51 protein-coding genes (2 of these 51 running past the window's edge) are annotated in these 57,671 nt (G+C 49.0%); 34 read left to right on the top strand and 17 right to left on the bottom strand.

Annotation, left to right across the window (positions count from 1 at the left end; all coding sequences use genetic code 11):
• The 22 genes from CYJ98_RS07675 to ftsZ all read left to right on the top strand — a co-directional run.
• A protein-coding gene (locus tag CYJ98_RS07675) for a peptidoglycan D,D-transpeptidase FtsI family protein (RefSeq protein WP_101756033.1) crosses the window boundary here: on the top strand, positions 1-820 show its end. Its footprint begins 929 nt before the window's first position; 820 of the gene's 1,749 nt are visible here — the last part of the coding sequence; its start codon lies beyond the left edge, outside the window; it ends in the stop codon at positions 818-820.
• A 26-nt stretch (positions 821-846) separates the two neighbouring features.
• The gene (locus CYJ98_RS07670) at positions 847-2,325 is read left to right on the top strand and encodes a UDP-N-acetylmuramoyl-L-alanyl-D-glutamate--2,6-diaminopimelate ligase (RefSeq protein ID WP_101756032.1); all 1,479 of its coding nucleotides are present in this window, start codon (positions 847-849) and stop codon (positions 2,323-2,325) included.
• 180 nt (positions 2,326-2,505) lie between these two features.
• On the top strand, positions 2,506-3,027 hold the full coding sequence (locus CYJ98_RS07665; RefSeq protein ID WP_101756031.1) for a M23 family metallopeptidase: 522 nt from the start codon (positions 2,506-2,508) through the stop codon (positions 3,025-3,027).
• A gap of 53 nt (positions 3,028-3,080) precedes the next feature.
• Positions 3,081-4,094, top strand: a complete 1,014-nt coding sequence (locus CYJ98_RS07660) for a DUF1887 family protein (RefSeq protein WP_101756030.1) — start codon at positions 3,081-3,083, stop codon at positions 4,092-4,094.
• 31 nt (positions 4,095-4,125) lie between these two features.
• Positions 4,126-5,490 carry a UDP-N-acetylmuramoyl-tripeptide--D-alanyl-D-alanine ligase gene (locus tag CYJ98_RS07655; RefSeq protein ID WP_101756029.1) on the top strand — a complete coding sequence of 455 codons (1,365 nt, stop codon included), beginning with the start codon at positions 4,126-4,128 and terminating at the stop codon, positions 5,488-5,490.
• A 15-nt stretch (positions 5,491-5,505) separates the two neighbouring features.
• Positions 5,506-5,655, top strand: a complete 150-nt coding sequence (locus CYJ98_RS07650) for a hypothetical protein (RefSeq protein ID WP_049335337.1) — start codon at positions 5,506-5,508, stop codon at positions 5,653-5,655.
• Positions 5,656-5,756: 101 nt separating this feature from the next.
• Complete coding sequence (gene mraY / locus CYJ98_RS07645) at positions 5,757-6,839, top strand: phospho-N-acetylmuramoyl-pentapeptide-transferase (protein ID WP_004518887.1); 1,083 nt, start codon at positions 5,757-5,759, stop codon at positions 6,837-6,839.
• 115 nt (positions 6,840-6,954) lie between these two features.
• The gene (locus tag CYJ98_RS07640; RefSeq protein WP_101756028.1) at positions 6,955-7,443 is read left to right on the top strand and encodes a group II truncated hemoglobin; all 489 of its coding nucleotides are present in this window, start codon (positions 6,955-6,957) and stop codon (positions 7,441-7,443) included.
• Between the two features lie 52 nt (positions 7,444-7,495).
• Positions 7,496-8,413 carry an SEL1-like repeat protein gene (locus tag CYJ98_RS07635; protein ID WP_070765624.1) on the top strand — a complete coding sequence of 306 codons (918 nt, stop codon included), beginning with the start codon at positions 7,496-7,498 and terminating at the stop codon, positions 8,411-8,413.
• 82 nt (positions 8,414-8,495) lie between these two features.
• Positions 8,496-9,626: an SEL1-like repeat protein gene (locus CYJ98_RS07630; RefSeq protein ID WP_234395563.1), complete on the top strand. Its 1,131-nt coding sequence runs from the start codon at positions 8,496-8,498 to the stop codon at positions 9,624-9,626.
• A gap of 65 nt (positions 9,627-9,691) precedes the next feature.
• Positions 9,692-10,831, top strand: coding sequence for an SEL1-like repeat protein (locus CYJ98_RS07625; protein ID WP_101756097.1), 1,140 nt, complete (start codon positions 9,692-9,694; stop codon positions 10,829-10,831).
• A gap of 65 nt (positions 10,832-10,896) precedes the next feature.
• A complete protein-coding gene (locus tag CYJ98_RS07620; protein ID WP_159068719.1) occupies positions 10,897-11,817 on the top strand; it encodes an SEL1-like repeat protein in 921 nt (306 codons plus the stop codon).
• 72 nt (positions 11,818-11,889) lie between these two features.
• The gene (locus tag CYJ98_RS07615; protein ID WP_114926505.1) at positions 11,890-12,705 is read left to right on the top strand and encodes a tetratricopeptide repeat protein; all 816 of its coding nucleotides are present in this window, start codon (positions 11,890-11,892) and stop codon (positions 12,703-12,705) included.
• 45 nt (positions 12,706-12,750) lie between these two features.
• A complete protein-coding gene (gene murD, locus CYJ98_RS07610; protein WP_101756027.1) occupies positions 12,751-14,088 on the top strand; it encodes a UDP-N-acetylmuramoyl-L-alanine--D-glutamate ligase in 1,338 nt (445 codons plus the stop codon).
• A 13-nt stretch (positions 14,089-14,101) separates the two neighbouring features.
• Entirely contained in the window at positions 14,102-14,662 is a 561-nt protein-coding gene (locus CYJ98_RS07605; RefSeq protein ID WP_101756026.1) for a L,D-transpeptidase family protein, read from the top strand.
• Between the two features lie 294 nt (positions 14,663-14,956).
• On the top strand, positions 14,957-16,219 hold the full coding sequence (locus CYJ98_RS07600; protein WP_101756025.1) for an FtsW/RodA/SpoVE family cell cycle protein: 1,263 nt from the start codon (positions 14,957-14,959) through the stop codon (positions 16,217-16,219).
• Positions 16,220-16,223: 4 nt separating this feature from the next.
• The gene (gene murG, locus CYJ98_RS07595) at positions 16,224-17,291 is read left to right on the top strand and encodes an undecaprenyldiphospho-muramoylpentapeptide beta-N-acetylglucosaminyltransferase (protein WP_101756024.1); all 1,068 of its coding nucleotides are present in this window, start codon (positions 16,224-16,226) and stop codon (positions 17,289-17,291) included.
• Positions 17,292-17,457: 166 nt separating this feature from the next.
• Positions 17,458-18,867 carry a UDP-N-acetylmuramate--L-alanine ligase gene (gene murC, locus CYJ98_RS07590; RefSeq protein WP_070645581.1) on the top strand — a complete coding sequence of 470 codons (1,410 nt, stop codon included), beginning with the start codon at positions 17,458-17,460 and terminating at the stop codon, positions 18,865-18,867.
• Between the two features lie 88 nt (positions 18,868-18,955).
• A complete protein-coding gene (locus tag CYJ98_RS07585; RefSeq protein ID WP_063076122.1) occupies positions 18,956-19,870 on the top strand; it encodes a D-alanine--D-alanine ligase in 915 nt (304 codons plus the stop codon).
• Entirely contained in the window at positions 19,860-20,579 is a 720-nt protein-coding gene (locus CYJ98_RS07580) for a cell division protein FtsQ/DivIB (protein WP_101756022.1), read from the top strand. Before CYJ98_RS07585 ends, CYJ98_RS07580 begins: the two co-directional genes overlap by 11 nt.
• A 74-nt stretch (positions 20,580-20,653) precedes the next feature.
• The gene (gene ftsA / locus CYJ98_RS07575) at positions 20,654-21,907 is read left to right on the top strand and encodes a cell division protein FtsA (protein ID WP_003682483.1); all 1,254 of its coding nucleotides are present in this window, start codon (positions 20,654-20,656) and stop codon (positions 21,905-21,907) included.
• Between the two features lie 252 nt (positions 21,908-22,159).
• Positions 22,160-23,359 carry a cell division protein FtsZ gene (gene ftsZ / locus CYJ98_RS07570; RefSeq protein ID WP_003682480.1) on the top strand — a complete coding sequence of 400 codons (1,200 nt, stop codon included), beginning with the start codon at positions 22,160-22,162 and terminating at the stop codon, positions 23,357-23,359.
• 119 nt (positions 23,360-23,478) lie between these two features.
• On the opposite strand, the gene ispH is transcribed toward ftsZ, so the two are convergent.
• From ispH to carA, 12 genes are all read right to left on the bottom strand, one after another.
• Positions 23,479-24,447: a 4-hydroxy-3-methylbut-2-enyl diphosphate reductase gene (ispH, locus tag CYJ98_RS07565; protein WP_101756021.1), complete on the bottom strand. Its 969-nt coding sequence runs from the start codon at positions 24,445-24,447 to the stop codon at positions 23,479-23,481.
• A gap of 13 nt (positions 24,448-24,460) precedes the next feature.
• On the bottom strand, positions 24,461-24,967 hold the full coding sequence (gene lspA / locus CYJ98_RS07560; protein WP_167382871.1) for a signal peptidase II: 507 nt from the start codon (positions 24,965-24,967) through the stop codon (positions 24,461-24,463).
• A gap of 148 nt (positions 24,968-25,115) precedes the next feature.
• Positions 25,116-26,015, bottom strand: coding sequence for a glycine--tRNA ligase subunit alpha (gene glyQ / locus CYJ98_RS07555; RefSeq protein ID WP_101756019.1), 900 nt, complete (start codon positions 26,013-26,015; stop codon positions 25,116-25,118).
• 81 nt (positions 26,016-26,096) lie between these two features.
• Positions 26,097-26,279, bottom strand: a complete 183-nt coding sequence (gene yacG / locus CYJ98_RS07550) for a DNA gyrase inhibitor YacG (protein WP_003682475.1) — start codon at positions 26,277-26,279, stop codon at positions 26,097-26,099.
• Entirely contained in the window at positions 26,276-26,896 is a 621-nt protein-coding gene (coaE, locus tag CYJ98_RS07545) for a dephospho-CoA kinase (RefSeq protein WP_101756018.1), read from the bottom strand. Before coaE ends, yacG begins: the two co-directional genes overlap by 4 nt.
• Complete coding sequence (locus CYJ98_RS07540) at positions 26,896-27,783, bottom strand: prepilin peptidase (RefSeq protein WP_101756017.1); 888 nt, start codon at positions 27,781-27,783, stop codon at positions 26,896-26,898. The genes coaE and CYJ98_RS07540 overlap by 1 nt, the downstream gene beginning before the upstream one ends.
• 1 nt (position 27,784) lies before the next feature.
• Complete coding sequence (locus tag CYJ98_RS07535) at positions 27,785-29,026, bottom strand: type II secretion system F family protein (RefSeq protein WP_101756016.1); 1,242 nt, start codon at positions 29,024-29,026, stop codon at positions 27,785-27,787.
• Between the two features lie 79 nt (positions 29,027-29,105).
• Positions 29,106-30,785: a type IV-A pilus assembly ATPase PilB gene (gene pilB / locus CYJ98_RS07530; RefSeq protein WP_101756015.1), complete on the bottom strand. Its 1,680-nt coding sequence runs from the start codon at positions 30,783-30,785 to the stop codon at positions 29,106-29,108.
• Between the two features lie 402 nt (positions 30,786-31,187).
• The gene (gene carB / locus CYJ98_RS07525) at positions 31,188-34,403 is read right to left on the bottom strand and encodes a carbamoyl-phosphate synthase large subunit (RefSeq protein ID WP_101756014.1); all 3,216 of its coding nucleotides are present in this window, start codon (positions 34,401-34,403) and stop codon (positions 31,188-31,190) included.
• 23 nt (positions 34,404-34,426) lie between these two features.
• Positions 34,427-34,999 carry a DUF1643 domain-containing protein gene (locus tag CYJ98_RS07520; protein ID WP_101756013.1) on the bottom strand — a complete coding sequence of 191 codons (573 nt, stop codon included), beginning with the start codon at positions 34,997-34,999 and terminating at the stop codon, positions 34,427-34,429.
• Between the two features lie 286 nt (positions 35,000-35,285).
• Entirely contained in the window at positions 35,286-35,543 is a 258-nt protein-coding gene (locus tag CYJ98_RS07515; protein WP_016687622.1) for a SemiSWEET family transporter, read from the bottom strand.
• A gap of 91 nt (positions 35,544-35,634) precedes the next feature.
• Positions 35,635-36,765: a glutamine-hydrolyzing carbamoyl-phosphate synthase small subunit gene (gene carA, locus CYJ98_RS07510; RefSeq protein ID WP_101756012.1), complete on the bottom strand. Its 1,131-nt coding sequence runs from the start codon at positions 36,763-36,765 to the stop codon at positions 35,635-35,637.
• Between the two features lie 501 nt (positions 36,766-37,266).
• Between carA and pilC the strand changes: the two genes are divergently transcribed.
• On the top strand, positions 37,267-40,746 hold the full coding sequence (gene pilC / locus CYJ98_RS07505; protein ID WP_244169024.1) for a PilC family type IV pilus tip adhesin: 3,480 nt from the start codon (positions 37,267-37,269) through the stop codon (positions 40,744-40,746).
• 274 nt (positions 40,747-41,020) lie between these two features.
• On the opposite strand, the gene CYJ98_RS07500 is transcribed toward pilC, so the two are convergent.
• The 3 genes from CYJ98_RS07500 to tal all read right to left on the bottom strand — a co-directional run bounded on the left by CYJ98_RS07500 (position 41,021) and on the right by tal (position 44,091).
• Positions 41,021-41,755, bottom strand: a complete 735-nt coding sequence (locus CYJ98_RS07500) for a LytR/AlgR family response regulator transcription factor (protein WP_101756010.1) — start codon at positions 41,753-41,755, stop codon at positions 41,021-41,023.
• 238 nt (positions 41,756-41,993) lie between these two features.
• Positions 41,994-42,881, bottom strand: coding sequence for a tRNA glutamyl-Q(34) synthetase GluQRS (gene gluQRS / locus CYJ98_RS07495; protein WP_101756096.1), 888 nt, complete (start codon positions 42,879-42,881; stop codon positions 41,994-41,996).
• Between the two features lie 154 nt (positions 42,882-43,035).
• Positions 43,036-44,091, bottom strand: a complete 1,056-nt coding sequence (tal, locus tag CYJ98_RS07490) for a transaldolase (RefSeq protein WP_101756009.1) — start codon at positions 44,089-44,091, stop codon at positions 43,036-43,038.
• Between the two features lie 134 nt (positions 44,092-44,225).
• Between tal and CYJ98_RS07485 the strand changes: the two genes are divergently transcribed.
• The 8 genes from CYJ98_RS07485 (at position 44,226) to hpf (ending at position 50,238) form a co-directional block, all read left to right on the top strand.
• A complete protein-coding gene (locus CYJ98_RS07485; RefSeq protein WP_063076105.1) occupies positions 44,226-45,200 on the top strand; it encodes a KpsF/GutQ family sugar-phosphate isomerase in 975 nt (324 codons plus the stop codon).
• Between the two features lie 66 nt (positions 45,201-45,266).
• A complete protein-coding gene (locus CYJ98_RS07480) occupies positions 45,267-45,803 on the top strand; it encodes a KdsC family phosphatase (RefSeq protein ID WP_101756008.1) in 537 nt (178 codons plus the stop codon).
• Complete coding sequence (lptC, locus tag CYJ98_RS07475) at positions 45,800-46,381, top strand: LPS export ABC transporter periplasmic protein LptC (RefSeq protein ID WP_003686789.1); 582 nt, start codon at positions 45,800-45,802, stop codon at positions 46,379-46,381. Before CYJ98_RS07480 ends, lptC begins: the two co-directional genes overlap by 4 nt.
• A complete protein-coding gene (gene lptA / locus CYJ98_RS07470) occupies positions 46,362-46,892 on the top strand; it encodes a lipopolysaccharide transport periplasmic protein LptA (protein WP_049328829.1) in 531 nt (176 codons plus the stop codon). Before lptC ends, lptA begins: the two co-directional genes overlap by 20 nt.
• Positions 46,893-46,962: 70 nt before the next feature.
• Positions 46,963-47,697, top strand: a complete 735-nt coding sequence (lptB, locus tag CYJ98_RS07465; RefSeq protein ID WP_003679854.1) for an LPS export ABC transporter ATP-binding protein — start codon at positions 46,963-46,965, stop codon at positions 47,695-47,697.
• Positions 47,698-47,724: 27 nt separating this feature from the next.
• Entirely contained in the window at positions 47,725-48,360 is a 636-nt protein-coding gene (locus tag CYJ98_RS07460; RefSeq protein ID WP_101756007.1) for an energy transducer TonB, read from the top strand.
• A 158-nt stretch (positions 48,361-48,518) separates the two neighbouring features.
• Positions 48,519-49,874, top strand: a complete 1,356-nt coding sequence (gene rpoN / locus CYJ98_RS07455; RefSeq protein ID WP_101756006.1) for an RNA polymerase factor sigma-54 — start codon at positions 48,519-48,521, stop codon at positions 49,872-49,874.
• A 49-nt stretch (positions 49,875-49,923) separates the two neighbouring features.
• A complete protein-coding gene (gene hpf / locus CYJ98_RS07450; RefSeq protein WP_003748344.1) occupies positions 49,924-50,238 on the top strand; it encodes a ribosome hibernation-promoting factor, HPF/YfiA family in 315 nt (104 codons plus the stop codon).
• A gap of 74 nt (positions 50,239-50,312) precedes the next feature.
• Here the strand turns inward: hpf and CYJ98_RS07445 are convergent, their stop codons facing one another.
• Both CYJ98_RS07445 and pgi read right to left on the bottom strand, forming a co-directional pair.
• Complete coding sequence (locus CYJ98_RS07445) at positions 50,313-51,590, bottom strand: AmpG family muropeptide MFS transporter (protein WP_244169023.1); 1,278 nt, start codon at positions 51,588-51,590, stop codon at positions 50,313-50,315.
• Between the two features lie 205 nt (positions 51,591-51,795).
• Entirely contained in the window at positions 51,796-53,436 is a 1,641-nt protein-coding gene (pgi, locus tag CYJ98_RS07440) for a glucose-6-phosphate isomerase (protein WP_101756004.1), read from the bottom strand.
• Positions 53,437-53,687: 251 nt separating this feature from the next.
• Here pgi and CYJ98_RS07435 point away from each other — a divergent pair, with 251 nt between their 5' ends.
• The 3 genes from CYJ98_RS07435 to parC form a co-directional block, all read left to right on the top strand.
• Positions 53,688-54,731 (top strand): LacI family DNA-binding transcriptional regulator, encoded by a 1,044-nt coding sequence (locus tag CYJ98_RS07435; RefSeq protein WP_101756003.1) that lies wholly within the window; start codon positions 53,688-53,690, stop codon positions 54,729-54,731.
• Between the two features lie 200 nt (positions 54,732-54,931).
• Positions 54,932-56,254, top strand: a complete 1,323-nt coding sequence (locus CYJ98_RS07430) for an MFS transporter (RefSeq protein ID WP_101756002.1) — start codon at positions 54,932-54,934, stop codon at positions 56,252-56,254.
• Positions 56,255-56,462: 208 nt separating this feature from the next.
• A protein-coding gene (gene parC / locus CYJ98_RS07425) for a DNA topoisomerase IV subunit A (RefSeq protein WP_101756001.1) crosses the window boundary here: on the top strand, positions 56,463-57,671 show its 5' portion. Its footprint extends 1,095 nt past the window's final position; 1,209 of the gene's 2,304 nt are visible here — the first part of the coding sequence; the start codon lies at positions 56,463-56,465; the stop codon falls past the right edge of the window.

Raw genomic sequence — 57,671 nt, 5'->3', positions numbered from 1 at the left:
TGCCATGAAGCCGTTTACCATTGCTAAAGCATTGGATTCAGGCAAAGTGGATGCGACCGACACATTTAATACCCTGCCTTACAAAATCGGTCCGGCTACCGTACAAGATACCCACGTTTATCCTACTTTGGATGTGCGCGGCATTATGCAAAAATCTTCCAACGTCGGTACCAGTAAACTTTCTGCCATGTTTACGCCTAAAGAAATGTACGATTTCTATCACGATTTAGGTGTAGGCGTGCGCATGCATTCAGGCTTTCCTGGTGAGACTGCAGGTTTGTTGAGAAGCTGGCGCAGATGGCAAAAAATCGAACAGGCAACTATGTCTTTCGGTTATGGCCTGCAATTAAGCCTGCTGCAATTGGCGCGTGCCTATACTGTCTTGACCCATGACGGCGAATTGTTGCCGGTCAGCTTTGAAAAACAAGCGGTTGCACCTAAAGGCAAGCGCGTCATCAAAGCCTCTACTGCGAAAAAAGTGCGCGAGTTGATGGTTTCCGTTACTGAAGCCGGCGGTACCGGTACTGCCGGTGCTGTGGATGGTTTTGACGTAGGTGCGAAAACCGGTACGGCGCGTAAACTGGTCAATGGCCGCTATGTAGACAACAAGCACGTCGGTACGTTTATCGGTTTTGCTCCGGCTAAAAATCCACGCGTGATTGTGGCCGTTACCATCGACGAACCGACTGCCAACGGCTATTACGGCGGCGTGGTTGCCGGTCCCGTATTCAAAGAAGTCATGAGCGGAAGCTTGAACATCTTGGGCGTTTCCCCGACCAAACCTTTAAGTAATACCGCTACTGTCAAAGTATCGTCATAATCCAAACAATCAAAGAGACATTGTTTATGTTCAGCAAGTTAACTCCCTTGGCTGAAACCAACTTTCCGCCTCTGCTGTGTGAAAACGCAGCAGGGCGTTTGTTGCATTCAGACAGCCGACAAATTAAACAGGGTGACATTTTCGTTGCCTGCCAGGGCGAATATACAGACGGCCGTAACTATATTCCTGCCGCCATCGCCAACGGTGCAACCTTTGTTTTTTGGGATGATGACGGAAAATTCACATGGAATCCCGAATGGAACGTTCCCAATCAAGGCATTAAAGATCTGAAACATCGCGCCGGTATGTTGGCGGCGCAGGTTTATGGCAATGTTTCAGACGGCCTTAAAGTTTGGGGCGTAACCGGTACCAACGGCAAAACCTCTATCACACAATGGCTGGCGCAAGCTGCCGATCTGTTGGGCGAAAAAACCGCCATTATCGGCACAGTCGGCAACGGTTTTTGGGGCGCATTGGAAGAGACCACGCATACCACGCCTGCTCCTGTCGATGTTCAAACCCTGCTCTACCGCTTCCGCCAGCAAGGCGCAACAGCCGCCGCGATGGAAGTTTCCAGCCACGGCCTTGACCAATCACGCGTCAACGGCGTGCCGTTTTGCAGTGCAATCTTCACTAATCTCACCCGCGACCACCTCGATTATCACGGTACCATGGAAGCCTACGGTGCCATCAAATCGCGCCTGTTCTACTGGCATGGTCTGCAACACGCCATCATCAATGTCGATGATGAATACGGTGCGGAACTCGCAGGCCGTCTGAAAAAAGACTGTCCCGATTTAGCCGTTTACGGCTATGGTTTCAGTGAACACGCCGACATCCGCATTACCGATTTCACCGCCTCTTCAGACGGCATGGAAGCCGTATTCCAAACCCCATGGGGCGAAGGAAAATGCCGCACTCGTCTGCTTGGACGGTTCAACGCACAAAACCTCGCCGCCTGCATCGCCTTGCTTTGTGCCAACGGTTATCCGCTTGATAAAGTATTGGCTGTACTGGCAAAAATCCGTCCCGCCTCAGGTCGCATGGACTGCATCATGAACAGCGGCAAGCCCTTGGTCGTCGTCGATTACGCCCACACACCTGACGCATTGGAAAAAGCACTCTCTACCTTGCAGGAAATCAAACCGCAGGGCGCGGCTTTGTGGTGCGTCTTCGGCTGCGGCGGCAACCGCGACCGTGGCAAACGTCCATTGATGGGCGCAGCAGCCGTACAGGGTGCGGATAAAGTTGTCGTAACCAGCGACAACCCACGCTTGGAAAATCCGCAAGACATCATCAACGACATCCTGCCTGCCGTGCCTAATCCTGAACGTGTCGAAGTTGATCGTGCCGTCGCCATCCGTTATGCGGTTGAGCAGGCTGCCACGAACGACATCATTCTGATTGCCGGTAAAGGGCATGAAAACTATCAGGATGTACAAGGCGTGAAGCACCATTTCTCCGATTTTGAAATCGCAGAAAAAGCGTTGGCAGAGCGCGGTTAAGCCATATCGCAAATGTTCAGACGACCCGAAACCTTAAGGCCGTCTGAAAAAGATTTAAACATATACAACAAAAGCAAAACGACACACGCATTACGGCACGTCAGCCATTAAACCCATCACAGTTGTTTGTTTTAGAGGACTTTTTAACAAGGCCGTCTGGACAACAAGGAGACCGATTTGATGCTGAAAATGCCGACAAAAACCTTATTAATCAGTGCAGCCGTAGTTTTATTCGCAGGCTGTACAACCAAACAACTTCCGCGTCCTACTGCCGAAATCGAGCAGTTGAGGGCACAACAGCCTCCTGCCGAGCAAAGCCTGCCCAATCCTGTTAAAGGCAAACGTTTTGACGATACTTGGGGCGCGGCGCGCAGTCAGGGGCGCAGGCATGAAGGTGTGGATATTTTTGCTAAGAAAAATACGCCGATACGCAGTACCACGCCCGGCATCGTAACCAAAATCGGGCGCAACCGATTGGGCGGTAAAGTTATTGGTATTCAAGGGCCGGGTGCGTGGCATTACTATGCCCACCTGAATAAATTTGCCCGTATCCGCCTGTATGAGCGAGTCAAAGAAGGGCAGGTCATCGGCTATGTCGGTAAAACCGGCAACGCTAAAACCACACCGGCCCACCTGCATTACGGCGTGTATCTGCCCAGCGGCGCGGTAAATCCGTATCCGCTGATTAATCAGGAAAGATAAAATTTTCAAACGTCGTCTGAAATAAATTTTGAAACAAATAATAAGGGAATATTATGGGTATTTTTCGCTGCAATAAATGCGGTTGCATGAATGAGCATTACTACGAATCTGGAATGAGTGAAATTGCTTGTCCAAAATGCACGGCTCCGGTTAAGGTTTACGACACTTTATTTTTTGTCAGTAAATTGTTGGAACGTTATTTTTCAGTGAACCGGGAATTGCAGGCTTTGAAGCAACAGGAAGACGGCAGGGAGGAAAATACACAGCAAGATACTGGTTCGGAAAATCAAAATTATAATCTGCTGGCAGGCGTCAATTTATCGGAAACCGACATTTTAGCTACTGAAAAACAACATGAACCAATACGGCAATGGTTTGCCCGAGCCAATATTGTGCCGATGTTTAACTTTCAGGCGGTCAATATGAGCGGTTTTTTTGATGAGGCTGCCATTAAATTAGGCAACAATTATCAGATTACTAAAAATATGTTGGGGCAGATTAGTTGGGCATATAGTCACAACCACACAAGCATTAGTTTGGATATAGGCAAAATGTCGCAAAAAGATGGGCAAACAATGAATAATCTATGCCGACAATTTTATAGCCATACTCTGTTTTCTAAGTATTTCTATCAGAAACAGGAAAAAATTGTTCGCTTGAATCTGCAACGTGCTACTGCCATCAAGCACTTTTTTTGTGGTGGTTGGCTTGAATGGTTTGCGCTGGGCAAAATGCTTGAAGAAGCAAAACACAAAGGTAAGGATTATGCTTTTTCTTGCGCTCGAAATGTAAAAGTCAAATTCGACAATGAAGATAAACAGGAGTTAGATGTTGTATTTTTGCCGATGGGTAAAGAGCCGGTTGTGGTGGAATGTAAATCAGGGGAGTTCAGACGAGACATTGAAAAATATGTACGCTTGAAAAAACGATTGAATTTGCCGGATGACCGCTTTGTGATACTGGTTGCCGATTTAGAGGAAAGCCAGGCAGTGGCATTAGGCAGTATGTACGGTTTAACTTTTGTTACGCCTAAATCTATGATGAAACATTTACAGATGGTTATGTGAGGCCGTCTGAAAAAAACAAACGAAAGAAACCATGAAACCACTAGACCTAAATTTCATCTGCCAAACTCTCGACCTTCCGATGCCGTCTGAAAATCAACCCGTTTCGCGTATCGTTACAGACAGCCGCGATATTCAGGACGGCGACGTATTTTTCGCGCTTGCCGGTGAACGCTTTGACGCGCATGACTTTGTTGAAGATGTATTGGCAGCGGGGGCGACGGCGGTTGTAGTCTCGCGCGAAGATTGTGCGGCTTTGAAAGGCGCATTGAAGGTTAACGATACGCTTGCGGCTTTGCAAAAACTGGCGAAGGCGTGGTGTGAAAATGTGAATCCGTTTGTCTTTGGTATTACCGGCTCTTCCGGCAAAACGACGGTTAAAGAGATGTTGGCCGGCGTATTGCGTCATCGATTCGGTGATGAAGCTGTGTTGGCGACTGCCGGCAATTTCAACAACCATATCGGCCTGCCGCTGACTTTGTTGAAACTGAACGAAAAACACCGCTATGCCGTCATTGAAATGGGTATGAACCATTTTGGCGAATTGTCTTTGCTGACCCGAATCGCCGGTCCGAATGTCGCTCTGGTCAATAACGCTTTGCGCGCGCATGTTGGTTGCGGTTTTGATGGGGTTGGTGATATTGCCAAAGCCAAAAGTGAAATCTACGAAGGTTTGCTTTCAGACGGCATTGCGTTGATTCCGTGCGAAGATGCCAATATCGCTACATTTGAAGCGGCTACTGCACAATTGAACGCTCAGTCTTTCGGTGTTGCCAGTGGCGATGTCCATGCGGAAAATATTGAGTTGAAACCGTTGTCCTGCGAATTTGATTTGGTGCGTGGTAATGAACGTGTTGCCGTGGTACTGCCGGTCCCCGGCCGTCACAATGTGCATAATGCCGTAGCAGCGGCGGCTCTGGCTTTGGCGGCAGGCTTGAGCCTTACCGAAGTTTCAGACGGTCTGAAAAATTTCAGTAATATCAAAGGCCGTCTGAATATCAAGCAAGGCATTAAAGATGCAACTTTGATTGACGATACTTATAATGCCAACCCTGATAGCATGAAAGCTGCCATTGATGTGCTTGCCGCTATGCCTGCGCCGCGTATTTTTGTGATGGGCGACATGGGCGAATTGGGTGAGGATGAGGCAGTCGCCATGCACGCCGAAGTTGGTGCGTATGCACGGGATAAAGGCATCGAGGCCGCGTATTTTGTCGGCGATAACAGCGTTGAAGCGGCAGAAACATTTGGCGCGGAAGGTTTGTGGTTTGCTGACAAAGATCCGCTGATTCAAGTGTTGAGCCACGATTTGCCCGAACGCGCTACTGTATTGGTCAAAGGCTCGCGCTTTATGAAGATGGAAGAAGTGGTCGAGGCGTTGGCAGCAACAACTGCTTAAAAGGCCGTCTGAAATATGAAAAAGATTTTACTATTGACTGGTTTGCTGATTGCCGCGTTTTATGCCGGAATGAAAGTACAGGCATTTATCTATGAAGATACCTGCTTGGACTTGGGCGGCGGAAAGAATCCTGGAAACTATCCGATTTGCGTGGTAGAGAAATAATCTTACTCAATAAGGCCGTCTGAAATTTCAGACGGCATACCGATTGATTTTTAATTGGGCAATAAGCCCGCTGTAACAACAAAAACAAAAAAGGAAGCCCCATGTTTTTATGGCTCGCACATTTCAGTAACTGGTTAACCGGTCTGAATATTTTTCAATACACCACATTCCGCGCTGTCATGGCGGCTTTGACTGCTTTGGCGTTTTCCCTATTGCTTGGTCCGTGGACCATCCGCAAGCTGACTGCGCTTAAAGTCGGCCAAGCCGTCCGTACCGACGGCCCTCAAACCCACCTGATCAAAAACGGTACGCCAACCATGGGCGGCTCGCTGATTTTGACCGCCATTACCGTGTCCACAATCTTGTGGGGCAACTGGGCAAATCCTTATATCTGGATTCTCTTAGGCGTCCTGCTTGCTACCGGCGCACTCGGTTTTTACGACGACTGGCGCAAAGTGGTTTATAAAGACCCTAACGGCGTGTCTGCCAAATTTAAAATGGTGTGGCAGTCCAGCGTTGCCATCATCGCTGGTTTGGCATTGTTCTACCTTGCGACAAATTCCGCCAACAATATCCTGATTGTTCCCTTCTTCAAACAAGTTGCCTTGCCGCTTGGTGTAGTCGGCTTCTTGGTATTGTCCTACCTGACCATCGTCGGCACATCCAATGCCGTTAACCTGACCGATGGTTTGGACGGCTTGGCCGCATTCCCCGTTGTACTTGTTGCCGCCGGTCTTGCCATCTTTGCTTATGCCAGCGGCCACTCCCAATTTGCCCAATACCTGCAATTGCCTTACGTTGCCGGCGCAAACGAAGTGGTGATTTTCTGTACCGCCATGTGCGGCGCCTGTCTCGGCTTTTTGTGGTTTAACGCCTATCCGGCGCAAGTCTTTATGGGCGACGTCGGCGCACTCGCGCTCGGTGCGGCACTCGGTACCGTTGCCGTCATCATCCGCCAAGAATTTGTCCTCGTCATCATGGGCGGCCTGTTTGTTGTCGAAGCCATTTCCGTTATGTTGCAAGTCGGTTGGTACAAACGCACCAAAAAACGCATTTTCCTGATGGCGCCGATTCATCACCATTACGAACAAAAAGGCTGGAAAGAAACCCAAGTCGTCGTCCGTTTCTGGATTATCACCATCGTCTTGGTGCTGATTGGTTTGAGTACCCTTAAAATCCGCTAAATCTCCAAAGGCCGTCTGAAAGTTTCAGACGGCCATTATGTAAGGTAAGCATGCTTGCCTGAATCCTACGTCTCAAAATAAATCCCGCAATAATCCACACAGAAAGTCCCCAAACATGTACCAATCTTTTGGCGGCGCAACCGGCATCCGCACCCTGACCGACCGTTTCTACGACTTGATGGAACTTGAGCCGCAATACCAAGCCTTGCGCCAAATGCACGGCGAAGACATGACCCTGATACGCGAAAAGCTCTACGAATTTTTCAGCGGCTGGCTCGGCGGCCCGCAACTCTTTGTCGAAAAATACGGCCATCCCCAACTGCGTGCCCGCCATATGCCTTTTGCCGTCAACGTACAAGTCCGCAACGAATGGATCGCCTGCTTTGCCCAAGCCATGAGCGAACTGGACATCGACAAAGCACTTGCCGAGCCGGTTTTAATCCAAGTTTTTGCCATGGCAGATTGGTGTCGTAACCAAAACGAAGACGGTATCGAACCGCCTATACCGCCAATGGCGGTTGACCCATGGGTGCGCACACCGGAATTGCAGCAGATTTTGAGTAGCTACGGTGTAAACGGATTTTTTGAGGAATTTTCAGATTAAGTCTGTTTGAAAATGCTGCTATGACATTAAAGAATATAAGAGAGAATGTAAAATGAAAAATTGGTTAAGAAGAATAGCAGTTGCTTTGTTTGGATTCGGACAGATGGCTAATGCAAGTGATATCCCAAATTTTGCAGAAACAGAGCAAGAAGCCAAACAAGGGAATGCTGCATCCCAATTTAATTTAGGTTTGATGTATTACTTGGGGAAAGGGGCTACCAAAGATTATAAACAGGCAGAACATTGGTTCCGTAGAGCGGCAGAACAGGGGGATGTTGAAGCGCAGAGCAATCTAGGGGGATTATATTATAAGGGACAAGGTGTTGCTCAAGATTATGAGCAAGCCAAATATTGGTTTCAAAAAGCTGCTGCACAAGGCTTTGCTAAAGCTCAGTATGATTTAGGAACAATCTATTTTTTTGGTAAAGGCATTGAACAAGATTATGATCAAGCAGCTCAATGGTATGAAAAGGCGGCAGAACAAGGGTATCTTGATGCCCAATACAATTTAGCCATTATGTATGATAACGGATTAGGTGTCGGTAAAGCTCCTGAGAAGGCGTTCCAATGGTATCGAAAGGCGGCGGAGCAGGGAGATAATCAAGCACAATATACTGTGGCTACAAGGTATATGCATGGTTTAGGCGTGCAAAAAGATTTTAAACAGGCGGTGCTATGGCTACATCGTGCAGCAGATCAAGAAAATATCAAAGCTCAATCAGATCTTGGCGTGGCTTATCATAATGGATTCGGTGTTCGTCAAGATGATAAGCAGGCCTTATATTGGTATCGTAAAGCAGCGGAGCAAGGAAATTCTGAGGCCCAATATAATTTAGGTGTTATGTATCATTACGGACAAGGTGTTCCTCAAAATCAATCTGTTGCTAAAGAATGGTTTAGCAAGGCATGCCATAATGGATCGCAACAGGGCTGTGATGCTTATCAAAAATTGGATCAGACAGGGTATTGAATCTTTTTAAAAGCCGTCTGAAAAATTAGGATAAAACAGAAACAATAATTGGAATGTGATAGATTTTAGAATGAAGGTTTCGATGAAAAAAATAATAATGGGCGTGATGGCTTGCTTTGGGTTAGGGCAGGCAGCTTTAGCTGAAAGTATTCCGGATTTTAAGAATATGTTGAGAGCTGCGGAGCAAGGAGATCCAGAAGCTCAATTAAGTATTGGAGCAATGTATGCGAATGGACAGGGTATTAGTCAAGACAACAGGCTAGCAGTGCAGTGGTTTCGTAAGGCAGCAGAGCAAGAGAATGCTAAAGCTCAATTTAACTTGGGTGTAATGTATCAGCTAGGGCAAGGTGTTGGTCAAGATTATGTACAGGCGGCAGAATGGTATCGTAAGGCTGCCGAACAGGGTGATACTGGAGCCCAAAATAATTTGGGTATGCTGTATCAGAATGGGCAAGGTATTAATCAAGACTATGCTCAAGCTGCAAAATGGTTTAATAAGGCTGCAGATCAGGAAAACACAGCTGCTCAGTTAAATCTAGGTTTGCTGTATGCTAATGGGCAAGGTGTCGAGCGAGACTATGCACAGGCGTTAAAATGGTTTCGTAGAGCTGCAGAACATGGGGATGCGGCAGGTCAATATAATTTGGGTTTAGCATATGCAAATGGTAAAGGGGGACGTCAGGATTACACGCAGGCTATAGAATGGTATCGCAAGGCAGCAGAGCAAGGGAATGTAGATGCACAATATAATTTAGGTGGTATGTACGCTAGCGGAAAAGGTGTAAGACAAGATTATGTACAGGCGATTGAGTGGTACAGAAAGGCAGCAGAGCAAGGTGATATGGTTGCGCAATTAAATGTGGGTGTAATGTATGCTAATGGCCAAGGAGTTGAGCAAGACTACGTACAAGCTGTGAAGTGGTATCGCAAGGCGGCAGAACAAGGAAATGCCAAAGCTCAATTTAATTTGGGTGTAGTGTATGCCACTGGGCAAGGAGACCGTCAAGACTACGTACAAGCAGCACAGTGGTACCATAAGGCAGCAGAACAAGGCTTAGCTGATGCTCAATATAATTTGGGCGAGATGTATTATTACGGACGAGGCATTCGTCAAAATCATACTCTTGCCAAGGAATGGTTTGGTAAGGCATGTCAGAATGGATTGCAACAAGGCTGCGAGGCGTATCGTCACTTGGATGGTGCAGAATTTTGAATCAAAGGCCGTCTGAAAAACTAGGATAAAACAGAAATAATAATTTGAATGTAATGGATTTTAAAATGAATAAATTATTAAAAAAAATAATGAGAATCCTATTATCTTTGTGCTTAGTGCAGGAGGTTTGTGCGGATAATGTGCCGGATTTTCAGGAAACGCTTCAAGCTGCAAAACAAGGGGATGCTCCTGCTCAATATAATTTGGGTCTGATGTACACTCAAGGACAAGGAGTCCGTCAAGACTATGTCGAAGCAGTCAAATGGTATCGTAAGGCAGCAGAACAAGGGGATGCCGTTGCCCAATATAATTTAGGTTTAAAATATGCTGATGGGATAGGAGTCCGTCAAGACTATGTCGAAGCAGTCAAATGGTATCACAAGGCGGCAGAACAAGGCTTAGCTGGTGCCCAATATAATTTGGGTGTGGCTTATGAAGAAGGACAAGGAGTCCGCCAAGATGATGCGCAAGCAGTGCAGTGGTTTTACAAGGCAGCAGAGCAAGGGGATGCTTATGCACAATATAATTTGGGCGTGATGTATGACAATGGGCGAGGCGTCCGTCAAGATGATGCACAGGCAGTGCATTGGTATCGCAAGGCGGCAGAACAAGGCTTAGTGGGTGCCCAATATAATTTGGGTGTGATGTATGCCCAAGGTCAAGGAGTCCGTCAAGATGATAAGCAGGCAGTGCATTGGTATCGTAAGGCGACAGAACAAGGAGATGTACAAGCTCAATATAATTTGGGTTGGATGTATGCCCAAGGACAAGGAGTTCGTCAAGATGATAGGCAGGCAGTGCATTGGTATCGCAAGGCAGCGGAACAAGGGGATGCAAAGGCTCAATTAAATTTGGGTGTGATGTATGTTCAAGGGCAAGGAGTCCGTCAAGATGATAAGCAGGCAGTACATTGGTATCGCAAGGCGGCAGAACAAGGGGTTGCCGAAGCTCAATATAATTTGGGTTTAATGTATGCCAAGGGGCAAGGAGTCCGTCAAGATGATACACAGGTAGTGCAGTGGTATCGCAAGGCGGCAGAACAAGGGCTTGCTGAAGCTCAATATAATTTGGGGTTAATGTATTATCACGGACGAGGCATTCGTCAAAATCATAATCTTGCCAAAGAGTGGTTTGGTAAGGCATGTCAGAATGGATTGCAGCAAGGCTGCGAGGGGTATCGCCACTTGGATGGTACAGAATTTTGAATCTAAGGCCGTCTGAAACCCTTGGATAAAACAGAAATAATAATTTGAATGTAATAGATTTTAAAATGAATAAATTATTAAAAAAAATGATGGTAGCCTTGCTGGTTTTCGGTATAGGACAAACAGTGTATGCGGAAGAGGTTCCTGATGTTCAGAAAATTTTGTGGGTGGCGGAACAAGGTTATGTTCCTGCTCAATATATTTTGGGTGTAATGTATGCTGATGGACAAGGCGTGCGTCAAGACTATGCTGAAGCGGTCAAGTGGTATCGTAAAGCAGCGAAACAGGGAGATACCCGAGCACAATCTAATTTGGGGTTGATGTATGTCAACGGAAAAGGTGTGCGCCAGGATTATGCAGAGGCAGTGCGGTGGTTTCGCAAGGCAGCAGAACAAGGGGATGCAGCTGCCCAATCCAATTTGGGTGTAATGTATGTCAACGGACAAGGCGTACATCAAGACTATGCTGAAGCGGCGAAATGGTTCCATAAAGCAGCGGAACAAGGAAGTGCTGAAGCCCAACTTAATTTAGGTGTGATGTATGCTAATGGGCAAGGTATGATCCAAGACTATGTCGAAGCGGCAAAATGGTATAGAAAAGCGGCAGAACAGGGTGATGCTCAAGCCCAATATAATTTAGGTGTGATGTATACCGACGGACAAGGTGTACGCCAAGACTATGTCGAAGCGGTTAAATGGTATCGTAAAGCTACAAAGCAGGGTGATGTCAAAGCCCAATATAATTTAGGTGTGATGTATGCCAATGGACAAGGAGTCCGTCAAAACTATGTGCAGGCAGTGAAGTGGATTGAAAAGGCAGCAATGCAAGGTCATGTCAAAGCCCAATATAATGTGGGTGCGATGTATGCTAATGGACAAGGTGTCCGCCAAAACCTAAGAGTTGCCAAAGCGTGGCTCGGTATGGCATGTAATAACGGTAATCGGCTAGGATGTGACGGTTACCGTCGTTTAGAATCGGATTATTGAGCGGTTTATGAAATGCCGTCTGAAACCCTAGGATAAAACAGAAACAATAATTTGAAAGAAATGGATTTTAGAATGAATAAATTATTAAAAAAAATAATGGTAGCCCTGCTGTCTTTAGGCTTAGCACAGGCTGTTTGGGCTGATAATGTGCCGGATTTTAAGGAAACGCTTCAAGCTGCAGAGCAAGGGAATGCTCAAGCTCAATTTAATTTGGGTCTGAGGTATGCAAAAGGGCAAGGAGTCCGTCAAGACTATGCACAGGCAGTGCAGTGGTATCGCAAGGCTGCGGAACAAGGGGTTGCAAAAGCCCAATATAATTTGGGTTTGATGTATGACCAAGGGCAAGGAGTCCGTCAAGATGATGTACAGGCGGTGCAGTGGTATCGCAAGGCAGCAGAACAAGGGGTTGCAGAAGCCCAATATAATTTGGGTGTGATGTACGACAATGGGCAAGGAGTCCGTCAGGACTATGCACAGGCAGTGCAGTGGTATCGCAAGGCGGCAGAACAAGGGGATGCTCAAGCCCAATATAATTTGGGTGTTGCGTATACCAACGGGCAAGGAGTCCGTCAAGACCTTGTACAGGCAGAGCAGTGGTATCGCAAGGCGGCAGAACAAGGATTGGCTAATGCTCAATATAATTTGGGTGTGGCGTATGCTAATGGGCAAGGAGTCCGTCAAGACCTTGTACAGGCGGTGCAGTGGTATCGCAAGGCGGCAGAACAAGGGTTTGCGCAAGCTCAATACAATTTTGGTGTGATGTATGCCAAAGGAGAAGGTGTTCGTCAGAACTATAAGATTGCCAAAGAGTGGTTTGGTAAGGCTTGTGATAACGGACTACAACAAGGTTGTGATGCTTATCGAAAATTGGATCAGAAAGGATATTGAATCCTTATTCAAAGGCCGTCTGAAAAACCATAGGACAAAACCAAAATGACTTTTCAAAATAAAAAAATCCTCGTCGCCGGGCTTGGTGGCACGGGTATTTCCATGATTGCCTATCTGCGCAAAAACGGCGCAGAGGTTGCTGCGTATGATGCGGAGCTGAAAGCCGAGCGCGTGTCGCAAATTGGTAAGATGTTTGACGGGCTGGTGTTTTACACAGGCCGTCTGAAAGATGCGTTGGATAATGGTTTCGATATTCTTGCGCTCAGTCCCGGCATCAGCGAGCGGCAGCCGGATATTGAGGCGTTCAAGCAAAACGGCGGACGCGTGTTGGGCGACATCGAATTGCTGGCGGACATTGTGAACCGTCGCGGCGACAAGGTGATTGCAATTACCGGCAGCAACGGCAAAACCACGGTAACGAGCTTGGTCGGCTATCTCTGCATCAAGTGCGGGCTGGATACTGTCATCGCGGGCAATATCGGCACGCCGGTTTTGGAAGCGGAATTGCAGCGCGAAGGCAAAAAGGCGGACGTGTGGGTGTTGGAGCTTTCCAGCTTCCAACTGGAAAACACCGAAAGCCTGCGCCCAACTGCGGCGACGGTGCTGAACATCTCCGAAGACCATCTCGACCGCTACGACGACTTGCTTGACTATGCGCATACCAAGGACAAGATTTTCCGTGGCGATGGCGTGCAGGTTTTGAATGCAGACGATACGTTCTGTCGTGCCATGAAGCGCGCCGGGCGCGATGTGAAATGGTTTTCGTTGGAGCACGAAGCCGATTTTTGGTTGGAACGCGAGACAGGCCAACTGAAACAAGGCAATGAAGATTTGATTGCCACGCAAGACATCCTGCTGCAAGGCTTGCACAACGCCGCCAACGTTATGGCTGCCGTCGCTTTGTGTGAGGCTATCGGTTTGCCGCGCGAGGCATTGCTCGAACACGTCAAAACCTTCCAAGGCCTGCCGCACCGTGTGGAAAAAATCGGCGAGAAAAACGGCGTGGTATTTATTGACGACAGCAAAGGCACGAACGTCGGTGCGACTGCCGCTGCGATTGCCGGTTTGCAAAATCCGCTCTTCGTGATTTTGGGCGGCATGGGCAAAGGGCAGGACTTCACGCCCCTGCGCGACGCGCTTGTCGGCAGGGCAAAAGGCGTGTTCCTGATCGGTGTCGATGCGCCGCAAATCTGCCGCGATTTGGACGGCTGCGGTCTGAATATAACCGACTGCGCTACTTTGGAAGAAGCGGTTCAGACGGCATACGCTCAAGCCGAAGCGGGCGATATCGTGCTGCTCAGCCCCGCCTGCGCGAGCTTCGATATGTTCAAAGGCTATGCGCACCGTTCGGAAGTGTTTATCGAAGCGTTCAAAGCTTTGTAAGGCCGTCTGAAAGATGAAAGTCGGGTTGAAAATCGGCTTGGCGGCAGTCGTGCTTTCGGCTGTCGCCGCTTTGGTGTTTTGGTTTGCCGCGCCGATTCGTTCCATGACAACCGTTACTATGCCAAGTGAAGCGCCGTTACCTGAAGATGCAGTTATCGACAGATTGGTCGTGCATAAAAGCAAGCGCACCATGTCGGCCTACTCGCAAGGCAGGCTGCTGAAAACCTATCCCATTTCGTTGGGCAAGCAACCGGTCGGGCATAAACAGTTTGAAGGCGACGGCAAAACGCCCGAAGGAAAATACCGCATCAATGAGCGTAATCCCAACAGCGGCTACCATAAAAACCTCGGCGTTTCCTATCCCAACGAAGCCGATAAAGCCTACGCAGCGGCACAAGGCAAAAGCCCGGGCGGGTTGATTAAAATCCACGGCATGAAAAACGGCTGGGGTTTTATTGGCAAAAAACACCTGCAAAAAGACTGGACCAATGGCTGCATCGCGGTAACGGACGAAGAAGTCGACGAACTCTACCGCAGTGTAAAACACAACGCGGAAATTGAGATTCTGCCGTAAGTTTCATGCTTGCTGAAGTGATGAGAGTAGGTTAAAAACTGGTATCGATTGCTTGTTAGGCCGTCTGAAAAGCTCGGTAGGGCAGGGGACTTGATACTGGGATTTTTATCTAAAATAAGCCGCCAATCCTTCCTAAGGATAGGTCAACACGCTTTCTCTTTTTTGAACCGTAGATTCTGAATTGTTGGTTTGGAAATAAACCTTTAAAATAACGTTAATTCATTTTTTCAGACGGCCTTCTTGCCCATTAGCAGGCCGTCTGAATATTTTATTCAAGCCGTTACGGATGTTTTCATGATTAGTCTTTCCAAAATGCTTGACCGGCCGATTGCGCGCGATGGTCGGAAGTTTGATGTTTCTCTCTTGTGGATGGTCGTCTTAATGACGGTCTTCAGCCTGGTAATGATTTATTCGGCTTCTATTGTGTATGCGGCATCGGAAGGGGACAGCCAGTTTTCTTTTGTGTCTAAGCAGGCAATCTTTATCCTGTTTACGGTGGCCATATGCTTGCCGCTTTTCCTGCTGAAGATGAGCTTCTGGCGGCGGATTGTTCCGTTTTATTTTGCTGTTTCGTGCTTGCTGTTGGCGGTGGTGCTGGTTGTCGGCCGTGAGATTAACGGCGCGACGCGCTGGATTCATATCGGACCGCTCAACCTGCAACCGACTGAATTTTTCAAATTGGCGACGGTCTTGTATTTGTCCAGCCTGTTTACGCGCCGTGAAGAAATGTTGCGTGGCTTGGATTCTTTAGGCTGGTCATCCCTATTTTCGGGTATCGGTGATTTGCTGTCCTGCCCGTTTAAGGCGGAGGCCAGGGTGCGGGTCAAGGAACGCGCCATCAAGTTCAAAACTCTGTTGTGGCCAATTGTGTCGATTGCCATCAGCTTGATTTTAATTATGTTGCAACCGGATTTTGGTTCGTTTGTCGTGATTGTCGTGATTACTATGGGCATGCTGTTTCTGGCAGGCTTCCCGTGGAAATATTTCGCCGTGCTGGTGTTGACGGTATTGAGCGGAATGGGGTTGCTGATTTGGGCTGCACCTTACCGTATGGCGCGTGTGGCGGCGTTTTTGAACCCATGGAGTGATCCTTTGGGCAAGGGTTATCAGTTGACGCAGTCTTTGATGGCTATTGTGCGCGGCGGCTGGTTTGGCGAGGGTCTGGGTGCGAGCCTGGGTAAACGCTTTTACCTGCCCGAGCCGCATACGGACTTTATTTTTGCCGTTATCGGTGAAGAATTCGGCTTTGTCGGGATGCTGGTTTTGGTGTTCTGCTACGGCTGGCTGGTGTGGCGCGCGTTTTCCATCGGCAAACAGGCACGTGATTCGGGCTTGATGTTCAGCGCGTACATCGCCAACGGCATCGGCATTTGGATTGGTATTCAAAGTTTCTTCAATATCGGTGTGAACATCGGTATCCTGCCTACTAAAGGTCTAACTTTGCCGTTTATGTCTTACGGCGGTTCGGCTGTCTTTATCATGCTGGTGTGCGTTACTTTGTTATTGCGCATTGATTATGAAAACCGCCAAAAAATGCGCGGTTATTCGGTGGAGTAAAACCATGAGCGGTAAAACTTTTATGCTGATGGCCGGCGGTACGGGCGGCCATATTTTCCCTGCATTGGCGGTTGCCGAGTCGCTGCAAAAGCGCGGCCATCATGTGATTTGGCTGGGCAGTCAGGATTCGATGGAAGAGCGTATCGTGCCGCAATACGGCATACGCTTGGAAACGCTGGCCATTAAAGGCATTCGTGGCAACGGCATCAAGCGCAAGCTGATGTTGCCGTTTACGCTGTATAAAACCGTCCGTGCGGCGCAACAGATTATTAAGAAACACCGTGTCGAGTGCGTTATCGGTTTTGGCGGTTTCGTTACTTTCCCCGGCGGCTTGGCAGCAAAAATTTCCGGGGTGCCGATTGTGATTCATGAGCAAAACGCCGTAGCCGGTTTGTCCAACCGTCAACTGTCGCGTTGGGCAAAACGTGTCCTGTACGCTTTCCCCAAAGCCTTCCAGCATGAAGGCGGATTGGTGGGTAATCCTGTCCGTGCCGATATTGCGGCATTGCCTGTTCCTGAAGAACGCTTTGAAAACCGTCAAGGCCGTCTGAAAGTTTTGGTGGTGGGCGGCAGTTTGGGTGCGGATGTGTTGAACAAAACCGTTCCGCAAGCTTTGGCATTATTGCCTGAGGCTGCCCGTCCGCAAATGTATCATCAGTCCGGCCGCAATAAATTGGGTAACCTGCAGGCGGATTATGATGCATTGGGTGTGCAAGCCGAGTACGTTGAATTTATTACCGATATGGTATCTGCCTACCGCGATGCCGATTTGGTGATTTGCCGTGCCGGCGCGCTGACGATTGCCGAGTTGACGGCTGCAGGTTTGGGTGCATTGCTGGTGCCATATCCGCACGCAGTGGACGATCATCAAACAGCCAATGCGCGCTTTATGGTGCAGGCCGAAGCTGGTTTGCTGCTGCCGCAAACCCAACTGACGGCAGAAAAACTGGCCGAAATCCTCGGCGGATTAAACCGTGAAAAATGCCTGAAGTGGGCGAAAAATGCCCGTACCTTGGCGTTACCGCACAGTGCGGACGATGTGGCGGAAATTGCCATATCCTGCACTGAATAAGCAGGCAGACTTCGATTAAAGGCCGTCTGAAAAGTTGATTAACGGCGTTTCAGACGGCCTTTATTGCTTTTGTTAAAATTCCTTTACAATAAAAGCATAGCGCAGAAGCGGATAGCCCTTTAAAATAACGCCTTTACGCACTAAAAACCAACCGGAACGCAACGTTATGATGAAAAATCGAGTGACCAACATCCATTTTGTCGGAATCGGCGGCGTCGGCATGAGCGGTATTGCCGAAGTTTTACACAATTTGGGCTTTAAAGTTTCCGGTTCGGATCAGGCGCGTAATGCCGTTACTGAGCATTTGAGCGCTCTCGGCATCCAAGTTTACCCAGGTCATACTGCCGAACACGTCAATGGCGCCGACGTGGTTGTTACCTCTACTGCCGTCAAAAAAGATAATCCTGAAGTTGTTGCCGCGTTGGAGCAGCAGATTCCCGTGATTCCGCGCGCGTTGATGTTGGCAGAATTGATGCGCTTCCGTGATGGTATCGCCATTGCCGGTACGCACGGTAAAACCACAACCACCAGCCTGACCGCTTCTATTCTCGGCGCGGCAGGACTTGACCCGACTTTCGTTATCGGCGGCAAGCTCAACGCCGCTGGTACCAACGCCCGTTTGGGTAAAGGCGAATACATTGTTGCCGAAGCCGACGAATCCGATGCTTCTTTCCTGTATCTGACGCCGATTATGTCCGTCGTGACCAATATCGACGAAGACCATATGGACACTTACGGTCACAGCGTTGAGAAACTGCATCAGGCGTTTGTCGATTTTATCCACCGTATGCCGTTCTACGGTAAAGCCTTTTTGTGTATCGACAGCGAACATGTCCGCGCGATTTTGCCGAAAATTAGCAAACCTTACGCCACTTACGGCTTGGACGATACTGCCGATATCTACGCAACCGATATTGAAAACGTTGGCGCGCAAATGAAATTTACCGTTCATGTTCAAATGAAAGGACATGAGCAAGAGCCGTTTGAAGTTGTTTTGAATATGCCCGGTCGCCACAACGTCCTCAATGCGCTGGCGGCTATCGGTGTTGCGCTGGAAGTTGGAGCATCAGTTGAAGCGATCCAAAAAGGCTTGCTCGGCTTTGAAGGTGTCGGCCGCCGCTTTCAAAAATATGGTGACATTAAATTGCCAAACGGCGGAACTGCTTTGCTGGTAGACGATTATGGCCACCATCCTGTCGAAATGGCGGCAACCCTTTCCGCTGCGCGCGGTGCATACCCTGAAAAACGCTTGGTCTTGGCTTTTCAACCGCACCGCTATACCCGTACACGCGATTTGTTTGAAGACTTTACCAAAGTCCTCAATACCGTTGATGCGCTGGTGTTGACCGAAGTTTATGCCGCAGGCGAAGAGCCGATTGCTGCAGCCGATTCCCGTGCCTTGGCGCGCGCCATCCGAGTATTGGGCAAACTTGAGCCTATTTACTGCGAAAACGTTGCTGACCTGCCGCAAATGCTGCTGAATGTTTTGCAAGATGGCGATGTTGTTCTGAATATGGGTGCCGGCAGCATCAACCGAGTTCCGTCTGCATTGGTGGAATTGTCCAAACAATCATAATAAACAGACATATTGGCCTTTGAGGACACATAGGTCGTCTGAACAATATTTCAGACGGCCTGTATCAGTATTTAAGAAAGTAGAAATTATGCAGAATTTAGGCAAAGTGGCCGTATTGATGGGTGGCTTTTCCAGCGAGCGTGAAGTTTCGCTGGACAGCGGCGCCGCTATTTTGGCTGCCTTGAAAAGCAAAGGCATCGATGCCCATGCGTTCGATCCCAAAGAAACCCCGTTGTCTGAATTGAAAACACAAGGTTTTCAGACGGCCTTCAATATTCTGCACGGCACTTTCGGCGAAGATGGCGCAATTCAAGGCGCGTTGGAACTGATGGGTATTCCTTACACCGGCAGCGGTGTGGCCGCTTCCGCGCTGGGTATGGACAAATACCGCTGCAAACTGATTTGGCAGGCTGTGGGCTTGCCTGTTCCTGAGTTTGCCGTATTGCATGACGACAGCGACTTTGATGCTGTTGAAGAAAAATTGGGCCTGCCGATGTTTGTGAAACCTGCCGCGGAAGGCAGCAGCGTCGGTGTGGTAAAAGTAAAAGAAAAAGGCCGTCTGAAAAGCGTTTACGAAGAATTGAAACATTTGCAGGGTGAAATTATTGCCGAACGCTTTATCGGCGGCGGCGAGTATTCTTGCCCGGTATTGAACGGCAAAGGCCTGCCGAGCATTCATATTATTCCAGCTACTGAGTTTTACGACTACGAGGCTAAATACAACCGCGACGATACGGTTTATCAATGCCCGTCGGAAGATTTGAGTGAGGATGAGGAAAACCTGATGCGCGAACTGGCCGTGCGTGGCGCGCAGGCGATTGGTGCGGACGGTTGTTCGCGCGTGGACTTCCTAAAAGATACGGACGGTAAGCTGTATCTTTTGGAAATCAATACCTTGCCCGGTATGACCAGCCACAGTTTGGTGCCAAAATCTGCAGCCCATACCGGCGTAGATTTTGCTGATTTATGTATTGAGATTTTGAAGACCGCTCATGTGGGATGATGCAGGCGCACTGGGTCGGCTGACCCGCCGGCTATTGTTGCTGATGGCCTTTTTACTGATAGGTTCGGGCATAGCTTGGCTTTACAATTCCAAATATTTTCCTGTGAAACAGATTGCCATTCAGGGCAAGCTGAAATATGCTTCCGGCAAAGAATTGCAAATTGTTGCACGAGAGCAAATCAGGGGTAATATGTTCCGTGCCGATATTGATTCGGCGCAGGCCGCTTTTCAGGAGTTGCCTTGGATTGACTCGGCAATGGTACGCCGCCGTTTTCCGGAAACAGTGGAAATTATCCTGACCGAGCGCGTGCCGGTTGCACACTGGCGCGCTGGCGGCTTGGTGGACAGTAAGGGCAATGTGTTTGCCGCAAGTCTGAAACAGGACCTGCCTATATTTGAAGGGCAGCAGGGGACAGGTAAAGACATGGTCAAACATTATGCGGACTTTTCCGGTATTTTGAGTCCGTTGAAACTGACCATCAAAGAATTGATCTACACGCCGCGGTCGGCATGGCTGCTTGTATTGAACAACGGCATTACCGTGCGCTTGGGGCGTGAAAACGAAATCAAACGTTTGCAGCAGTTTGCCCAGATTTGGCCATCGTTGCTGCGTAAAAAACAAAGTCGTATCGATTATGTCGATATGCGTTATAAGGATGGTTTTTCAGTCCGTTACAGGCCGTCTGAAAATCCTTCCGACAGTGAATAGCCGATTAGACGTGAAGCAATCTTGTTTCAAAAATAATCAAACCGTCAGTCAGACAACATAGCGAACGAGCAATTATGGAACAACAACAAAATAAATATATCAGTGCCTTAGACATTGGTACGTCCAAGGTCATCGCCTTAATCGGCGAGATTCGGGAAGATAATGAAATCCACATTGTCGGCTTGGGCCAAAGCCCTTCACGCGGCCTGCGTGCAGGTATGGTGACCAACATTGACGCCACTGCGCAAGCCATTCGTCAGGCGGTAGAAGATGCCGAGCTGATGGCAGATACCAAAATTTCCCACGTTGTCACCGGTATTGCCGGTAACCATATCCGCAGCCTGAATTCACAAGGCGTGGTCAAAATTAAAGATGGCGAAGTATCGCAAGCCGACATCGATCGTGCCATCGAAACAGCCAAAGCCATCAATATTCCGCCTGATCACAATATCTTACATACCGTGGTTCAAGAGTACATCATCGACAACCAACCCGGTGTGAAAGAGCCTATCGGCATGAGCGGCGTGCGTTTGGACACCCGTGTACACATCATTACCGGTGCGAACACTGCTTTGCAAAATATCCAAAAATGCATCCAACGTTGTGGCCTGCAAATGGATCAAATCATGCTTCAGCCTTTGGCAAGCGGTCACGCCGTTTTGACTGAAGACGAAAAAGATTTGGGCGTGTGCGTCATCGATATCGGTGGCGGTACAACCGACATCGCGGTTTATACCAATGGCGCCATCCGCCATACCGCAGTTATTCCCGTTGCCGGCGATTTGATTACCAAAGACTTGGCGCAAGCCCTGCGTACGCCGCACAGTGCTGCCGAGTACATCAAAATCCATTACGGTGCTGCCATTCCAACTATGGACGGCTTGGATGAAATGATTGAAGTTCCTAGTGTTGGCGACCGTCAATCACGTCAAATTTCACGCCGCGTATTGGCTGAAATCATCGGCCCGCGCGTAGAAGAGATTTTGGAATTGACGCTGAACGAATTGCGCCGTTCCGGCTTCCCAGAAGAAGTGTTGACTTCCGGTATCGTTTTGACCGGCGGTGCTTCTATGTTGACCGGTATTGTTGAGTTGGCGGAAGAAGTCTTTAATTTGCCTGCACGTATCGGTGTTCCACAAGAAATGGGTGGCGTATCCGAGCGTATCCGCAATCCACGCTATTCAACGGCAATTGGCCTGCTTCAGACGGCCTATGCTGCAGAAGAGGGTGAACAAACCAGCCGAACCGGTGCGATTGCACTGAATGATTCAGGCAAAAAAATGGGTCTGTGGGAAAAAATCCAAAGATTCTTCAGAGACAATTTCTGATAAAAGTTTTCAGGGCAGGTGGTGTAACAACCGTTTGTCCTGAATATTTAAGTGGAATTAAACGGTTTTAAATAATTGCTAAGTGGATAATTTAAAACTTGTATATTTTCTGTTAAAAAATGTAGTAAAAATATAACGCCGATAGCCGAATGGTAAGAAGATTTTTGCCAGTATCTGGATACTTCTTATATAATACGGATAATGAGTTATTTTTGAACCGTCCTTATAAAGCGGGGCGCGGAGGATTATTGAATGGAATTTGTTTACGACGTAGCAGAATCAGCAACAAGCCCTGCTGTTATTAAAGTTATCGGTTTGGGTGGCGGCGGCTGTAATGCCATCAACAACATGGTTGCCAACACTATCCATGGTGTTGAGTTCATCAGTGCCAATACCGATGCGCAATCATTGGCTAAAAACAATGCGGCTAAACGCATTCAATTGGGTACAAACCTGACTCGCGGTTTGGGTGCCGGTGCAAATCCTGAAATCGGCCGTGCTGCAGCCCAAGAAGATCGCGAAGCTATCGAAGATGCCATCCGCGGTGCAAACATGTTGTTCATCACTACCGGTATGGGTGGCGGTACAGGTACCGGCTCTGCTCCTGTTGTGGCTGAAATCGCTAAAGAAATGGGTATCCTGACCGTTGCAGTTGTAACCCGTCCGTTTGCTTACGAAGGTAAACGCGTACATATCGCTCAAGCAGGTTTGGATCAACTCAAAGAGCGCGTCGATTCCCTGATTATTATCCCGAACGACAAATTGATGACTGCCTTGGGCGAAGACGTGACCATGCGTGAAGCTTTCCGTGCAGCCGACAATGTACTGCGTGATGCGGTTGCCGGTATTTCTGAAGTGGTGACTTGCCCGAGCGACATGATCAACTTGGACTTCGCCGACGTGAAAACTGTGATGAGCAATCGCGGTATCGCCATGATGGGTTCAGGTTTCGCACAAGGTATCGACCGTGCCCGTTTGGCCACCGACCAAGCTATCTCCAGCCCGCTCTTGGATAACGTTACTTTGGATGGCGCACGCGGCGTATTGGTAAACATTACCACTGCTCCTGGTTGCCTGAAAATGTCTGAGTTCAACGAGATTATGCGTATCGTCAACCAAAATGCACACCCTGAAGTGGAATGCAAATTTGGTGCTGCCGAAGACGAGAGCATGAGCGAAGACGCTATCCGTATTACCATTATTGCTACCGGCTTGAAAGAAAACGGTACTGACAACCAACTGCGTGCTGCTGCCCGTACCCAACAATTGGTACGCGGTGCGGAAGAAGCGCCTCAAGCTCAAAGCCAAAGCAGTGCTGAAAGCCTGGTTCGTACCAACCGCAATATCCGTTCTATGAATCTGACTGCGGCTGATTTCAGCAACCAGTCTGTACTGGATGACTTTGAAATTCCGGCTATCTTGCGCCGTCAGCAACATACTTCTGAGAAATAATCAGGATCATGTATGAAAAGACCTGCCTTAAAGGCGGGTCTTTTTTATTAGCAAAATAAACTTAAGGCCGTCTGAAAGTTTTCAGACGGCCTTAAGTTCAAATAAAGCAAATAACAAACTTACCCTTTATTTAGGATTTGCTTGTTTTCGCCCTCACGACGCAATTCTTTGGGCAAGACAAATACAATGCTTTCTTCTGCACCTTCACCTTCGCGTATGGTCTCATGTCCCCAGTCTTGAATGGTTTGTAAGACTTCTCGAACCAAGACTTCGGGAGCGGATGCGCCGGCAGTAACACCGACCTTGGTTTTGTTTTCAAACCATTCTTTTTTTAGGTAGGAAGCATTATCGACCATATAGGCATCGACTCCGCGCAATGCGGCTACTTCACGCAAGCGGTTGCTGTTGGAAGAGTTGGGCGAGCCGACAACAATCACGAGATCACATTCTTCGGCCAATTCTTTAACGGCAGTTTGGCGGTTGGTTGTGGCGTAGCAAATGTCTTCTTTGTGCGGATTGCGGATATTGGGGAAGCGTTGATTTAAGGCCGCAATAATGTCTTTGGTTTCATCTACCGATAAAGTGGTTTGGCTGACGTAGGCAAGTTTGTCAGGATTTTTGACGTTCAGTCCGGTTACATCTTCCACTGTCTCAACCAGAAACATTTTACCCGGAGGCAATTGTCCCATCGTGCCTTCTACTTCGACGTGGCCTTTGTGGCCGATCATAATGATTTCGTAATCTTGCTCATCGAGGCGGGCTACTTCTTTATGGACTTTGGTTACCAGAGGGCAGGTGGCATCAAAAACGCGGAAACCACGTTGTGCCGCTTCTTCCTGTACAGCTTTGGATACGCCGTGAGCAGAGTAAATCAGCGTTGCGCCCTTTGGGACATCCGCCAAGTCATCGACAAAGACGGCCCCTTTTGCCCGCAGATTGTCCACGACGAATTTGTTGTGAACGACCTCATGGCGGACGTAAATGGGCGCGCCGAACTCTTCGAGTGCACGTTCAACAATGCTGATGGCGCGGTCAACGCCGGCACAGAAGCCGCGGGGATTGGCAAGGATAATGGTTTTTTGAGTCATGTGTGTTCCGTTTTCAGACGGCCTTTGTGTCGTTTGAAGGTGTTTTTTTGTGCAGCAAACCATCTAATACCAAGCAAACTGCGCCAACGCAGATAAAGCTGTCGGCAATGTTAAATGCTGGGTAAAACCAGTTTTGCCAATAGAAAAGCAGAAAATCGACAACGTGGCCGTGAATCAGACGGTCAACCACATTGCCAATCGCGCCGCCGATAATCATGGCCGCCCCCAATTTGCCCCAGCGGCCAAACTCATCACGCCAGATAGCACGGGCCAAATACAGGCTGATGACGACTGCCAGACCTAAAAAGAAGAATTTTTGCCAGCCGCCTTGGTCGGCCAAAAAGCTGAATGCCGCGCCTGGATTATAGGCAAGTGTCAGGTCAAAAAAGTCTGGAATGATATTGAGGCGTTCGCCTTCGGTAAAGTGTTTCAAGATTTCCCATTTGCTCAGTTGGTCAAGAATGATGGCAACGAGGGAAAGTAAGAAAAAGGGCGTTTTTGCAGGAGAGGATGAACTCATGTTTTCAGACGGTTTATGTAGTAAAGGGCTTATTTTACCTGAAAGCAGGCTGGAAGTGTTTGCAATGGCATCGACGTCAAGGCCGTCTGAAAATAGAAACGCCGCCACTTGAATGTATCAAAGGGCGGCGTGGTAAGTATATGCAGGCTTATTGGTTTTTAAGCAATGGGAAGCCCAGTTTCTCGCGGCTTTCAACGAATTTTTGAGCAACGATACGGCTCAGTGCACGAATACGGCCGATGTAGGTTGCGCGTTCGGTAACAGAAATGGCGCCGCGTGCATCCAAGAGGTTGAACGTGTGGCCGGCTTTGAGTACAAGCTCGTAAGCAGGCAGGGCAAGACTGCTGTCTTCAACTGCAAGCAGGCGTTTGGCTTGTTCTTCATAGTCGTTGAATTGGCGCAAGAGCCAATCGGCATCGCTGTATTCGAAGTTGTAGGTGGATTGTTCGACTTCGTTTTGATGATAAACATCGCCGTAAGTCACGATGTTGCCATCAAGGGTTTTTGCCCAAACAAGGTCGTACACATTTTCCACGCCTTGCAGATACATGGCGAGACGCTCGATACCATAGGTGATTTCACCAAGTACAGGGGAGCAGTCGATACCGCCGACTTGTTGGAAATAGGTGAATTGGGTTACTTCCATGCCGTTGAGCCAAACTTCCCAACCCAAGCCCCAAGCGCCGAGAGTAGGGTTTTCCCAGTCATCTTCGACAAAGCGGATGTCGTGTACTTTAGGATCAATACCCAATTCGCGCAAGGAGTCGAGGTAGAGGTCTTGAATATTGGCGGGAGCTGGTTTGAGCGCAACTTGGAATTGATAGTAGTGTTGCAGGCGGTTGGGGTTGTCGCCATAGCGACCGTCTTTGGGGCGGCGGCTGGGTTGAACGTAAGCGGCAAACCAAGGCTCCGGGCCTAATGCACGCAGGCAGGTGGCTGGATGCGAAGTACCGGCACCGACTTCCATATCGAAAGGTTGGATAACGGTGCAGCCTTTGTCTGCCCAATAGTTTTGTAATTTGAAAATAATTTGTTGGAAGGTGAGCATGGTGGATGGAATAGATTAGAATAAAGAGGGTATTTTACTGTTTTGAGCCTGTTTTGGATAGGCTGAAGGAAGCGGCGCAGTTTATTTGCCGTCCAACAGATCTGAAAAGGGGTCGTCTTCCGATGAAACAGTGTATTTTTCTTGCGCCCATTCTCCTAAATCAATGAGTTTGCACCGTTTGCTGCAGAAAGGGCGGTAGGGGCTGTCAGTGTTCCAAACGACTTCTTTGTGGCAGGTCGGACATTTTACAACAGGAGCGGTCATGCAGTTTCTTTCAGTGATTGTGCAATGGATTGATAGTATTGATGCAAACGGGCAACCTTGATTTTTGCTTCTTCCATGCTATGGGTATTGTCCAATACATCGTCGGCATGCAGCAGTCTGTCACATCGAGAAGCTTGGGTGACCATGATTTGGCGCGTTTGTTCTTCTGAAAAACCATTGCGTTGGTATACGCGTTCGACTTGGACGGACTCTGGAACATCTACGACTAAAATGCGGTCGGCTTCCGCTTTAAATGCCGGATTCTCAATCAAAAGCGGTACATCGACAATGCCGTAAGTAGAGGAAGCAAGTTTTTGTTTCTGCTGTTGGATTTTGTTTAAGATTAACGGTAGAAGCAGATTTTCTAGTTGTTTTTTTGATTGAGGCCGTCTGAAAACTTCTTCCCGTAAAGCCATACGATTCAGACGGCCTTCGCTGTCAAAAACCTCATCACCGAAAAGTTGGCGGATGGCTGGAAGGGCTTCGCCGTTTTCAGCGGTCAGTGAACGGCTGATGGCATCGGCATCGATAATGGGTACGCCAAGTTCGGCAAACATTTGGGCAATAGATGATTTGCCGCTGCCGATACCACCGGTCAAGCCTATCCATAATGTCATTATCGGAATCCTGATTGTACGAGCCACCATTGTACCAGTTGGGTAATAGGTGCATTGGCAACCAAAATAATCCATCCTGCCACAGCAAGGCTGGGACCAAAAGCAAAATATTGGCCTTTGCCGACGCGGGCAATGAGTGCGCCCACCAGTCCGACCAAGGCAGCTATGAAGATCAGAACAGGCAAGATACCTACGCCCAGCCATGCACCGAGCGCGGCCAAAAGTTTGAAGTCGCCATTGCCCATGCCGATTTTACCGGTCAGAAGTTTATAGACGGCGCATAAAGTATAAAGGCTCATATAGCCTGCGATTGCGCCTAAAACGGCTGAATGCAGGGGTACGAATGTATCATTCAGATTAAACAGCAGGCCGATCCAAATTAGGGGCTGAGTCAGGCTGTCGGGTAAATATTGAGTATCGGCATCGATAAAGGTCAGCGCAATCAATATGGCAGTCAGAATGAATCCGCCAATATTTGCCCATGACCAGCCGTATTGCCATGCGACAATACCGAATAAGACACCTGTCAGCAGCTCAATCAGCGGATAGCGTATGCCGATAGCGGTTTTGCAGGAGTGGCATTTCCCGCCCAGGAAAACATAGCTGAGGATGGGGATGTTTTGCCAAAGTTTGACTGGGCTTTTGCATTTGGGGCAGCGTGAATCCGGTTTACGCAGATTAAATGGCTGTTTTTCTTCGTCTGTCAGCTCGATACCCAAATGCTCTTTGGAAAATTGTGTCCATTCGCGTTCCATCATTATCGGCGTGCGATAAATAACAACGTTCAGAAAGCTGCCAATCAGCAATCCCAAAATAACGGCTAAAGGAATAGCGAATGGCGCAAGAACGGAGAGGGCGTCGATGGCAGAGTAAATACTATCAAGCATATCAACCTACGACATTACCCAAGTTAAACAGCGGCAGATACATGGCAATCAGTAAAATACCGATGAGCGAACCCAATACCACCATGATGATAGGTTCCATCAAGGCAGATAAGCGGGAGACGGAGTTATCTACTTCATCTTCGTAGAATTCGGCTGCTTTGTTCAGCATATCATCCAAAGAGCCTGATTCTTCGCCGATGGCCGCCATTTGGATCACCATATTGGGGAACATATCTGTACTTTGCATACTGGATGTCAGCGACAGGCCTTGGGTTACCTTGGCGCGGATGTCTTGAGTGGCTTCTTCATAGAGAATATTGCCGGATGCGCCTGCAACTGAATCTAATACTTCCACCAAAGGAACGCCGGCTGCGAAGAGGGTGGAGGTCGTACGCGCCCAACGGGCGATGGTCGCTTTTCGGACGATGGTGCCAAAAACAGGCAGTCTCAAAATCAAAGCATCGATTCGTTTTTGGAAAGTAGGCGATTTTTCATGGAGTTTGTACAGGCCGAAGGCCGAAACAATCAAAAGGATGATCATAATCCAGCCGTAGTCGACGAATAAATCAGACAAGCTCATGACAAGTTGGGTAAGGCTTGGCAACTCTGCACCCATATTGGCATAGACTTCTTTAAAGGCAGGCAGTACAAACATCATCATGATGAAGATAAGCGCAATCGCCACCACGATAATGGCAATCGGATAGGTCAGTGCGGTTTTGACTTTTTTCTTAATGGCTTGGGTTTTTTCTTTATAGACAGCCAGTTTGTCCAATAAGCTTTCCAATACGCCGCCGGACTCGCCTGCGCTGACCAGATTGCAATAGAAACGGTCGAAATATTTTGGATATTTGGAGAACGATTTACCCAATGCGCTACCTTGTTCGACATCGGAGCGAACCTGCATCAGCATTTCGGTCATGCTCGGATTGGAGTGGCCGCGAGCAACGATTTCAAAAGCCTGCATCAGCGGCAAGCCTGCCTTCATCATCGTTGCCAGTTGGCGCGTAAACACCGTGATGTCTTCTTGTGTAATACGGCGTTTGCGTGCGGTTTTGACTTTGCTGATACGTAAAGGACGAATGCCTCTGCGTTGGAGTTTTTTGCGTGCTTCTTCTTCGTCTTTGGCAACTACTTCACCACGGACAAGACGTTCGGTCTCGATGTTTTTTCCTTCAAATGTAAAACGCTTGCCTTTGCTTCTTGAACCGAACAGACTTCTTTTTTGCTCTGCTTGAGCCATGAGTTATCCCTTGTTAGTAAGAAATAAAGCGGACTGTTTCCCCGTGCCGCTTTATTTTAATTTTCGAAAATATGGCAGTTTAGTCATTGGTATGAGCAGTCACTTCTTCCAACGAGGTCAGGCCTTGCATGACTTTCATGAGGCCAGCACGACGCAAGTCTACCATGCCTTCCTGATAGGCCATGTTCATGATATCAACTTCTGTACCGTTGTTCATAATGACTTTTTGCATTTCATCGCTGACCGGCATGACTTCATAAATACCGACGCGGCCTTTAAAGCCTTTGCCGCGGCAGCTGTCGCAGCCAACCGGGCGGTAGAGTTTCCAATCTTGAGCCAAGTCCGCATCGGTAAAGCCGGCTTTTTTCAATGCCGGAACCGGCGGGCGCTCAACTTCACGTTTGCAGTTCGGGCACAGTCTGCGCAACAACCTTTGCGCCATAATTAGGCTGACCGAGCTGGCGATGTTGAAAGGCGCGACACCCATGTTCAAAAGGCGGGACAGCGTGGCCGGTGCATTATTGGTATGCAGGGTAGAGAAAACCATGTGGCCGGTTTGGGCGGCTTTAATGGCGATGTCGGCGGTTTCCAAGTCACGAATCTCACCGACCATAATAATATCAGGATCTTGACGTAAGAAGGATCGGAGTGCGGCGGCAAACGTCAGACCTTGTTTTTCATTGACGTTGACTTGGTTGACGCCCGGCAGGTTAATCTCGGCCGGATCTTCTGCCGTCGAAATGTTCACATCTTCCGTATTCAAAATGCTCAGGCAGGTATAGAGCGAAACGGTTTTGCCCGAACCTGTCGGACCGGTAACCAATACCATGCCGTAAGGGCGGTTAATGGCCTCAAGCAGCATTTCTTTTTGGAAAGGCTCTAAACCGAGCTGGTCGATATTGAGTGATGTGCCATCGGAATTTAGGATACGCATCACTACTTTTTCACCAAACAATGTCGGCAAAGTGCTGACACGGAAGTCAATCGGACGGCCGTGTTTATGGAAGGCAATTTGAATTCTGCCGTCTTGCGGAATGCGTTTTTCGGAAATATCCAAACGCGCCATTACTTTGATGCGCGATGCCAACTGGCCGCGCACGGCGACAGGCGGCTGTACGACTTCACGCAACTGTCCGTCCACACGGAAACGGACGCGCGCCATTTGTTCGTAGAATTCAAAGTGGATGTCTGATGCGCCCGCGTTCAGGGCATCGGATAGGGTTTTGTGGATGAAACGAGGGATAGGGCCGTCTTCAGCCTCTTCATTGTCGATATAAAGCGATTGCGATTGCTGCGTTGCTTCATGTTCGTCGTTGATTTCTTTCAGAATGGTGGTTGAACGTTGACCCAGCCATTCCAGCAATGAGCTGAGCTGGTCGTCGGGAACTACGACCAAGTCGACACTTAAACCTGAAGCAAAAGCGATTTTTTGAAAGTTTTGGATTTGGGTCGGATCGGATACGGCGAAATAAACCTTGCGTCCGCGTTTGAAAATCGGAATGCAACGGTTTTGCACCATTTGCTCTTCCGTCAGAATGTCGCTGACTACATTATTGCGCGGGTAGTAGTGCAAATCCAAAAGGGGATAGCTGAATACGCGCGCGACTAACTCTCCCAAAGCTTTAGGGGAGATGATGCCGTCTGAAAACAGGTTGGGCAGGATTTCTTTGCTCGATTGTAAAAGGCTGTTGTAATGTTCCGCTTGTTGATTTGAGATGGTCTGGCTTTGAACCAAAACACGCAATAATCCGACACTCATTTTATTTTCCGTTTCTTGTGCAGTTTTCCCTTTAATTTAGAGGAAGCCGTATTATTTTATCATTATTATGATTAAAGCATATATCTAATTATGCAAATCTGCTTAAGTTGCAAAGACATGCTTCTGCTTTAATTGTATTTTTATTTCAGACGGCCATTATAAAGCAAGGAGAATAGGCGTTAAACTCGATATTTTTGGATTATGATGAAAAAACAACAATTTTGTCGTATGAATCCAATCAATAACGAAATTATATTTCATGTTGTTATTGCTTGTTTGGAGATGGCAGAAAAGGTTGTTTTGATGGACAGACGGTTGGAATTTGAAATATGAAAAGGCCGTCTGAAACTGAGCAATTAGGTTTCAGACGGCCTTTTAGCTATTTAAATCCGATAGGATTGATTAGGCTTTGTTTTTCAGACGGCCATGCAATTCCTGTACGCTGTACACACCCAAGTGTTCGCGGCTTTTTGCACCTTCGCTCATGGCTTCGCCGCCGGCGATGGTGGTGTATTGCGGTACGCGTTGGGTGAGGGAGGTGCGGCGGATGCTGTGGCTGTCGGTAACAGATTGTACTGTGCTGCCGACGGTGTTGACCACCAGGGCGATTTCGCCATTTTTAATGGCGTCCACGATGTGTGGGCGGCCTTCCTGTACTTTGTTGACCGCTTGCACGATGATGCCGTGTTCTTTCAAGTATTCGGCGGTACCGCGTGTGGCGCAGACACCGTAGCCGAGTGCTTGGAAGTTTTGTGCGGTTTTGACGATGAGCGGTTTGTCTTCGTCGCGTACAGCAAGGAAGATTTTGCCGGTTGTGCTCAAGCGTTCGCCTGCGCCGAGTTGGGCTTTGAAGTAGGCTTCGCCGAAGCTTGCGCCCACGCCCATCACTTCGCCGGTAGAGCGCATTTCAGGGCCGAGAATGGTGTCCACACCCGGGAATTTGATGAATGGGAACACGGCTTCTTTAACGGCGTAGAAGTCCGGGATGACTTCTTTTTCTACACCTTGCTCTTTCAGCGAAATGCCTGCCATCACGCGTGCACCGACTTTGGCAAGCGGTACACCGGTGGCTTTGGATACGAACGGTACGGTACGGCTGGCGCGTGGGTTTACTTCCAGTACGAAGACCACGCCGTCTTGTACGGCAAACTGTACGTTCATCAAGCCGACCACGCCCAGTGCGTATGCCATGGCTTTGGTTTGGCGGCGGATTTCGTCTTGAATCTCTTCGCTCAAAGAGTATGGAGGCAATGAACAGCCGGAGTCGCCGGAGTGGATACCTGCTTGTTCGACGTGTTGCATGATGCCGCCGATAACGACATCTTGGCCGTCTGAAACGCAGTCTACGTCCACTTCGATGGCGTTGTTCAAGAAGAAGTCGAGCAATACAGGGCTGTCTTCGGAAACTTGTACGGCTTCGCGCATGTATTTTTGCAACTCTTCGGCAGAGTGAACAATCTGCATGGCGCGGCCGCCGAGTACGTAAGAAGGACGGACAACCAACGGATAACCGATTTCTTCGGCCTTAACGAGGGCTTCTTCTTCGTTGTGGGCGATGCGGTTAGGCGGTTGACGCAGGCCGAGGTCGTTCAACACTTTTTGGAAGCGTTCGCGGTCTTCGGCGGCGTCGATGCTGTCGGCAGATGTGCCGATAATGTTCACGCCGTTTGCCACCAAGGCATTGGCCAGCTTGAGCGGGGTTTGGCCGCCGTAATGAACAATCACGCCCCATGGGTTTTCAGTGCGGACGATTTCCAATACGTCTTCCAAGGTCAGCGGCTCGAAGTACAGGCGGTCGCTGGTGTCGAAGTCGGTGGATACAGTTTCCGGGTTGCAGTTGACCATGATGGTTTCAAAACCGGATTCGCGCAGGGCGAGTGCGGCATGAACGCAGCAGTAGTCAAATTCAATACCCTGACCGATACGGTTTGGGCCGCCGCCGAGAATCATCACTTTTTTACGGTCGGAAGGACGGGATTCGCATTCTTCTTCGTAAGTGGAGTAGAGATAAGCGGTTTCGGTGGCAAACTCGGCGGCGCAGGTGTCAACGCGTTTGTAAACCGGATGCAGGTTCAGCGCGTAGCGGTGTTCGCGGACTTCTTTTTCGCTTACGTTCAACAATTGTGCCAAACGTTTGTCAGAGAAACCTTTGCGTTTCAGACGGCGTAAAGCGGCATAATCCAAGTCTTGCAACTGGCCGTCTGAAACTGATTTTTCTTCTTTCACCAAGTCTTCAATTTGCGCCAAGAACCAAGGATCGATGGCGCAGATTTCGTGGATTTCTTCTAGAGTAAAGCCTGCACGGAACGCATCGGCTACAAACAGCATACGCTCAGGGCCTGGGTTGGCCAGTTCGCGGCGGATTTCCGCTTTGTCTTCGCTGCGCGGATTGAAGCCGCACAAGCCTGTTTCCAAGCCGCGCAAGGCTTTTTGGAAACTTTCTTGAATGGTACGACCCATTGCCATTACTTCGCCCACAGATTTCATTTGCGTGGTCAGGCGGTCGTCTGCGGCAGGGAATTTTTCAAAGGCGAAACGTGGAATTTTGGTCACGACATAGTCGATGGAAGGCTCGAATGATGCAGGAGTGCGACCGCCGGTAATGTCGTTGCGCAACTCGTCCAGCGTAAAACCGACAGCCAGTTTCGCCGCCACCTTCGCAATCGGGAAGCCGGTTGCTTTAGATGCCAACGCGGAAGAACGACTTACGCGCGGGTTCATTTCAATGACAATCATCTCGCCATTTTCAGGGTTTACCGCAAACTGCACGTTTGAGCCGCCGGTATCCACGCCGATTTCGCGCAACACTGCCAACGAAGCATTACGCATGATTTGGTATTCTTTGTCGGTCAATGTTTGTGCAGGCGCAACAGTGATGGAGTCGCCCGTATGAACACCCATCGGGTCGAAGTTTTCAATCGAGCAGATGATGATGCAGTTGTCGTTCTTGTCGCGCACCACTTCCATCTCGTACTCTTTCCAGCCGAGGACGGACTGCTCAATCAGCAACTCATGCGTAGGCGACGCATCAAAACCGCGTTCGCAAATTGCCAAAAATTCGTCTTTATTGTAGGCAATGCCGCCGCCCGAACCGCCCATGGTAAAAGACGGACGAATCAGCGTCGGGAAGCCGACTTGTTCTTGCGCTGCCAAAGCCTCGTTCATGGTGTGGCAGACAAAAGATTTCGGGCAAGACAAACCGATTTTTTCCATCGCTTCTTTAAAGCGGCCACGGTCTTCCGCCTTGTCAATCGCGTCTTCGGTCGCACCGATCAGCTCGACGTTGTATTTCGCCAGCACGCCGTTGCGCGCCAAATCCAGCGCACAGTTCAGCGCGGTCTGGCCGCCCATCGTGGGCAGAATCGCATCAGGCCGCTCCTTGGCGATAATCTTCTCCACCGTCTGCCACATAATCGGCTCGATGTAGGTAACATCGGCCATTTCAGGGTCGGTCATGATCGTGGCGGGATTGGAATTCACCAGAATGACTTTATAGCCTTCTTCACGCAAAGCCTTACAGGCCTGTGCGCCCGAATAGTCAAATTCGCAGGCCTGACCGATAACGATAGGGCCGGCGCCGATGATAAGGATGGATTTTAGGTCGGTACGTTTGGGCATGTTATGACTCTCTATAATTTCAGTTAATTTTCTCTATACTTAGATAATATTCTAGTAATATCGGGTTTTAATTTTTGTCGCTGCCATACAGTTGGGTGTTTAGGTGTTCCATTTTGATTTCTTGGCAACTCAATCTCTTTATCTTTTTTTAGCATGTTTTGTATTAAATTGATACGCTCCAAAATATCCTTCTCATATAATAGATCTGACTGATAGCTTCCATATGCCATAATATAATTATCGTATTTAAATTCAGAAAGATGTTCAAATATCAGGTTGCTATTTAAATCACGTTTCTCCCAATTTGAGAACAAAGGTGCGGTTTGGGGATTGGCGTAATCAAAAAGATTTAGAATGACCTGATTAAATCCTGCATTGCCACATACTTCACGAAGTATACGAAGAGTTGTATCTCCAGATAAATTTTTCCCATCGCCACTCAAGCTCCCTGGGTTGAACATAATGACTAACAATGTTCTGTTATTATTTGATTTTTTCTGAATACACCAGTGTCGATATTCTTTTTGACTTTCCCAAGAAATTTCCCAGCCATCCAGTGTCGCAGAATAGATGTTACCGCCCATTATTGGATTCATTATTTGCTCCTGTTTAATGTATAGCAAGCCGTAGCCCGCATGGTAGGGTGTGTGCGGTACGCACGCATTCTCTATTTTCCCTGAAATCTCAACCCACCGCGTGCGTGCCTTGCGGCACACACCCTACCGACGGGTTCAAAGGTCGTCTGAAAAAAACGCTCGCGGCGTTTGTTCCATCTGTCTTGCGATAAAGGCTACCTGAAAAATTCCGCTGTTGATGTTAGGACAATCTTTTTTCAGACGACCTTTTGCGTTTTTATGTTGCACAGGTCGTCTGAAAACTTCCTTAAAAACTAGTGATAAATGTAATCAAACCCAAAATGATGCCCGGGGCGTTCGCCAGCATGACGGGGTAGTCGCGTTTTTCTTTTAAAAAGCCGTAGGCAACCCATAATGTGCAGTTGATGGCGGCGACGAGGGGTTGCAACGGCGAGCCGGGGTTGCCGGCAAGGTTGTTTTGGATTTGTGGGATATAGGAAACGTACATACCGACGGCGGTCAGGGTAGCGACAACGGAGAGGATGCGCATTTGTTTTTCAGTCATGGGGTTTCCTTTCTGACTTGAGTTACAGGATTTTGAATCGCTTGATTTTCAGACGGCCTGCCGGATTTGACGGCCGTCTGAAAAATTCGCTTTATTGCTTCGCCGCTTTCATATTGTCAATGAATTTGTCGAACAGATAGCCGACATCCTGCGGGCCGGGGCTGGCTTCGGGGTGGCCTTGAAAACAGAACACGGGTTTGTCTGTCAGCTCGATGCCTTGCAAGGTGTTGTCGAACAAGGATTTGTGGGTAATGCGTGCGTTGGCGGGCAGGGTGTCGGCATCGACGGCGAAACCGTGGTTTTGGCTGGTAATGACGACTTTGCCGCTGTCCAAATCTTGTACGGGGTGGTTGGCACCGTGATGGCTGAAGCGCATTTTCAGGGTTTTTGCGCCGATGGCGAGGCTGATCAGCTGGTGTCCCAAACAAATGCCGAAAATCGGTTTACCGCTTTCCATCAGTTTTTGTACGGCTTTGATGGCGTAGTCGCAAGGCTCGGGGTCGCCGGGGCCGTTGGACAGGAATACGCCGTCAGGATTGAGTGCCAACACGTCTTCCGCGCTGGTTTGGGCGGGAACAACGGTCAGGCGGCAGCCACGTGAGGCGAGCATGCGCAGGATGTTGGTTTTAACGCCGAAATCGTAGGCGACGACGTGGTAAGGTTGTTCGGAAGGGGTAACGAAACCTTTGCTCAATTCCCATTCGCCTTCGGTCCATTCGTAAGTTTCTGTGCAGGAAACTTCTTTTGCCAAGTCTTTGCCGACCATGCTGCCGAATGCGGCAATCAGTTCTTGTGCTTTTTCAATGGTGGCATCTGCACCGGTCAAGATTGCACCGCCTTGTGAACCTTTTTCACGCAACAGGGTGGTCAGGCGGCGGGTATCGATGTCGGCGATGGCGACGGTTTTGTTGCGTACCAAATAGTCGTGCAGGCTTTCGGATGCGCGGAAGTTGCTGTGTAAGAGGGGCAGGTCGCGGATAATCAAACCGGCGGCGTAAACGCTGCGGCTTTCTTCATCTTCGGCGTTGGTGCCGGTGTTGCCGATGTGTGGATAGGTGAGGGTAACGATTTGTTTGCAGTAGGAAGGGTCGGTCAGGATTTCCTGATAGCCGGTCATGGAAGTGTTGAACACGACTTCGCCGGAAGTCGAACCTTCGTAACCGATTGATGTGCCGTGAAATACGCTGCCGTCAGCGAGAACGAGAAGAGCCGGAGTGGTCATGATGGAATCCTGTTTGCCTGATGATGATCGGTTCGAAAAAAAATGGGTCAGGCCGTCTGAAAAATAAAAATTGTTTACAAAAAAGACAGCCTTCGGAAATCTCGGCTAAAAAAAAACACGCTCCGCAGCTTTGATTTTGCTGTGTAACGTGCTTTTTCAGACATAGCGGTCTATGCCGTAGAAGCAGTGTATTTTAAGTCAAAATGATAGGAATTTCAAGCATAGAGCAAATAATCGATAATTTAAAAACGTTTTATCTTTATGGTACAGTCCCTTGCTTTTGGAATGCTTGATGAATAAGGTTGAACTAAATATTCAGTCAGGCCGTCTTAAAACTGAGCAGGCAGATTGTTTCATTTTTGTTGTGTTTGAAATGCAGGTGTAGGGAAATTCAGCCGAATCAAACATGAAACTGGCTGTTTATGCTAGAATCGTAACCTCATAAAAAATAAAAACAACGTCATTTTTAGCTGAGATTATCCGATGAAAAAAGAACACATTATGCAAAACGCTCCATCAGGCCGCCATCGCCTCATTTATGCAAGCGTCGCTTCCGCTTTAGCACTCATCAGCATTTCCGTTCAGGCAAATACGCAGCAGTTTGCCCAAACTCCTTTTTACCTGCAAAACAAAACCGACGTCAGCGGCCAACCCAAAGTCAAACACAATATTATGTTTTTGATTGATGACTCGGGCAGTATGTTGGCTAATGCCGGGGGTAATTATAATGTTCCGAATAAAGACAGGAAGATCAATATTGCCAAATCTGCATTAAAGCAGGTTTTGCGTGAATACAAAGATCAGTTTAACTGGGGCTTGCAGACTTTACACAATAATCCTCGGTATTTGAAATGGGATGAGAAAAAAAGGCAAGAGAATAATGCTATTTACGCATATACAGAACTGCCTAGACCCGATGATACCAAAGGTAAAGGTGATATGAAGGATTCTGAAGGCTTTACGGATGGTTCTGTCGATCGAAACTGGGAATATGTCAGTAAAAAAGTAGATGAGATGTTGGCTTACCAAGCTACGCCGACAACGCGCCGTTATTATGAAGTCGTCAAAAATTTCGTCATCCCAAATATCAAATACCGTTGTCAGAAGTCTTATGTGATTGTGATGTCGGACGGTGATGCCAATATGAGTTGTAGTAACCAGGTTCCGGGCGAGGATCCTCGCTTATCTCCTAATACTAACTTTAACTATGATCGAGATTATTACTATTCAAACTATTATCGTCGTATTGAGAGTAGTGCAAATACACTTGCATACCAATATTTCGGGCCGTCTGAAGCAAAAGCTTATGAAGATAAACATAAGCAAGGACAATATTTTTCAGGAAACGGCCTTGAAGGATATTTTGATCTGCCGATTTATGACCCAAGATCGAATACTCCTGAAGGGGAGAAAAAGTTTCAATGTCAATATGCTGAATATGCAAAAGATGCTTCAGGAAATTGGGTGCTTTTAGGTGAAAAAGATGGTAAACGAAAAGTCCAAGGCCTTGGCGACCCCTTTGTTCCTTATTGGGATAGAAACTATGGTAATGAGAAACGCGGTATGCGTTTCTTTAGTCAGACTTTGGCAGAAAAAGACATCAAAACAGAAAAAGATGGCAAAGATGCTGCCGGCAAGAGCTGGGATGGTGATCCAAGCGATCCTAAAGGCGTAGATTATAGCAAGCAATTGGTTCAGACTTTTACCGTGGGCTTTGGTGAGGGAATCTCTCCAGTCGGGAAGGAGTATCTGGAAAAGGGTGCCAGTCGCCCAGACTGGTATTTTAATGCCGCAAAACCTGAAAAGTTGCTCGATGCTTTCAAAACCATCGTCGATAATATTGAAAATGACAGTAAGAATACGAAATTTGAAGGAGTATCCTCTACTGCGCCGGCAACGACCAGTATGGGTGTTCCCGATATGGCGGCAACGGTTCATTTAAATACCGGCTCTTGGAGCAGTCAGTTGCGGTTTTATAAATTAAACCCCAATGGTACGCCTATTGATACGACTAAGTTTGACCAGCCATCATTTAAAAACCGTCTTACTTTGGTTAATGATGGCAGTAAGACCTATTTCATCGATAGCGTTGCAGATAATGAGGCTTCAAACGCCGATTTTGGCATTTCAGACGGCAGTGCGAAAGATGATAAGTTGGAATGGAAAAATGCATTGCTGAAATGGACTGGCCGAGCAGGGAGTGATGAAGCCATCAAAGCGGATGCAGAGGCAAAAGGTTATAGCCAGTCTTATCGTATCCGTCCGACTGACCCTAATGATGCAAGTAAAGATGAACGTAATTTGGGCGATATTTTAGACGGTTCGGTTGCAGCTATTGGGGATAAGGATAAAGTTAAAGGCCGCCAAGAGTTTTTGGTCGCCGCTGCCAATGACGGCATGGTACATATTTTCCGTCGTAATGATACGTCAAGCAATCCTTATGACTTGAAACTCAGCTATATTCCGGCAGGCATGGAGCGCGAGGACGATAAAGGTCAAGCAACAACTTTGGGCAAAGTTCTGAAAGATATTGCACGAGATGGTTATGGCTCCAGTACGCCACACCGCTATATGGTCAATGGTGGCTTTGTTCTCCGTCAAACACCGGATAAACAAACCTTTATGTTTGGTGCGATGGGTCAGGGCGGACGTGGTGCGTATGCGTTGAATATTGGTGCAGTGGCTGACAGTGATCGTAGTAGTTGGAATACGACTGTGCCTTTGTTTGAAACAAAAAAAGGCTCTGACAATAAGCTGGGTTATACCATTGGTTCGACACAAATCGGTCGTGTTTCCATCAAGCGCGATACCACTCCGGTCAATCTCAAATCTGATGTGCGCTATGCAGGTTTCTTGGCCAGCGGCTATCGTACTGAAGATGTGAACAGTACCGACAATGAAACGGCTTTATATGTCTATGATATGACAGGTAAAGAAGCTGGTACGCAAGATGCCGGTAAAAATGTTTCTAGTGCTGGTAATCTCTTGGCTAAAATTCCTGCGCCGAATGGCAAAGGCGGCCTCTCTACGCCCACTTTGGTAGACACCGATTTTGACGGTATTGTCGATATTGCCTATGCAGGCGACCGTTACGGCAATATGTTCCGCTTTGACTTGAGTGGTGAAACACCGTCCAAATGGTCTGCGCAAATGATTTTCCAAGGATCGGGTAATCAACCGATTACGTCTGCGCCTGCGGTATCACGCCGCAGTAAAGACAAGTATGTCGTCATTTTTGGTACGGGTAGCGAGATTTATCAGAATGAATTGAATAATACCAACGGCCAAATCAATGCCGTTTACGGTATTTACGACGATGTATCTGACAAAGCAGTTTTGGCAAACAGCAGTGAGTTGGAACAGCAAACCAGAGAAAGTGACGGCGAACACATTTATGTCAGCGACAATAAGGTTGGTGAAGGCAAAAAAGGCTGGAGTCTGACTTTAGGTCCGAATGAACGTGTGACTGTCAAACCGACGATGATTTTGCGTACAGCCGTTGTAACCATTCGTAAGTATGAAAGCAAAACAATTCATACTGATTCTTCCAGTACCGATGTTTGTTTGCCGGACAGCACGTCCACACAAACGACAGCGAAAACGATTATTCTGGGCGTAAATGCTGAAAACGGCGGCCGTTTGGGATTGCGTGATGCTCGTATCTCCGCTAAGGATCGTCAGTTTATCAAGCGCGAGAATAATGGCCAGATTTATTACGCCAACGGTATGACTTTTGATGGCGTTATCAACTTTACTTATATGAATTCCAGCAAAGCCGACGATTCTCCGGTCACTGCCGATGGCGATAGTGGCGGCACGGGTACGGATAAGGAGTTGAACGCTACGCCGAGTGTGCCAAACAATAAATGTTTTGCAACTAAAGGTGATCGCAGTCTCTTGTCTAACCAACTGGTCAGCCTAGAAGTACAAGGCCGGACATGCGGACTCAAACGCATCAGCTGGCGCGAATTGTTCTTTTAATCGGTAAGGCTTGGATATCGAGGCCGTCTGAATTTTTCAGACGGCCTTCTCTGTTGAGTGGTAGTAATGAGAGATGCTGGATTAAAAAATGGAAAAGTTTGTTTGAGGGCAAAACAAGGTTTGATCAAATTGAAAGCTTGGATAAAGCCAAACGGCAAGCTCTAGTCGTTTCTTTTTCTGCTTTCTGTTATTGGTTTTGGGAAGTTAAAAGGCCGTCTGAAAATATCTTTTCAGACGGCCTTTGATTTAAAAAGAGCCAGTCAAGGAGTGCATTTTAGATGCTGTTTTTAATGATTTTCCGCAGGGTGGACAGTTGTCGGCGGCTGACGGGCAGCGGGGTCGGAATATCAAGAATTTTTGCGCCCCATGTGGATACGGATTCGTCGTTCTCGTCATCGTCCAGTCGAATCAGGCTGTCGAGGGTGTGGCGGAAGACGAGGGCGTTGCGGTGGATGCGGATGACTTTGTCGCCCAGCAATTCTTCCCAGTAAACCAATGTTTTCGGTAATTCGAAGCTTTGACCGTCGCCGGTAAACAGATAGACGGTTTTGTGTTCCGCCATCAGGTAACGCGCCTGCTGCCAGGGGATTTCAACCATACGCTCGCGGTTGTACACTTTGAAATGGGTGAAACTGTCTGCTTTTTCGCGGTTTTTCTCGATGATGCGGTCAAGCGCGGTTTGCAGGCGGGTCATTTTGATTGGTTTGAGCAGATAGTCTGCGGCAGCTAGCTCAAACGCGCGCAGGGCGTGTTCTTCGTAGGCTGTGGTGAATACAATTTCCGGCTGGCGTTTGGCGGTACGCTTAATGCGTTCGACAAATTCGAGACCATCGATTTCCGGCATGCCGATGTCGGCAAAAACGATGTCGACTTCGTGGACGCTCAGCCACTCCAATGCTGGCATGGCATGGTGAAAGACGTTGAGCAGTACGACATTGCACTCTTCCAATAATACACGTAAGCGTTCTGCTGCTAATACTTCGTCTTCTACAATAATGGCACTTGGCATAGCGGTATTCTTTTTGTCGTATCGTGGGAGATCTGCCGCGCTTTGTCATCCTCAATAACGCGTCAGCCGTATGTTGTTACAACCTTGAAATTATCAGTTTGTGACAATTTTAGGAAATTTTTGAAATATACATGATTTTTCGCTTCTTGGGCATGGTTTGGGATGAATCGGAAGATTACTTACATAATTTTATGAAATATTGTAATACCTAGAGTAATTTTGTTGTAATCGTGCTAATTCAGTCTGTGATAATGGACGATTTTGGGATTTTGTCCATTTGCCAGTGTGCCACCGCCCAATCGAGCAATTCTTGAGGACGGTTCACAGCAGGTGCATCGGGTAGGTTGAGATAGGTTAGGACTTGGCGTAGGAGTTGTTCTTTTTGATTCAAATCCAAAGCCGGGGCAAGGGTTTGTTTCGACCATTTTTGCCCTTGGCTGTTGGTCAATAGGGGAAGGTGGGCGTAGGCCGGTGTGGGAACGCCGAGGCATTGTTGCAGATAGATTTGGCGCGGCGTGGAAACGAGCAAATCTTGACCGCGGACAATATGCGTTATGCCTTGGTCGGCGTCGTCGGCAACCACGGCAAGCTGATATGCCCAATAGCCGTCGGCACGAAGCAGGACGAAATCGCCGATATCGTGTGCCAGGTTTTGTGCGTAATGTCCGACAATGCCGTCTGAAAAACTGATCACGCGATCGGGAACTTGAATACGCCATGCCGGCGTTTTGTTTTGCGTGTCGGGTCTTTGCTGAGGATTGCGGCAACGGCCGTTATATACAAATCCGTCTGCGCCATGTGTTGCCGCAGCCTGCCAGTCTTTGCGGCTGCAATAGCAGGGATACACCAGCCCGGCTGCTTTGAGGCGGTCGAGGGTGTCTTGATATAGGTCGTAACGGCGGCTTTGATAGGCGACTTCGCCGTCCCACTCAAAGCCAAAAGCTTCAAGCGTGCGCAAAATGTCGGCAGCGGCGCCGGGCATTTCTCGCGGGGGGTCAAGGTCTTCAATGCGGACCAGCCATTTGCCCTGATGAGCGCGCGCATCGGCATAGGAGGCGACGGCGGTCAGTAGGGAGCCGATATGAAGCAGGCCGGTAGGGCTGGGGGCGAAACGTCCTATATACATGGCAGGGTGGTTTTTGTAGGGCAGGGGCAGTATGGCCTGCACGGTATTTAAATCGTGATAGAAAAGGGCGTGCCGTACACGCCCGAATTTGGGTTTCAGACGGCCTGAGACTTGTCAAAATGATTTAAGTTTCTCGGCCGTCCGTTTAATCCGCTTAAGCCAAGGGAGCCAGTAGTTTGGCGAAAGCGTCTTCAAATTGTTTCAAACCGTCTTCCTGCAAACGAGTTGCCAAAGTTTCGACATCGATGCCAAGTTTTGCGGTTTCGGCAAGCTGCGCTTGGGCTTCGTCCACACCTTCGGTCAAAGTGGCTTTGGCGGTGCCGTGGTCGATAAAGGCTTTGAGTGTGGCATCGGGAACGGTGTTGACGGTATGGGCGCCAATCAGGCTGTCAACGTACAAAGTGTCAGGATAGGCAGGGTTTTTCACGCCGGTAGATGCCCACAGAAGTTGTACGCGGTTGGCACCTTTTTCGGCAAGTGCGGCAAATTCGCTGCTGCCGAAATATTGCGCCCAATCTTGATAAGCGGCTTTGGCCAGCGCAATGGCGACTTTGCCTTTGAGGTGTTCAGGCAGGGTGGCGTCCAATGCGGCATCAACACGGGAAATAAAGAAGCTGGCGACAACTTGGATATGGGAAACGTCGAGTCCTGCTTCCAAACGTTTGGCAATGCCGCGCGCGTAGGCCGCATAGGCTTTGAGGGTTTGGGTGCGGGAGAAGAGCAGGGTCAGATTGACGCTGATGCCGTCTGAAACAAGGGTTTCAAGCGCTTCGATACCTTCGTCGGTTGCCGGTACTTTAATCATGGCATTTTTACGGCCGATGGCAGCGTGCAGGCGGCGCGCTTCTTCAATCGTGCCTTGTGCGTCTTTGGATAATTCAGGCGAAACTTCGAGGCTGACGAAGCCGGTTTTGCCGCCGGTAGATTCGTGTTCGGCAAGACATACGTCGCAGGCGGCTTGTACGTCGGCAACCGCCATGGTTTCGTAGCGTTGTTTCGGGGTAAGGTCTTGCTGTTTAAGCGCGGCTACTTCATCGGCGTACAGGGCATCGCCTGCAAAGGCTTTTTGGAAAATGGCAGGATTGGAAGTTACGCCACATACACCTTGCTTCAGCATTTCTGCCAATTCGCCGCTTTGTACCAGCGAACGGGAGAGATTGTCCAACCAGATTTGTTGTCCTAATGCTTTAACGTCCGATAAAATAGTCATCTCTGATTCCTTTTACATAATAGGTTTGTTTGTGAAGTGGCGGTAATGCTACGCCGATTCGATGAATTTGAACAGTTTACAGCCGATTAATTTGGGCAAAACAAACCTAAATTCAAGCACGAAAGGTGGCTTTGATGGCGGAAAACACACTTTATCTCGACTGGGCGCGCGATGTATTGGATACGGAAGCCGAAGGTTTGCGTGAAATTGCGGCGGCTTTGGATCATGATTTTGTCCGTGCGGCGGAAGCATTGTTGCACTGTAAGGGCAGGGTCGTCATTACCGGTATGGGCAAGTCCGGACACATCGGCCGCAAAATGGCGGCAACCATGGCTTCCACCGGCACGCCTGCGTTTTTCGTCCATCCTGCCGAAGCGGCGCACGGCGATTTGGGCATGATTGTGGACCACGATGTCGTGGTTGCCATTTCCAATTCCGGCGAAAGCGATGAAATTGCAGCAATTATTCCGGCGTTGAAACGCAAAAACATCACGCTTATTTGTATCACTGCCCATCCGACTTCGACCATGGCGCGCCATGCCGATATCCATATTACCGCGGCGGTTTCCAAAGAAGCCTGTCCTCTCGGCCTTGCACCGACTTCCAGTACGACCGCCGTGATGGCATTGGGCGATGCGCTGGCGGTGGTATTGCTGCAGGCGCGTGCGTTTACGCCGGATGATTTTGCTTTAAGCCATCCGGCCGGCAGCTTGGGCAAACGACTGCTGCTGCGCGTGGCGGATATTATGCACAAAGACGAAGCCCTGCCTGCCGTTTTGTTGGGTACGCCGTTGAAAGAAGCCATTGTCCGCATGAGTGAAAAAGGCTTGGGCATGTTGGCGGTAACCGATGCCGAAGGCCGTCTGAAAGGCGTATTTACCGATGGCGATTTGCGCCGTCTGTTTCAAGAACGCGACAGCTTTGCCGGTTTAAAAGTGGACGACATCATGCACGCTTCGCCGAAAACCATTTCCGCCGACCGCCTTGCCACCGAAGCTTTGAAAGCCATGCAAAGCGGCCATGTGAACGGTTTGCTGGTGGTCGAAGAAAACGGCGTGCTGATTGGTGCTTTGAACATGCATGATTTATTGATGGCACGAATTGTCTGAATTGACGGCAAAAACGTTTTCAGACGGCCTTATGCTAGAATAGGCCGTCTGAAATAAGGAAACCTTATGCAAAACCTCTCTTCCGACCTGCAACAACGCGCTTTAGGTATCAAACTGCTGATACTGGATGTAGACGGCGTTTTGACCGACGGCCGCATTTTTATCCGTGACAACGGCGAAGAAATCAAATCGTTCCACACTTTGGACGGACACGGTTTGAAAATGCTTCAGGCCGGCGGTGTGCAAACTGCAATTATTACCGGCCGCGATGCGCCTTCCGTCGGTATCCGCGTGAAGCAGCTCGGTATCAACTATTACTTCAAAGGCATTCACGACAAACGTGCCGCCTATGCCCAATTACGCGAACAGGCCGGTGTGGAGGAGCATGAGTGCGCCTTTGTCGGCGACGATGTTGTCGATTTGCCCGTGATGGTACGTTGCGGATTGGCGGTCGCCGTCCCCGAAGCGCATTGGTTTACGTTGCAATACGCCCATTATGTAACCCAACGTTCCGGCGGCGCAGGTGCGGTGCGTGAAGTGTGCGATTTGATTATGCAGGCGCAAGGTACGCTTGAACCTGCTTTGAAAGAGTATGTACGATGAAAATCAGATGGCGTTACGGAATCGCCTTTCCGCTGGTGTTGGCCGTTTCACTCGGCGCATTGGCGGCGTGGCTCGGCCGCATCAGCGAAGTACAAGTCGAAGAAGTCGTCCTCAATCCGAATGAGCCGCAATATTCGATGAAAGGCATCAACGGCAAACGTTTTGACCAAGAAGGCCGTCTGAAAGAAAATCTGAGCGCGGTCGATGCCGTTCAATATCCGAATAGCGCGGATGTGCATTTGGACAAACCGCATCTTTCGTTTTACCGCGACGGCAGCCTGTTGTACGAAGTCGGCAGCGACAAGGCCGCGTACAATATTCAAAACAAAAAAGTCGTTTTTGAACAGAATGTTGTCTTAAACAAAGCGGCAGATGCCAAGCGTTTGGCTGGCATCGTCAAAACCGAACGTTTGAATGTCGATACCGAAGCGCAATACGCCCATACCGACAGTCCCGTTACTTTCCAATACGGACAGTCCGGCGGTCAGGCAAACGGCATGACTTATGACCACAAAACCGGTTTGCTGAATTTCCCTTCCAAAGTGAAAGCCACAATTTATGATACAAAAAATTTGTAAAACCTTAGCCCTTGTTGCCGTTTTTGCCGCCAGCCCGGCCTTTGCCCTGCAAAGCGACAGCAAGCAGCCGATTCAAATCGAAGCCGACCAAGGCTCGCTTGACCAAAACAACCAAAGCACCACCTTTTCCGGCAACGTCATCATCAAACAAGGCACGCTCAATATTCGTGCCGGCAGCGTGACCGTTTCGCGCAACGACAAAAGCGAGCAGTTGATGAAAGCCACCGGCTCGCCCGTCAAATTCAGCCAAGAGTTGGACGGCGGCAAAGGCGTGGTCAACGGCCAAGCTAATACTGTAACGTATTCTTCCGCAGCTAGTCTGGTTACCCTGACCGGCAATGCCAAAGTACAGCGCGGCGGCGATGTGGCCGAAGGTGCAGTCATCACTTACAACACCAAAACCGAGGTTTATACCATCAACGGCAGCGCCAAATCCGGTGTGAAATCCGCCGCCAAATCCGGCCGCGTCAGCGTGGTCATCCAGCCGTCCAGCACGCAGAAAAACAAATAAGAAAACACACAAAAAGGCCGTCTGAAAAAGGTTCAGACGGCCTGAGGTCAATATCGAAAGTCAACAGAATATGAGCGCAAACAACAGCCGTCTTGTGGTTCAAAACCTGCAAAAAAGTTTCAAAAAACGCCAAGTCGTCAAAAGCTTCTCCCTTGAAATCGAAAGCGGCGAAGTCATCGGCCTGCTCGGTCCCAACGGCGCGGGTAAGACCACCAGCTTTTACATGATTGTCGGCCTGATTGCCGCCGATGCAGGCAGCGTGATGCTGGACGGCCAAGAGTTGCGCCACCTGCCCATTCACGAACGCGCCCGCCTCGGCGTCGGCTATCTGCCGCAGGAGGCCTCGATTTTCCGCAAAATGACCGTGGAACAAAATATCCGCGCCATTTTGGAAATCAGCATGAAAGACAAAAGCCGCATTGATGCCGAACTTGAAAAACTGTTGGCCGATTTGAACATTGAACGCCTGCGCAACAACCCTGCGCCGTCTTTGTCCGGTGGCGAACGCCGCCGTGTCGAAATCGCGCGCGTGTTGGCCATGCAGCCGCGTTTCATTTTGTTGGACGAACCTTTTGCCGGCGTTGACCCGATTGCCGTCATCGATATTCAGAAAATCATCGAGTTCCTCAAATCACGCGGTATCGGCGTATTGATTACCGACCACAACGTGCGCGAAACCCTCAGCATCTGCGACCGTGCCTACATCATCAGTGATGGTACGGTATTGGCTTCAGGCAAGCCGGATGATTTGGTCAACAATGAACAAGTCCGTTCGGTTTATTTGGGTGAAAACTTCAAATATTGAGTTTAGGCCGTCTGAAAAGGTGTATCTGTGTTGAAACGAATTTTTTTGTCTTCCTTTGCCGTTTTGGCAGCTACTGCCGTGCATGCAATGCCAGAACTGCCATTGCAGAATATGGGTGTGCGCCAAGGCGTGATAGATAAAAATGGCAAGCCGATAACCGGTATCGTAACGGCGACAGCTATCGTGGATAAAGAGGGTAAATTGGGAAAAAGCCTCCATTGGGAAGTGGATGCGCTGGAATTGTTGAAACTTGCTCAAGAAGTAGGTTTGCCAAAACAAGTCGAGCCTTATAAAGAGTGTACTTATAATCAGAAAACCCAACAAACGGATTGTAAGACACTGGAAAGCCTTAAAAAATTCAGATTCTTTTATACTGTGCCAAATGGATTCAAAGAAGAGATAAAGACGAAACCTGTCCAAGTTGCTCCCCCACCTTATCCAGAGCTTTCTACAGAGAATGGTGAGGAAGGGACTGTGGTATTAAATGTCTTTATCAATATAGATGGCAAAGCATTCGTATGGGTAAAAAAGAGCAGTGGATACTCGCGTTTAGATGCTGCAGGACGAAAAGCGGTTTTGCAGACAAAATTTCAACCCGCTACCTATCACGGGAAGCCTGTTACCATGTTTTTTACTCGACGTATTGCGTTTATTTTAAATTAGAAAATATCTCTACTGTCGAATAATTCATTTATCGGTTGATAAAAGAATAATATATTGAAATAATCATCCAATATATAAACAATATATCCGATATTTTCAGACGGCCCATCAGATACAGGCTGTCTGAAATCCATAAAGCACATTTACTATCAAACATTATGTCTTCACTCGTCCTTAAACTCAAACAGACCCAGCAGCTCAACCAGCGGCTGCAGCAGTCTTTGCGCATCTTGCAGATGTCGGGTCTTGAGCTTGAGCGCGAAGTGGAAGACTGGTTGTCAGACAATCCTCTGCTTGAGCGTCCGGAAACCGATGAGTTTGCCGATAGCGGACTCAACCGTGCGGTAACCATGCCGCGCGCAGGTCAGCAGTTGAGCGGCGACGATGCCGAAGATATTTGGAGCAACATCGCCGAAGAAGAGGATTTCAAACACTATCTGCATGCCCAAGTGTGCGAGCATCCGCTCTCGCAAGTGGAAGCGGCCTATGTTCACGTCTTGATTGATTTTTTGGACGAACAAGGCTACCTCACCGACAGCCTCGAAGAAATCATCGACCACACGCCGTTGGAATGGATGCTGGACGAAGAAGCCCTGCAAAATGCGCTGGATGTATTGCAAACCTTTGATCCGCCCGGCGTGGCTGCGGCCGACTTGACCGAGTCGCTCATGCTGCAATTAATGCGTTTGCCGGCTTCTCCGGCTAGACAAATGGCCGCGCATTTGGTGCAAAGTTCGCTTCAAGATTTGGGCAAAAACCGCAAACAAAACGTTCTGCGTTTCCGCAAACTTTATCCCCAGGCCGACAGTGAAACCATAGAAGCCGCACTCGATATGATTGCCGGCTTGAATCCTTATCCGGCTTACGGCTTCGCTTCTGCCACCCCCACGCCTTATATTCAGCCTGACGTTTGGGTGAAAGAGGGCAAGGACGGCTGGGAAGTCATCAGCAACGAAGCGGCCTGGCCGAAGCTGCAGCTCAATCAGGAATATTGCGACCTGATGAAATCGGCGGAAGAGGGTGCGCCGGAGTGGAAGGAAAAAATCAGCGAAGCCAAACAGCGCATTGATTCTTTGGAACTGCGCAAAAGCACAGTCCTCCGCCTTGCCGAGTATATTGTCAAAAATCAGGAAGATTTTTTCATCTTCGGCGAAATCGGCCTGTCGCCCATGCTGATGAAAGATGCCGCTGCCGAATTGGGTTTGGCGGAAAGCACCATTTCGCGCGCCGCCAACCAGAAATATTTGTCTTGCCCGCGCGGCCTGTTTGCGTTACGCTATTTCTTCACACAGGCAGTCAATGCCGACGATGAGGGCGAAGGGTTCAGCCAAGGCGCAATCAAAGCTGTCTTGAGCCAGCTGATTGAAAGTGAAGACAGCAGCAAACCTTATTCGGACGAGGCCCTCGTCAAATTATTAAAACAACGCGGCATTGAAATCGCCAGACGTACAGTGGCTAAATATAGAGAATCATTAGACATCCCGCCGGCACACAAACGAAAATTTACCGAGTAGATATATTCCGATCCGTTTTGACGGACTAACCAACCGAAGGAGCTGTATCATGAATCTGAAAATCACCGGTCTGAATTTTGATGTTACCGAAGCCATCAAAAACTACGTTTCCGACAAGTTGGCACGAATCAGCCGCCACGCCGACAACATCATTTCCGTGACCATCACGCTCTCGGTGGAAAAAGTCAGCCAAAAAGCCGAAGCCGATGTCCATCTGGCAGGCAAAGATTTGCACGTTGAAGCGATTGAACAGGATATGTACGCTGCGATTGATGTTTTGATGGACAAACTCGACCGCGCTGTTTTGAAACATAAAGAAAAAAGCGGCGATGTCCGCAGCACTGTCAAACCTGAAGCAGAATAAAATGTTTGTATGATAAAGGCCGTCTGAACCATTCAGACGGCCTTTTGTTTTGCTATATGTTTTAGACTGGCAATCTAGTTACTCACTTTTTCGCCATTCCATGGTGCCACTTTAAACAGCAACAACATGCCCGGTATGCCCAAAGCGAAACACAGCCAGTAGAAATTAAAGTAACCCATCGCTTCAATCAGATAGCCTGCCGAAGCATTGATAAATGTACGTGGAACGGCTGACAGGCTGGTAAAGAGGGCTAATTGTGTGGCCGTAAATGCAGGATTGGTTTCACGAGCCATATAGGCAACAAACGCCGCTGTACCCAGACCTACGCCTGCTGCTTCTGCACCAATCACGGCCGCAAGCATCATTTGTTCCGTCAGGGTAATGGTTTCAAATTTACCGAAACCCGCCAGCCAGGCAAAGCCTAGAATCGTTACCCATTGGGCTATACCGAAAACCCACAAAGCCCTGTTGATACCGAGTTTCAACATCCAAATGCCGCCTACAATACCGGCAATGACAGCAGGCCATAAACCGGCATTTTTGGCAATCAGGCCGATGTCGGTTTTGCTGAAGCCCATGTCCAAATAAAACGGCGTTGCCAGAGAAGTCGCCATACTGTCGCCCAGTTTGTAGAGGAAGATAAACAGCAACACCAATACAGCTTGTTTGATGCCTTTGCGGGAGAAAAACTCACTGAAAGGGTCAGAGACTGTTTGGGCAAATGTACGCGACACAGATGGTGGAATATCGGGTTCTTTGGCTAAGAACAAAGTCATCAGCAGGCCGGGTAACATAAACAGCGCCGTGATGATGAATACATTGTGCCAAGGCATCAAGTCGGCCAAAATCAAGCTGAGCGAGCCGGGTACCAAAGCGGCGATACGGTAGGCGTTGACGTGGATAGAGTTGCCTAAGCCTAATTCTTCATCTGACAAAATTTCGCGACGAAAAGCATCCAATACAATATCTTGGCTGGCAGAAAAAAAGGCGACCACCAACGATAAGCCCATAATTACATATAAATGCTGAGCAGGATTTAGGAAGGCGTAAATGAGCAAGGTCAGCAGCAAACCAATTTGCGTAACCAGCATCCAGCCGCGCCGCCGTCCTAAAAAAGGTAATCTGACCAAATCAATGACGGGAGACCAGATAAATTTCCAAGTAAAAGGCAGCCCGATAAGTGCCATCAGGCCGATGGTTTTCAACTCGACGTGTTCACTGCGCAACCATGCTGGAATCAGGTTGATCAAGAAATAAAGCGGCAGCCCCGAAGTGAAGCCTGTAAAGATACAAATCAGCATACTGCGCGAGAAAATCTTGCGCCAAGTGCCGGATTGGGGTGCGGTTGTCATAGTGAAATCAATAAAAAAGAAAAGGGATATTGTAGCAAAGATGGGGGATATGGCGAATGAACTTCTGTTATCTTTATCGAATAATGAGAGGCCGTCTGAAACTTTAGCAAATTAAGTTTCAGACAGCCTTTTGTTGGAACAAGCCGATCAGGTTTTGAAATGTCCGTAAGACAGGCAGAGTGCTTGTCTTACGGATATTTTATTTTCAGACGGCCTTCGATGCTGCGTTGCAGTTGCGGTAGAAGGCAATCAGACCGTTGGTGGAGCTGTCGTGTGCCGGTGTGCCGCGTTCGAGTTCGGGTTCGATGGTTTTGGCCAGTTCTTTACCGTATTCTACGCCCCATTGGTCGAAGGGGTTGATACGCCAAATCACACCCTGTACGAAGGTGCGGTGTTCGTAAGCGGCCATCAGCATGCCGAGGTTGAAAGGCGTCAGGCTGTCGATGAGCAGACTGTTGCTCGGGCGGTTGCCCGGGAATTCTTTTTGCGGTGCAAGGCGGTCGCGTTCTTCTTGGGGCAGGGCGGCCAATTCGATTTGCACTTCGTCTAAGGTCTTGCCTTTCATCAGCGCTTCGGCTTGGGCGAAGGCATTGGCAACGGTAAAGCGGTGTTGGCGATGGTTGCCGTAGATTGTGGTCATGGGGACGATGAAATCGACGGGAATCAGACGCGTGCCTTGGTGCAGAAGCTGGAAGTAGGCATGTTGGCAGTTGACGCCTTCATCGCCGAAGACAATGCCGCCGGTGGTGCAGGAAACGGGTTGGCCGTCTGAAGTACGCTGTTTGCCGAGGCTTTCCATATCGAGCTGGTTGAGCCACGGGGTAAAGAGGCGCATGTTGTGGCTGTATGGGACAACGGTTTGGCCGTCTGAATGTTGGAAGTTGTTGTACCAAACATTGATGAGCGCCATCAGGACGGGAATGTTGCGACGGAATGGTGTTTCGAAGAAATGGGTGTCCATCGCGTGTGCGCCGGTCAGCATTTTGCGGAATGCTTTTTCGCCGACGGCAACCATCAGCGGCAGGCCGATGGGCGACCAGACGGAATAGCGGCCGCCGACCCAGTCGGACATGGCGAAGACTTTGTCGGGGGAGATACCGAAGTTTTGGGCTGCGGCCACATCGGCGGAAATGGCGCAGAAGTGGCGGTAGATGCCGGAATCAGGCAAACCTGCATCGCGGTACCAAGTACGCGCCGCATAGGCATTGAGCAGGGTTTCCGGTGTGCGGAACGATTTGCTGGCAATGCTGAATATGGTGGTTTCGGGGTTGAGGCCGAGAAGGGTTTGGGTCAGATCGGCATCATCGGAGTTGCTGACAAAGTGGACGCGGATGTTTTGCCAATAGGGTTGTAGAGCCTGTGTGGCCATGCGCGGGCCTAAATCGGAGCCGCCGATACCGATGTGAACCAAGTCGGTAATCGGTTTGCCGGTAATGCCTGCGTGGGTGCCGTCTAGGAGTTGGCGTGCGAATTCGAGGGTGCGGTTGAGTTCATGATGAACATTGGGCACGATGTTTTCGCCGTCAACGTAAACAGGTTTGGCATTGGCAGGCAGGCGCAGGGCAGTGTGGAGGACGGCGCGGTGTTCGCTGGTGTTGATTTTTTCACCGTTGCTCATGGCCTGCATATATTGTGGCAAATCGGCCGCTTCGGCCAGTTGGCACAATAAATCAAGGGTGTTTTCATCTAGGCAGTTTTTGCTGTAATCAAATAACAAACCATGCAGAATTTCGTGCATATTGTTGAAACGTTCGGCATCTGCGTCGAAGCGTTCGCGCAGGGTGACACGTTGAGTATCGGCATGATGGGCTTCCAAGGCCTGCCATGCGTCTGAGTATGCGGACATCTTGTTTCCTTAGTATGTAACGGTAAACAAGCAGGGTATCTATTTTCTGCTTTTTATAGTTGTTTGTAGTTTAACAAATTTGCACAACTTTTGGGAGGTGGTAGGGTTGGTTTTGCTTAAGAAATGTATGCAAAATGCAATAGAAATGGTTGATTATCATCAAGTTTCTGTAAAAAAGGGGGTATGACACCGATGTCTGCTGTGTTATCCTATGTAACATTATTGAAATCTTGTCGGGGCGGGTCCGTAAGATGGCTACAATTTATGATGTCGCTGCTTATGCCGGGGTATCTCCCAAGACGGTCAGCCGGGTGATTAACGGCGATGCGCCGGTCAGTGATAAAACCCGTTCCAAAGTAGAAACAGCGATTGCTGCTTTGGGCTATATCCCGTCTTCTGCGGCAAGGATTATGCGCTCACACCGTTCCGGATTGGTCGGTCTGATTACCGGCGCCATTTCGCGGACAGGCGAGAATACGGGCGGACACGGCATACCGGATATGTTCTTGATTAAGGGCATTCAGCAGCAGATTCGCGCACAAGGCAAGATTTTGATGATTGCCGACATCGACAACAAGCCGGGGCAGCCCGGTCAGATGGAGCCGCTGATCCGTACCTTTATGGAACATCGTGCCGAGGGGATTTTATATGTGGCAGGTTTCCATCAGGAAGTATTGCTGCCGGAAGTGCCCAACCGTTGCCCGATGGTGTTGGTCAACTGTTTTGATTTGGCAGGTACGCCGTCGGTTTTGCCGGACGACGAAGCAGGGCAGTATGGCTTGGTGCGCCGAATTATTCAAAGCGGACACAAACGGATTGCTTATGTGACTTTGCAGCCGGGCGTGGAAGCGACGAGATTGAGATTGGCCGGATACCGCCGTGCTTTGGCTGATGCGGATATTGTCTTCGATCCTGATTTGGTGCAAACTGGTTATCCTGACTTCAGTAACGACAGCGGGTCTTTGATTTCGGCTATTTTGAAGCTGCTGTCTTTGCCGCTTCCGCCGACGGTAATTTGCTGCGGTAACGATGAAATGGCAGTGCGCGTGTACGGGATTTTGAGGACGCGCGGCGTGCGGGTTCCCGAGCAAGTCTCTGTTGCCGGATATGATAACCACAGCGCGATTGCGGAGACGCTGTTTCCGCCGTTGACCAGTACTGAACTGCCGTATCTGCGTATGGGCGCGATGGCGGCGGATTTGCTGTTCCAATACATCGAACATCTGACCTGTGCGGTTCAGACAGTCAAGGTCGTTGGGGAAACCATCTGGCGTCAGTCTGTGATTAATAAATAGTTTCAGACGGCCTGAAAATAATAAGCTTTAAACAACATAAACACACATCAAAATAAGATTCATGTAAACGGCCAAAATAAAGGCCGTCTGAAAACGGAGTTGCCTCAGTAAAAAGGGCAGCCCAAATACAATAAAAGCGTCATACCGCTGAAATTGGAGTTTGTTGTTTCCATAGTTTATTACCCAGGAGTAGCCTTCCTATGAAAATCTCCCCACAAGTGGCGATGACACTTCGCCAGATTATGCTGATGAACTTCGGTTTCTTCGGTATTCAATATAGCTTCGGGTTGCAGCAAACTGCGATTAATCCGATTTTCAGCTTTCTTCATGCCGATCCGAGCCAGTTGCCGATTTTGAATATGGCAGGCCCGATTACTGGTTTGCTGGTGCAGCCGATGATTGGTGCGATGAGTGACCGCACTTGGGTGCCTGGATTGGGCCGCCGCCGTCCGTACTTCTTGATCGGCGCCATCGGTTGCAGCCTCTGCCTCTTTATTTATCCGCACGTTACCGCCTTGTGGGTGGCCGTATTGCTGCTGTGGCTCTTGGACATCAGTAACAATACTGCAATGGAACCTTTCCGTGCCTTTATTGCTGATACCGTTCCTGAACATCAACAATCCACCGGTTTCTTGATGCAGTCTGTGTTTACCGGCTTGGGCATTACCCTGGCCAACGTTTCCCTCTACATCTTCCAACAAATCGGCTGGTTGCAACAAACCTCCGAAGCGGGCATTCCGTATTGGGTATTCGGTTCGTTTTATATTGGTGCGGTCTGCTCCATCGGTTCGGTTTTGGTTACCGTTTTATCAACGGCCGAACGCGAGCCCAGCCCTGAAGAAATGGCGGCCATTAAAGCCCAGCCGAGCGGTCCGGCCCATGCTGTTAAAGATATTGTCGTTGCCGTGCGCGAAATGCCGACTGCCCTGTGGCAACTGGCCTTGGTGTATCTCTTCCAATGGTACGCGCTCTTTATCTACTGGCAATATATTTCCCACAGTATCGTCCAATCCGTCTGGGATTCGACCGTTGAAAATACCGAAGCGTATAGCCAAGCGGTTGCATGGACCGGCCTGGTAAACGGTTTTTACAACGTTGTAACCTTTATCTCCGCCTTCGGCCTGATGTGGATGGCGCGCAAATACGCCGCCAAATATGTTCACGCCTTTGCTGTTACCCTTGCCGCGCTGGCCTTGCTCACCATTCCGCACATCGGCAACAAATATCTGATGTTTGCGCCGATGATTGGTTTCGGTGTCGGCTGGGCAAGTATGATGGGCGTGCCGTTTATGATTGTGGTCGGTTCTATTCCGAAAGAACGTTACGGCGTGTACATGGGTATTGTGAACATGATGATTGTGATTCCAATGCTGATTGAAACCGTATCTTTCGGCTGGGTGTACAAAACCTTCTTGGGTTCAAACCCTACCAACGCGATGACTTTTGCCGGTGTTTTCCTCGCCATCGCCGCCGCGTTGACCTTAACCATTAAAACTGCGGCCAAACCGGCTACTGCAGAATAACGAAGTTTTGATTTAAAACCAAAATGAAAAGGCCGTCTGAAACATGAAAGGGTTTCAGACGGCCTTTTTTGTCGAAACGGATTCCATTTGCTGAGCTGATTAGGAAAGTCTTATTGTCGCTGCACTACCGTTTATCACTCAAATTGGCTATGACTACCGATTTTGCTTTACAATATCCTTCTTTAATTTATTTCGTTTTACCATCCTGATGACAGAACACATTTCCGCTCCAAGCCCATCTCCTATCGGCGAAGACTACTTGCTGTTAGGTCAATACGCCGAACGCGCCTATCTCGAATACGCCATGAGCGTGGTCAAAGGTCGCGCGCTGCCTGAAGTTTCAGACGGCCAGAAGCCTGTACAACGACGTATTTTGTTTGCCATGCGCGATATGGGTTTGACGGCGGGCGCGAAGCCGGTGAAATCGGCGCGCGTGGTTGGTGAGATTTTGGGTAAATACCACCCGCACGGCGACAGTTCTGCCTATGAGGCGATGGTTCGCATGGCGCAGGATTTTACCTTGCGCTATCCCTTAATCGACGGCATCGGCAACTTTGGTTCGCGCGACGGCGACGGAGCGGCGGCGATGCGTTACACCGAAGCGCGGCTGACGCCTATTGCGGAATTGCTGTTGTCCGAAATCAATCAGGGGACGGTGGATTTCGTGCCGAACTACGACGGCGCGTTTGATGAACCGCTGCACCTGCCCGCCCGCCTGCCTATGGTGTTGCTCAACGGCGCGTCGGGTATTGCAGTGGGCATGGCGACCGAAATTCCGTCACACAATTTAAACGAAGTCACGCAGGCGGCGATTGCGCTGTTAAAAAAACCGACGCTGGAAACCGTCGACCTGATGCAATACATCCCCGCTCCCGATTTTGCCGGCGGCGGTCAAATCATCACGCCGGCGGACGAATTGCGCCGAATTTACGAAACCGGCAAGGGCAGCGTGCGCGTGCGTGCACGTTATGAAATCGAGAAATTGGCACGCGGACAATGGCGCGTGATTGTGACCGAGCTGCCGCCGAACGCCAATTCTGCCAAAATCCTTGCCGAAATCGAAGAGCAAACCAACCCGAAACCGAAAGCAGGCAAAAAGCAGCTCAACCAAGACCAGCTCAACACCAAAAAACTGATGCTGGATTTAATCGACCGCGTACGCGACGAGTCCGACGGCGAGCATCCCGTGCGACTGGTGTTCGAGCCGAAATCCAGCCGCATTGATACCGATACATTCATCAACACGCTGATGGCGCAGACTTCGCTGGAAGGCAATGTGTCCATGAACTTGGTGATGATGGGTTTGGACAACCGCCCTGCGCAGAAGAACCTGAAAACGATTTTGCAGGAATGGCTGGATTTCCGCGTCGTGACCGTAACACGTCGTCTGAAATTCCGTTTGAACCAAGTGGAAAAA

The sequence above is a fragment of the Neisseria perflava genome (genome assembly GCF_002863305.2).
Lineage (GTDB): Bacteria > Pseudomonadota > Gammaproteobacteria > Burkholderiales > Neisseriaceae > Neisseria > Neisseria perflava_A.
The sequence above is the reverse complement of the archived record's forward strand: the minus strand, read 5'-3'. Positions and strand labels throughout refer to the sequence as shown.

Excerpts from the sequence above, each read along its gene's own strand:
- carB (WP_101756014.1), bottom strand. The coding sequence starts at position 34,403 with ATGCCCAAACGTACCGACCTAAAATCCATCCTTATCATCGGCGCCGGC.
- pgi (WP_101756004.1), bottom strand. The coding sequence starts at position 53,436 with ATGTCCGCATACTCAGACGCATGGCAGGCCTTGGAAGCCCATCATGCC.
- tal (WP_101756009.1), bottom strand. The coding sequence starts at position 44,091 with ATGACTATTTTATCGGACGTTAAAGCATTAGGACAACAAATCTGGTTG.
- lptA (WP_049328829.1), top strand. The coding sequence starts at position 46,362 with ATGATACAAAAAATTTGTAAAACCTTAGCCCTTGTTGCCGTTTTTGCC.
- hpf (WP_003748344.1), top strand. The coding sequence starts at position 49,924 with ATGAATCTGAAAATCACCGGTCTGAATTTTGATGTTACCGAAGCCATC.
- CYJ98_RS07485 (WP_063076105.1), top strand. The coding sequence starts at position 44,226 with ATGGCGGAAAACACACTTTATCTCGACTGGGCGCGCGATGTATTGGAT.
- CYJ98_RS07600 (WP_101756025.1), top strand. The coding sequence starts at position 14,957 with ATGATTAGTCTTTCCAAAATGCTTGACCGGCCGATTGCGCGCGATGGT.
- CYJ98_RS07540 (WP_101756017.1), bottom strand. The coding sequence starts at position 27,783 with ATGCTTGATAGTATTTACTCTGCCATCGACGCCCTCTCCGTTCTTGCG.
- CYJ98_RS07480 (WP_101756008.1), top strand. The coding sequence starts at position 45,267 with ATGCAAAACCTCTCTTCCGACCTGCAACAACGCGCTTTAGGTATCAAA.
- CYJ98_RS07605 (WP_101756026.1), top strand. The coding sequence starts at position 14,102 with ATGAAAGTCGGGTTGAAAATCGGCTTGGCGGCAGTCGTGCTTTCGGCT.
- ftsA (WP_003682483.1), top strand. The coding sequence starts at position 20,654 with ATGGAACAACAACAAAATAAATATATCAGTGCCTTAGACATTGGTACG.
- coaE (WP_101756018.1), bottom strand. The coding sequence starts at position 26,896 with ATGACATTATGGATAGGCTTGACCGGTGGTATCGGCAGCGGCAAATCA.
- murG (WP_101756024.1), top strand. The coding sequence starts at position 16,224 with ATGAGCGGTAAAACTTTTATGCTGATGGCCGGCGGTACGGGCGGCCAT.
- ftsZ (WP_003682480.1), top strand. The coding sequence starts at position 22,160 with ATGGAATTTGTTTACGACGTAGCAGAATCAGCAACAAGCCCTGCTGTT.
- yacG (WP_003682475.1), bottom strand. The coding sequence starts at position 26,279 with ATGACCGCTCCTGTTGTAAAATGTCCGACCTGCCACAAAGAAGTCGTT.
- CYJ98_RS07515 (WP_016687622.1), bottom strand. The coding sequence starts at position 35,543 with ATGACTGAAAAACAAATGCGCATCCTCTCCGTTGTCGCTACCCTGACC.
- rpoN (WP_101756006.1), top strand. The coding sequence starts at position 48,519 with ATGTCTTCACTCGTCCTTAAACTCAAACAGACCCAGCAGCTCAACCAG.
- gluQRS (WP_101756096.1), bottom strand. The coding sequence starts at position 42,881 with ATGTATATAGGACGTTTCGCCCCCAGCCCTACCGGCCTGCTTCATATC.
- CYJ98_RS07520 (WP_101756013.1), bottom strand. The coding sequence starts at position 34,999 with ATGAATCCAATAATGGGCGGTAACATCTATTCTGCGACACTGGATGGC.
- murC (WP_070645581.1), top strand. The coding sequence starts at position 17,458 with ATGATGAAAAATCGAGTGACCAACATCCATTTTGTCGGAATCGGCGGC.
- murD (WP_101756027.1), top strand. The coding sequence starts at position 12,751 with ATGACTTTTCAAAATAAAAAAATCCTCGTCGCCGGGCTTGGTGGCACG.
- CYJ98_RS07445 (WP_244169023.1), bottom strand. The coding sequence starts at position 51,590 with ATGACAACCGCACCCCAATCCGGCACTTGGCGCAAGATTTTCTCGCGC.
- CYJ98_RS07585 (WP_063076122.1), top strand. The coding sequence starts at position 18,956 with ATGCAGAATTTAGGCAAAGTGGCCGTATTGATGGGTGGCTTTTCCAGC.
- CYJ98_RS07670 (WP_101756032.1), top strand. The coding sequence starts at position 847 with ATGTTCAGCAAGTTAACTCCCTTGGCTGAAACCAACTTTCCGCCTCTG.
- CYJ98_RS07625 (WP_101756097.1), top strand. The coding sequence starts at position 9,692 with ATGAATAAATTATTAAAAAAAATAATGAGAATCCTATTATCTTTGTGC.
- CYJ98_RS07665 (WP_101756031.1), top strand. The coding sequence starts at position 2,506 with ATGCTGAAAATGCCGACAAAAACCTTATTAATCAGTGCAGCCGTAGTT.
- CYJ98_RS07630 (WP_234395563.1), top strand. The coding sequence starts at position 8,496 with ATGAAAAAAATAATAATGGGCGTGATGGCTTGCTTTGGGTTAGGGCAG.
- CYJ98_RS07615 (WP_114926505.1), top strand. The coding sequence starts at position 11,890 with ATGAATAAATTATTAAAAAAAATAATGGTAGCCCTGCTGTCTTTAGGC.
- CYJ98_RS07650 (WP_049335337.1), top strand. The coding sequence starts at position 5,506 with ATGAAAAAGATTTTACTATTGACTGGTTTGCTGATTGCCGCGTTTTAT.
- pilC (WP_244169024.1), top strand. The coding sequence starts at position 37,267 with ATGCAAAACGCTCCATCAGGCCGCCATCGCCTCATTTATGCAAGCGTC.
- CYJ98_RS07535 (WP_101756016.1), bottom strand. The coding sequence starts at position 29,026 with ATGGCTCAAGCAGAGCAAAAAAGAAGTCTGTTCGGTTCAAGAAGCAAA.
- CYJ98_RS07430 (WP_101756002.1), top strand. The coding sequence starts at position 54,932 with ATGAAAATCTCCCCACAAGTGGCGATGACACTTCGCCAGATTATGCTG.
- pilB (WP_101756015.1), bottom strand. The coding sequence starts at position 30,785 with ATGAGTGTCGGATTATTGCGTGTTTTGGTTCAAAGCCAGACCATCTCA.
- glyQ (WP_101756019.1), bottom strand. The coding sequence starts at position 26,015 with ATGCTCACCTTCCAACAAATTATTTTCAAATTACAAAACTATTGGGCA.
- lspA (WP_167382871.1), bottom strand. The coding sequence starts at position 24,967 with ATGAGTTCATCCTCTCCTGCAAAAACGCCCTTTTTCTTACTTTCCCTC.
- CYJ98_RS07580 (WP_101756022.1), top strand. The coding sequence starts at position 19,860 with ATGTGGGATGATGCAGGCGCACTGGGTCGGCTGACCCGCCGGCTATTG.
- CYJ98_RS07435 (WP_101756003.1), top strand. The coding sequence starts at position 53,688 with ATGGCTACAATTTATGATGTCGCTGCTTATGCCGGGGTATCTCCCAAG.
- CYJ98_RS07635 (WP_070765624.1), top strand. The coding sequence starts at position 7,496 with ATGAAAAATTGGTTAAGAAGAATAGCAGTTGCTTTGTTTGGATTCGGA.
- CYJ98_RS07620 (WP_159068719.1), top strand. The coding sequence starts at position 10,897 with ATGAATAAATTATTAAAAAAAATGATGGTAGCCTTGCTGGTTTTCGGT.
- CYJ98_RS07660 (WP_101756030.1), top strand. The coding sequence starts at position 3,081 with ATGGGTATTTTTCGCTGCAATAAATGCGGTTGCATGAATGAGCATTAC.
- mraY (WP_004518887.1), top strand. The coding sequence starts at position 5,757 with ATGTTTTTATGGCTCGCACATTTCAGTAACTGGTTAACCGGTCTGAAT.
- CYJ98_RS07655 (WP_101756029.1), top strand. The coding sequence starts at position 4,126 with ATGAAACCACTAGACCTAAATTTCATCTGCCAAACTCTCGACCTTCCG.
- carA (WP_101756012.1), bottom strand. The coding sequence starts at position 36,765 with ATGACCACTCCGGCTCTTCTCGTTCTCGCTGACGGCAGCGTATTTCAC.
- ispH (WP_101756021.1), bottom strand. The coding sequence starts at position 24,447 with ATGACTCAAAAAACCATTATCCTTGCCAATCCCCGCGGCTTCTGTGCC.
- CYJ98_RS07500 (WP_101756010.1), bottom strand. The coding sequence starts at position 41,755 with ATGCCAAGTGCCATTATTGTAGAAGACGAAGTATTAGCAGCAGAACGC.
- lptB (WP_003679854.1), top strand. The coding sequence starts at position 46,963 with ATGAGCGCAAACAACAGCCGTCTTGTGGTTCAAAACCTGCAAAAAAGT.
- CYJ98_RS07640 (WP_101756028.1), top strand. The coding sequence starts at position 6,955 with ATGTACCAATCTTTTGGCGGCGCAACCGGCATCCGCACCCTGACCGAC.
- lptC (WP_003686789.1), top strand. The coding sequence starts at position 45,800 with ATGAAAATCAGATGGCGTTACGGAATCGCCTTTCCGCTGGTGTTGGCC.